Origin of the sequence: Cellulosimicrobium sp. SJTW-1 (assembly GCF_047716875.1) — a bacterium.
Classification (GTDB): Bacteria; Actinomycetota; Actinomycetes; order Actinomycetales; family Cellulomonadaceae; genus Cellulosimicrobium; species Cellulosimicrobium funkei.
Genome location: NZ_CP136680.1, coordinates 223893 through 281166, shown reverse-complemented (window position 1 = coordinate 281166; position 57274 = coordinate 223893). Strand labels below are relative to the sequence as shown.

The 57274-nt window shown below is 75.2% G+C and carries 51 protein-coding genes (2 of these 51 only partly in view); 15 read left to right on the top strand and 36 right to left on the bottom strand.

The annotated features are described in order from the left end of the window. The 10 genes from RSE42_RS01370 to RSE42_RS01325 all read right to left on the bottom strand — a co-directional run. On the bottom strand, window positions 1-145 hold the beginning of the coding sequence (locus RSE42_RS01370) for a glycosyltransferase family 2 protein (RefSeq protein ID WP_043658914.1). 899 nt of this gene lie to the left of the window's left edge; the window shows 145 of its 1044 coding nt (coding positions 1-145); its start codon is at window positions 143-145; its stop codon lies off the left edge, out of view. Further along, on the bottom strand, window positions 142-780 hold the full coding sequence (locus RSE42_RS01365) for a hypothetical protein (RefSeq protein ID WP_043658912.1): 639 nt from the start codon (window positions 778-780) through the stop codon (window positions 142-144). The genes RSE42_RS01370 and RSE42_RS01365 overlap by 4 nt, the downstream gene beginning before the upstream one ends. Before the next feature lie 21 nt (window positions 781-801). Next, entirely contained in the window at window positions 802-3291 is a 2490-nt protein-coding gene (locus tag RSE42_RS01360) for a glycoside hydrolase family 3 C-terminal domain-containing protein (protein ID WP_415297684.1), read from the bottom strand. 245 nt (window positions 3292-3536) lie between these two features. Continuing rightward, window positions 3537-6530, bottom strand: coding sequence for a glycoside hydrolase family 3 C-terminal domain-containing protein (locus tag RSE42_RS01355; protein ID WP_232322645.1), 2994 nt, complete (start codon window positions 6528-6530; stop codon window positions 3537-3539). A gap of 198 nt (window positions 6531-6728) precedes the next feature. Beyond that, window positions 6729-7145, bottom strand: a complete 417-nt coding sequence (locus RSE42_RS01350; protein WP_415297683.1) for a hypothetical protein — start codon at window positions 7143-7145, stop codon at window positions 6729-6731. A 128-nt stretch (window positions 7146-7273) separates the two neighbouring features. Further along, complete coding sequence (locus tag RSE42_RS01345; protein ID WP_415297682.1) at window positions 7274-9673, bottom strand: glycoside hydrolase family 3 N-terminal domain-containing protein; 2400 nt, start codon at window positions 9671-9673, stop codon at window positions 7274-7276. A gap of 345 nt (window positions 9674-10018) precedes the next feature. Next, window positions 10019-11401 (bottom strand): ATP-binding protein, encoded by a 1383-nt coding sequence (locus tag RSE42_RS01340; RefSeq protein ID WP_137279922.1) that lies wholly within the window; start codon window positions 11399-11401, stop codon window positions 10019-10021. Beyond that, window positions 11398-12111 (bottom strand): LytR/AlgR family response regulator transcription factor, encoded by a 714-nt coding sequence (locus tag RSE42_RS01335; RefSeq protein WP_031317155.1) that lies wholly within the window; start codon window positions 12109-12111, stop codon window positions 11398-11400. Before RSE42_RS01335 ends, RSE42_RS01340 begins: the two co-directional genes overlap by 4 nt. Window positions 12112-12285: 174 nt before the next feature. Further along, complete coding sequence (locus RSE42_RS01330; protein WP_415297681.1) at window positions 12286-16458, bottom strand: SCO7613 C-terminal domain-containing membrane protein; 4173 nt, start codon at window positions 16456-16458, stop codon at window positions 12286-12288. A 103-nt stretch (window positions 16459-16561) separates the two neighbouring features. Further along, window positions 16562-17155 carry a TetR/AcrR family transcriptional regulator gene (locus RSE42_RS01325; protein ID WP_086149445.1) on the bottom strand — a complete coding sequence of 198 codons (594 nt, stop codon included), beginning with the start codon at window positions 17153-17155 and terminating at the stop codon, window positions 16562-16564. A 112-nt stretch (window positions 17156-17267) separates the two neighbouring features. Here RSE42_RS01325 and RSE42_RS01320 point away from each other — a divergent pair, with 112 nt between their 5' ends. After that, the gene (locus RSE42_RS01320) at window positions 17268-18128 is read left to right on the top strand and encodes an SDR family oxidoreductase (protein WP_086149446.1); all 861 of its coding nucleotides are present in this window, start codon (window positions 17268-17270) and stop codon (window positions 18126-18128) included. A 19-nt stretch (window positions 18129-18147) separates the two neighbouring features. Here the strand turns inward: RSE42_RS01320 and RSE42_RS01315 are convergent, their stop codons facing one another. The 3 genes from RSE42_RS01315 to rpmF all read right to left on the bottom strand — a co-directional run bounded on the left by RSE42_RS01315 (window position 18148) and on the right by rpmF (window position 20722). Further along, the gene (locus tag RSE42_RS01315; protein ID WP_415297680.1) at window positions 18148-19080 is read right to left on the bottom strand and encodes a ketopantoate reductase family protein; all 933 of its coding nucleotides are present in this window, start codon (window positions 19078-19080) and stop codon (window positions 18148-18150) included. Window positions 19081-19146: 66 nt separating this feature from the next. Further along, window positions 19147-20457 (bottom strand): YibE/F family protein, encoded by a 1311-nt coding sequence (locus RSE42_RS01310; RefSeq protein WP_415297679.1) that lies wholly within the window; start codon window positions 20455-20457, stop codon window positions 19147-19149. Window positions 20458-20551: 94 nt separating this feature from the next. After that, window positions 20552-20722 carry a 50S ribosomal protein L32 gene (gene rpmF / locus RSE42_RS01305; protein ID WP_009864893.1) on the bottom strand — a complete coding sequence of 57 codons (171 nt, stop codon included), beginning with the start codon at window positions 20720-20722 and terminating at the stop codon, window positions 20552-20554. A gap of 168 nt (window positions 20723-20890) precedes the next feature. Here rpmF and RSE42_RS01300 point away from each other — a divergent pair, with 168 nt between their 5' ends. Next, window positions 20891-21262, top strand: a complete 372-nt coding sequence (locus RSE42_RS01300) for a hypothetical protein (RefSeq protein ID WP_021482679.1) — start codon at window positions 20891-20893, stop codon at window positions 21260-21262. A 188-nt stretch (window positions 21263-21450) separates the two neighbouring features. Here the strand turns inward: RSE42_RS01300 and RSE42_RS01295 are convergent, their stop codons facing one another. The 7 genes from RSE42_RS01295 to rpmB all read right to left on the bottom strand — a co-directional run bounded on the left by RSE42_RS01295 (window position 21451) and on the right by rpmB (window position 24568). Beyond that, window positions 21451-21732 carry an HU family DNA-binding protein gene (locus tag RSE42_RS01295; RefSeq protein WP_021482680.1) on the bottom strand — a complete coding sequence of 94 codons (282 nt, stop codon included), beginning with the start codon at window positions 21730-21732 and terminating at the stop codon, window positions 21451-21453. Between the two features lie 154 nt (window positions 21733-21886). Then, window positions 21887-23332, bottom strand: a complete 1446-nt coding sequence (aztD, locus tag RSE42_RS01290) for a zinc metallochaperone AztD (RefSeq protein WP_415297678.1) — start codon at window positions 23330-23332, stop codon at window positions 21887-21889. Between the two features lie 61 nt (window positions 23333-23393). Continuing rightward, the gene (gene ykgO, locus RSE42_RS01285; RefSeq protein ID WP_021483271.1) at window positions 23394-23516 is read right to left on the bottom strand and encodes a type B 50S ribosomal protein L36; all 123 of its coding nucleotides are present in this window, start codon (window positions 23514-23516) and stop codon (window positions 23394-23396) included. Next, window positions 23513-23812, bottom strand: coding sequence for a type B 50S ribosomal protein L31 (locus RSE42_RS01280; RefSeq protein WP_194217122.1), 300 nt, complete (start codon window positions 23810-23812; stop codon window positions 23513-23515). The genes ykgO and RSE42_RS01280 overlap by 4 nt, the downstream gene beginning before the upstream one ends. Before the next feature lie 47 nt (window positions 23813-23859). Then, window positions 23860-24165, bottom strand: a complete 306-nt coding sequence (gene rpsN / locus RSE42_RS01275) for a 30S ribosomal protein S14 (protein ID WP_114553404.1) — start codon at window positions 24163-24165, stop codon at window positions 23860-23862. Next, on the bottom strand, window positions 24165-24332 hold the full coding sequence (gene rpmG / locus RSE42_RS01270; protein WP_021483268.1) for a 50S ribosomal protein L33: 168 nt from the start codon (window positions 24330-24332) through the stop codon (window positions 24165-24167). Before rpmG ends, rpsN begins: the two co-directional genes overlap by 1 nt. Then, entirely contained in the window at window positions 24332-24568 is a 237-nt protein-coding gene (rpmB, locus tag RSE42_RS01265) for a 50S ribosomal protein L28 (protein ID WP_021483267.1), read from the bottom strand. The genes rpmG and rpmB overlap by 1 nt, the downstream gene beginning before the upstream one ends. Window positions 24569-24741: 173 nt before the next feature. Here rpmB and RSE42_RS01260 point away from each other — a divergent pair, with 173 nt between their 5' ends. Beyond that, window positions 24742-25938, top strand: a complete 1197-nt coding sequence (locus RSE42_RS01260) for a CobW family GTP-binding protein (RefSeq protein ID WP_415297677.1) — start codon at window positions 24742-24744, stop codon at window positions 25936-25938. A 356-nt stretch (window positions 25939-26294) separates the two neighbouring features. Next, entirely contained in the window at window positions 26295-28256 is a 1962-nt protein-coding gene (locus RSE42_RS01255; RefSeq protein WP_415297676.1) for a sigma-70 family RNA polymerase sigma factor, read from the top strand. 27 nt (window positions 28257-28283) lie between these two features. Here the strand turns inward: RSE42_RS01255 and RSE42_RS01250 are convergent, their stop codons facing one another. From RSE42_RS01250 to RSE42_RS01210, 9 genes are all read right to left on the bottom strand, one after another. Next, entirely contained in the window at window positions 28284-28901 is a 618-nt protein-coding gene (locus RSE42_RS01250) for a DUF1775 domain-containing protein (RefSeq protein WP_415297675.1), read from the bottom strand. After that, on the bottom strand, window positions 28898-30610 hold the full coding sequence (locus RSE42_RS01245) for a copper resistance protein CopC (RefSeq protein ID WP_415297674.1): 1713 nt from the start codon (window positions 30608-30610) through the stop codon (window positions 28898-28900). Before RSE42_RS01245 ends, RSE42_RS01250 begins: the two co-directional genes overlap by 4 nt. A gap of 3 nt (window positions 30611-30613) precedes the next feature. Further along, window positions 30614-31348: a YcnI family protein gene (locus RSE42_RS01240; RefSeq protein WP_171467251.1), complete on the bottom strand. Its 735-nt coding sequence runs from the start codon at window positions 31346-31348 to the stop codon at window positions 30614-30616. Window positions 31349-31529: 181 nt separating this feature from the next. Then, complete coding sequence (locus RSE42_RS01235; protein WP_137279932.1) at window positions 31530-32066, bottom strand: hypothetical protein; 537 nt, start codon at window positions 32064-32066, stop codon at window positions 31530-31532. Window positions 32067-32154: 88 nt separating this feature from the next. Then, the gene (locus tag RSE42_RS01230) at window positions 32155-32853 is read right to left on the bottom strand and encodes a copper resistance CopC family protein (RefSeq protein ID WP_415297673.1); all 699 of its coding nucleotides are present in this window, start codon (window positions 32851-32853) and stop codon (window positions 32155-32157) included. An 89-nt stretch (window positions 32854-32942) separates the two neighbouring features. Continuing rightward, window positions 32943-33614, bottom strand: a complete 672-nt coding sequence (locus RSE42_RS01225; protein WP_085386811.1) for a hypothetical protein — start codon at window positions 33612-33614, stop codon at window positions 32943-32945. Between the two features lie 9 nt (window positions 33615-33623). Further along, entirely contained in the window at window positions 33624-34121 is a 498-nt protein-coding gene (locus RSE42_RS01220; RefSeq protein WP_415297672.1) for a hypothetical protein, read from the bottom strand. A gap of 115 nt (window positions 34122-34236) precedes the next feature. Further along, window positions 34237-34905, bottom strand: a complete 669-nt coding sequence (locus tag RSE42_RS01215; protein WP_085386813.1) for a Pr6Pr family membrane protein — start codon at window positions 34903-34905, stop codon at window positions 34237-34239. Between the two features lie 184 nt (window positions 34906-35089). Continuing rightward, complete coding sequence (locus RSE42_RS01210; RefSeq protein WP_076404113.1) at window positions 35090-35293, bottom strand: cold-shock protein; 204 nt, start codon at window positions 35291-35293, stop codon at window positions 35090-35092. A gap of 545 nt (window positions 35294-35838) precedes the next feature. Here RSE42_RS01210 and RSE42_RS01205 point away from each other — a divergent pair. The 3 genes from RSE42_RS01205 (at window position 35839) to RSE42_RS01195 (ending at window position 39180) form a co-directional block, all read left to right on the top strand. Next, window positions 35839-37113, top strand: coding sequence for an amidohydrolase (locus tag RSE42_RS01205; RefSeq protein WP_051028465.1), 1275 nt, complete (start codon window positions 35839-35841; stop codon window positions 37111-37113). 79 nt (window positions 37114-37192) lie between these two features. Next, the gene (gene gadC / locus RSE42_RS01200; RefSeq protein WP_415297671.1) at window positions 37193-38707 is read left to right on the top strand and encodes a putative glutamine/gamma-aminobutyrate antiporter GadC; all 1515 of its coding nucleotides are present in this window, start codon (window positions 37193-37195) and stop codon (window positions 38705-38707) included. A gap of 50 nt (window positions 38708-38757) precedes the next feature. Continuing rightward, window positions 38758-39180, top strand: coding sequence for a hypothetical protein (locus RSE42_RS01195; RefSeq protein WP_137279937.1), 423 nt, complete (start codon window positions 38758-38760; stop codon window positions 39178-39180). Window positions 39181-39187: 7 nt separating this feature from the next. Here RSE42_RS01195 and RSE42_RS01190 read toward each other — a convergent pair whose 3' ends face one another. The 4 genes from RSE42_RS01190 to RSE42_RS01175 are packed head-to-tail and all read right to left on the bottom strand — an operon-like array spanning window position 39188 to window position 46796. Continuing rightward, the gene (locus RSE42_RS01190) at window positions 39188-40378 is read right to left on the bottom strand and encodes an alpha/beta hydrolase (RefSeq protein WP_409141205.1); all 1191 of its coding nucleotides are present in this window, start codon (window positions 40376-40378) and stop codon (window positions 39188-39190) included. 2 nt (window positions 40379-40380) lie between these two features. Then, entirely contained in the window at window positions 40381-43722 is a 3342-nt protein-coding gene (gene lysX / locus RSE42_RS01185; protein WP_163186602.1) for a bifunctional lysylphosphatidylglycerol synthetase/lysine--tRNA ligase LysX, read from the bottom strand. Further along, a complete protein-coding gene (locus tag RSE42_RS01180; RefSeq protein WP_211932366.1) occupies window positions 43719-45362 on the bottom strand; it encodes an APC family permease in 1644 nt (547 codons plus the stop codon). Before RSE42_RS01180 ends, lysX begins: the two co-directional genes overlap by 4 nt. Window positions 45363-45389: 27 nt before the next feature. Continuing rightward, window positions 45390-46796: a glutamate decarboxylase gene (locus RSE42_RS01175; protein WP_415297670.1), complete on the bottom strand. Its 1407-nt coding sequence runs from the start codon at window positions 46794-46796 to the stop codon at window positions 45390-45392. A gap of 176 nt (window positions 46797-46972) precedes the next feature. Between RSE42_RS01175 and RSE42_RS01170 the strand changes: the two genes are divergently transcribed. Together RSE42_RS01170 and RSE42_RS01165 are read left to right on the top strand one after the other, a co-directional pair. Next, window positions 46973-47635: a TetR/AcrR family transcriptional regulator gene (locus RSE42_RS01170; RefSeq protein WP_170982058.1), complete on the top strand. Its 663-nt coding sequence runs from the start codon at window positions 46973-46975 to the stop codon at window positions 47633-47635. 126 nt (window positions 47636-47761) lie between these two features. Then, the gene (locus tag RSE42_RS01165; protein ID WP_061269402.1) at window positions 47762-48526 is read left to right on the top strand and encodes a glucose 1-dehydrogenase; all 765 of its coding nucleotides are present in this window, start codon (window positions 47762-47764) and stop codon (window positions 48524-48526) included. 68 nt (window positions 48527-48594) lie between these two features. Here RSE42_RS01165 and RSE42_RS01160 read toward each other — a convergent pair whose 3' ends face one another. Continuing rightward, window positions 48595-48978: a TraR/DksA family transcriptional regulator gene (locus RSE42_RS01160; protein ID WP_061268358.1), complete on the bottom strand. Its 384-nt coding sequence runs from the start codon at window positions 48976-48978 to the stop codon at window positions 48595-48597. A gap of 177 nt (window positions 48979-49155) precedes the next feature. Here RSE42_RS01160 and RSE42_RS01155 point away from each other — a divergent pair, with 177 nt between their 5' ends. The 6 genes from RSE42_RS01155 to RSE42_RS01130 all read left to right on the top strand — a co-directional run bounded on the left by RSE42_RS01155 (window position 49156) and on the right by RSE42_RS01130 (window position 53809). Then, window positions 49156-50085 carry a quinone oxidoreductase family protein gene (locus tag RSE42_RS01155; protein ID WP_085386821.1) on the top strand — a complete coding sequence of 310 codons (930 nt, stop codon included), beginning with the start codon at window positions 49156-49158 and terminating at the stop codon, window positions 50083-50085. Window positions 50086-50212: 127 nt separating this feature from the next. Next, on the top strand, window positions 50213-50677 hold the full coding sequence (locus RSE42_RS01150; protein ID WP_034655328.1) for a hypothetical protein: 465 nt from the start codon (window positions 50213-50215) through the stop codon (window positions 50675-50677). Between the two features lie 156 nt (window positions 50678-50833). Beyond that, window positions 50834-51313: an SRPBCC family protein gene (locus tag RSE42_RS01145; RefSeq protein ID WP_043652166.1), complete on the top strand. Its 480-nt coding sequence runs from the start codon at window positions 50834-50836 to the stop codon at window positions 51311-51313. Window positions 51314-51436: 123 nt separating this feature from the next. Beyond that, complete coding sequence (locus tag RSE42_RS01140) at window positions 51437-52681, top strand: sensor histidine kinase (RefSeq protein ID WP_415297669.1); 1245 nt, start codon at window positions 51437-51439, stop codon at window positions 52679-52681. Further along, window positions 52678-53343 (top strand): response regulator, encoded by a 666-nt coding sequence (locus RSE42_RS01135; RefSeq protein ID WP_076403946.1) that lies wholly within the window; start codon window positions 52678-52680, stop codon window positions 53341-53343. The genes RSE42_RS01140 and RSE42_RS01135 overlap by 4 nt, the downstream gene beginning before the upstream one ends. Window positions 53344-53494: 151 nt before the next feature. Further along, window positions 53495-53809, top strand: a complete 315-nt coding sequence (locus RSE42_RS01130; protein ID WP_415297668.1) for an SHOCT domain-containing protein — start codon at window positions 53495-53497, stop codon at window positions 53807-53809. Between the two features lie 83 nt (window positions 53810-53892). On the opposite strand, the gene RSE42_RS01125 is transcribed toward RSE42_RS01130, so the two are convergent. After that, window positions 53893-55410 carry a dicarboxylate/amino acid:cation symporter gene (locus RSE42_RS01125; RefSeq protein ID WP_415297667.1) on the bottom strand — a complete coding sequence of 506 codons (1518 nt, stop codon included), beginning with the start codon at window positions 55408-55410 and terminating at the stop codon, window positions 53893-53895. Window positions 55411-55853: 443 nt separating this feature from the next. Further along, window positions 55854-57274: the 3' portion of a penicillin-binding transpeptidase domain-containing protein gene (locus RSE42_RS01120; RefSeq protein WP_415297666.1), read on the bottom strand. It continues 565 nt past the right edge of the window; 1421 of the gene's 1986 nt are visible here — the last part of the coding sequence; its start codon lies off the right edge, out of view — the gene reads right to left on this strand; the stop codon is at window positions 55854-55856.

The window sequence follows — 57274 nt, the reverse complement described above, 5'->3', positions numbered from 1 at the left end:
CGAGCGCCGCCGTCCCGTCGGTGGAACCGTCGTCGACGACGAGCACCTCCACCTCGGGACCGAACCCGACGAGCGAGTCGAGCGCGCGCGCCAGGTACGGCTCGGCGTTGAACGCCGGGACCACGACGGTCAGGAGCGGGGTCACGACGCACGCACCTCTCCGGCGTGCTCCGCCTCCGGCGCGGCCGGAGTCTCGGGCACCTGCTTGAAGATGACCTTGAAGATCGGGAAGAACACCCAGAACGAGATCGCGGCGTTGATGATCATCGTCGTGAAGTCCGCGAGGGTCTCACCGGCGCCGCCCAGGCCCCACGTGTCGATGAACAGCTCGTAGATCGGCGTCTTGTACAGGCCCTGCGCGGCGGCCGCCGCGATCGAGATGACGACGTACGCGATGGTGTACCAGAGCGCGGCCTTCGCGACCGACGAGTTCGACTTGAACGTGATGGTGCGCTGAGCGAAGAAGTTGATCACCTGCGCCACCAGCAAGGTGATCTGCACGGCGAGGAAGTATGCCAGCCCCCCGCCACCGCCCGGGAGCGGACCGGCGGCGTAGTCGAACACGTAGAACGTCGACCCGTCCGGGTTCGTCCCGACCGGCCAGACCTGGAACGCGACGTCGACCAGGGCGGTCATGCCGAAGACCCACTTGATGAGGGGCATGAGCGCGAGCTGCAGCACGGTGATGCCGTTGCTCAGCACGAGGAACACGACGAACTGCGCGGTCCCCGGTCGCTTCTCGGAGAACCGGCGCCAGGCGTCGCGGAGGCGGGTGAGCATGGGTGTTCCCTTTCGAGCGGGTCAGGCGTCGCCGCGCAGCGCGCGGGCGGTACGACGGTCGGCACGGCGGTTGCGGACGAACCCGCGCACGACGGCGCCGGTGCCGCGGAAGAAGTGGCCGTTGACGATGCGGACGATGCCGTCGACCATCGCGTCGTCGACCATGCCGCCGGTCATCTTCCCGATGGCGCGGAACGGCATGTTGAGCAGGAAGAGGACGTTGAGGTCCGGCGCGCCCTTGCGGTCCGCCGCGTCGCGCCGCCAGGACAGGACCCGGAACGCGAGCCGGGCGAGGGGCGAGCGCGCGTCGGCGAGGCGCGAGAGCGGGTCGTTCACACCGAGCACCCCGGACCACGCCGCGGTCGGGACCGGTCGGCCGAGGAGCGCCGCGAACTGCGCGTCCGACACGTCGTGGACGCGTCCGGTGCGGTACGGCTCGGGCAGGTCGTCCTCGGTGCGCGGAGGCACCGTGCCGTCGAGCTCGACCGTCGCGCGCAGCGGGAGGTCGTCGACGTGGGAGCCGACGAGCACCGACCAGGCACCCTGCTCGACCTGCCACGCCCCGGTCGCCACGTCCCAGTGCCGGAACGCCGCGTCCCCGAGGGGGACGGTGACCGTGCGCGACTCGCCCGGGTCGAGCTCGACGCGCGCGAACCCCGCGAGGGTGCGGTCCGGGCGGTGGACGCCCGGCGTCTCCCGACGCACGTAGACCTGCACGACGTCCGCCCCCGCGACGGGTCCGGTGTTGGTGACCGTGACCGTCACCCCGACGGCTCCCGCGTCCGCGTCGACCACGAGGTCGGAGTGCGCGAACGTCGTGTACGTCAGCCCGAAGCCGAAGGGGAACGCGACCGGGACGTCGGCGCTCGTGTAGTACCGGTAGCCGACGTACAGGCCCTCGCGGTAGACGGCGGTGCGCCCGGTCGCGGGGAACGACGCGGCAGTCGGGGTGTCCGCGAGCCGCACGGGCAGCGTCTCGGCGAGCCGCCCCGACGGGTTGACGGCGCCGGTGAGCACGTCGAGGACGCCCCCGGCCCCGGCCTGCCCCCCGAGGTAGCCGTGCACGAGCGCGCGAGCCGCGCCGAGCCACGGGGTGGAGATCGCGCCCCCGCCCGCGAGGACCACGACGGTCGCGGGGTTGACCGCGGCCACGGCCTCAAGCACCTCGACCTGCGCCGGGTGCAGCGCGAGCGTCGTGCGGTCCAGGCCCTCCGACTCGGCGATCTCGTCGAGGCCGAGGAACAGCAGCACCGCGTCCGCGCCCTGCGCGGCCGCGACCGCCTGCTCGCGCAGCCCGGCGTCGGGCGTGCCGTCCCGACGGAAGCCGGGGGCGAACGTCGTCAGCTCGAGCCCCGAGCCCTCGATCACGTCGAGCACGCTGTCGAGGCGGGCGGGGTTGACCGCGGACGACCCGGAGCCCTGGTAGCGCGGGGTGCGCGCGAAGTCGCCGACGACCGCGACCCGGGTCCCCGCCGCCAGCGGCAGGAGCGCGTCCTCGTTCTTGAGCAGCACCGCCGAGCGCGCCGCGACCTCGCGGGCGAGCGCGTGGTGGGCGTCGACGTCGACGGCCGGGGCGGTGCCCGGCTCGCGGGCCGCGGCGACGAGCCGCAGCACCTCCTCGGCGCGCGCGTCGAGGTCGGCCGCATCGAGGCGGCCCGACCGCACGGCGTCGACGAGCCGGCGCGCCGAGCCCAGGCCGGCCGCCGGCATCTCGAGGGTGCCACCGGCCGCCGCGGCGGCGACGACGTCGTTCGAGCCGCCCCAGTCGGAGACGACGGTGCCGTCGAACCCCCAGTCGCGGCGCAGGACCTGGGTGAGGAGGAACGGGTCCTCGTGGGCGTAGACGCCGTTGACGAGGTTGTACGACGACATGACCGTCCGGGGCCGGGCCTCCGCGACGACGATCCCGAACGCCGAGAGGTAGACCTCCCGGAGCGTGCGCTCGTCGACCACCGAGTCCGAGACCATGCGGCGCAGCTCCTGGGAGTTCACCGCGAAGTGCTTGGGGCACGCGGCGACGCCGTGGGACTGGATCCCGCGCACGTAGCCGGCGGCCATCCGGCCCGCGAGCAGCGGGTCCTCGGAGAAGTACTCGAAGTTGCGCCCGCCGAGCGGCGACCGCTTGATGTTGAGGCCCGGGCCGAGCAGCACGTCGACGTCCTGCGCCGCGGCCTCGGCGCCCAGCGCGGAGCCCACGCGCTCGGCCAGCTCGACGTCCCACGTGTTCGCCACGGCGGCCGCCGTCGGGAAGCACGTGGCCTCCTGCGAGGCCGCGATGCCGAGGTGGTCGGCCGCCCCGAGCTGCTTGCGGACGCCGTGCGGGCCGTCCGCCAGCCAGAGGGAGCGGACGCCGAGCCGCGGGAGGTCGTGCGTCTCCCACACGGTCTTCCCCGTCAGCAGGGCCGCCTTCTCCAGGAGCGTCAGGCTCGCGGTCGGGACGACGGCGGTCGTCGGCCCCGAGGCCGCGGCCGTCTCGCCGGCCGCGGCGGTGGTCTCGCCGTGGAGCTGCACGGTGCTCTCCTTGCGTGGTCGTGGGGTCGTGCGGGGTGCGTCGGGGCGGTCCCGGGCAGGCCGGGGCCGGCCGTCGGCGGTGCGCCGCGGACGGCGACTGGTCGGACGTGCGGGGCGGGGGCCCGGTGCCGGACGGCCGTCCGGGCCCCGGCGTCGGGCCGGCGGTGGTGGGCGCCACCGGCCCGACGGCGCCGGGTGCCGGGTCTCCCGGGCGGTCGCCCGCCCGGGAGACCCGTCGTCACCGGCTACCGGGCGGCGGGGACCGCCGGCTCGGAGGCGGGTGCGGCGACCTCCTCGGCCGCCGACCGGTGCCGGCGGACGCGCCGGACCACGAGGAAGGCGCCGACCAGGACGAGCAGCCCGAGCAGGACCGACACGCCGATCTGGACGTAGACCCAGGTGGGCGGCGTGTAGGTGACCGTCGCGCCGGGGGCGAGCCCGTTCATGGCGTTCGAGTTGGCCACCGTGAACAGGATGTTGTGGGTCGCGTTCCGGATGTCCGTGACGGCCTTCGCGGACGTCGTGTCACCGAACGACTTCGACGGCTGGAAGGTGAGCGTCAGGTCCGTGCCCCCGTCGAGACCCTCGTTGGGGTTCATGTACGGGTACAGGTTGAAGTCCGTGATCGCGAAGCCCTCGAAGCCCCACTCCCCGCGCAGCACGTCCGTCATGAGCGGCTTCGAGCCGCCCGTCCACGTCGCGCCGATGCGGTTGAAGGAGCTCATGATGCCGAGCGCCCCGACCGTCGTCTCCTCGATCGTGCCCTCGTCGTCCGCGATGTAGCGGACGTCCAGGGAGACGTCCTTGATCGCGAGCTCGAACGGCTTGAGGTAGATCTCGCGGATCGTCTGCTCGGTCGCCCAGGTCGCGGGGCCGTTGTCGACGCGGTTCGTCTCCTGCTCGTTGAGCGCGAAGTGCTTGAGCATCGTGTAGACGCCCTTGCTCGCCGCGCCGTTCGACACGGCGGCGGCCATGCGGCCCGAGAGGAGCGGGTCCTCCGAGTAGTACTCGAAGTTGCGGCCGCCGAACGGCGAGCGGTGCAGGTTCACCGCGGGCGCGTACCAGCCGTTGAGCCCCTTCTGCAGGGCCTCCTCGCCGATCATCGTGCCCATCGCGGTGCCGAGGTCGACGTCCCACGTCTGCGCGATGAGCACCTCGGACGGGTAGGCGACGCCGTTGATCGACGAGTTGATGAAGGACGAGAAGCCCGCCGGGCCGTCCGGCTCGACCGTCTGCGGCTTGGCGATCGAGGCGATCGCGGCCGTCTGGTACGCGCCGTTGAGGAGCATGTCCGTCATGTCGCCGACCGTCAGCGAGTCGAGCAGCTCCTCCCACCGCGGGTCGTCCTTCGGCAGGCCGCGCAGGTCGACGAGCGTCAGGTCGGAGCGCTCGCCCGTCGCCGGCATCTCGCCGTCGAACGCGGCGGCCTCGGCCTCGTGGTCCCAGGCGGCGAAGCCCTCCTGGGTGGCCTCGTCCGCGACCGACTGCTCGGCCGTCGGGGCCTGCGGGAACGTGCCCGCGAAGTCGGCGCGGGACATCGGGACGACCGTGCCGTCCGCGCCGTCGGCGCTGAAGCGCGCGGAGACGTCGTCGAACCGGTTGGTCACCTCGGCGAGGTCCGACGCGCGGTGCTCCTCGCCCGTGTACACGACGTCGGACGCGACCGGGTAGGTGATCGGCTCGGTGCCCGCCGCGACGGTGTGGGAGTCGGTGCGCAGGCTGAGCGTGTAGTCGCCCGCCTCCAGGACGTACGCCTTCGCGCCCAGGTGGTCGTAGGACGCCATGTCCTCGACGGCGAGCTCGAGGGTGACCGTCTCGCTCGCGCCCGGCGCGATCGTCCCGGTCTTGGCGAAGTCGCCGAGGACGACCTCGGACTTCTCGACCCCGCCGGGCGTGTACGGCGCCGAGTAGTAGAGCTCGACGACGTCGCGGCCGGCGACCGTGCCCGTGTTCGTCACCTCGACCGTGACCGCGACGGTCCCGTCGACGTCGCCCGCCTCGGTGCCCGTGACCGCCCACGTGAAGTCGGTGTAGCTCAGGCCGTAGCCGAACGGGTAGACCACCGCGTCGTCGTAGTCGATGAAGCCCTCGGCCGCCGCGGTCTCGTAGTAGCGGTACCCGACGTAGATGCCCTCGCTGTAGTTCACGAACGGCGCGTTGCTCGTGACGGTCGCGTTGGACGTCGCCTTCTCGACCGCCGAGACGGGGTAGGACGCCTCGACGTTCGAGTAGAAGAAGCTCCCGAAGTTGGCGAACGTCGGGTCGGCCGTGAAGTCGGCGGCCCACACGTCGACCGTGCGGCCGGACGGGTTGACCTCGCCCGTGAGGACCGACCCCAGGGCGTTGAAGCCGGTGGCGCCGGGCGAGCCCGCGAGGAGGATCGCGTCGACCTCCGGGTCGGCCTGCAGCTCGCCGAGCTCCAGGGTCGTGGACGCGTTGACGACCACGACGACCGTCTCGAAGCTCGCCTTCGCGAGCGCGATCAGGTCCTTCTCGTCCTTGTTCAGCTCGAGCTGGTGCTGACCGGGCTCGGCGTGGTCGTCCCAGCCGGTCATGTCGCGCGTGAGGTCGCCGCCCTCGCCGCCGGGGCGGCCGATCGTGACGATCGCGGCGTCGCCGAACTCGGCGAACGTCCCGGACCGCGCCTCGTAGTCGCCGACGGGCAGCTCGCCGACGGTGTAGCTCGACGCGTCGGGGTTGTCCATCTCGATGTGGCCGCGCGGGTTCTCCGCCGCGAACGCCTCGATCGTGGCGTAGACCTCGTCGTTGACCGTGAGGCCCGCGTTCTCGAGGCCCCCGCGGACGGTCACGGCCGAGTTCGTGTCGACCGAGCCGGAGCCCGAGCCGCCGAACACCGGGTCCGCGGACGCGCGGCCCAGCATGGTCACGCGGGCGTCGCGCGTCAGGGGCAGCGCGCCGGCCTCGTTCTTCGCGAGGACGATGCCGCCGGCCGCGATCTCCTCGACGAGGGCCTTCGCGGCCTCGTCGACGGACTCCTGGCTGTCGTGCTCGGCCGTGTAGTACGCGGTGTCCCAGCCCGAGGACTCCTCGGAGTTGGTGAACGTGTAGGTGCCGGACCCGAGCTGGGACGCGACCCAGCCGCCCGCGACGTTGAGCGCGACGTTCGCGACGACGACGAGCACGGTCACCGTCGCGAGCACGGGGACCCAGATCCACAGGAACTTCTTGTTCGACATCGGTGTCCTGGCACCGTCGGCGTTCTTCGCCCTGGCGTTCACTGCATTCCTCCTCGAGTGCGGCCCGTTCCTCAGGCTAGGAGCGGGGTACGGCGCCGCCCGCCGCGGCTGCACGATCGGTCGTTTCTGCGGCACGGACGGTCGTCCGTGCTCGACCCGTGCCGTCCGGTGCCCCCGCCGTCCGCCTCGCCGTCCGCCCGGCGAGGCGGGCGGGGAGGCGGACGGCGGGGAGCGGTGCGGCTACTCCCCGGCCGGGGTGATGGTGCCGTCCTGGTCGATCTGCCACGTCTCGCCGGTCTCGGCGGAGTCGGCCTCGATCGTGTACTTCCCGTCCTTGATGTCGACCGTGCCCCGGACGCGCGAGGCGGCGTCGGAGGGGACGAACGGCACCACCAGGAGGCCGTACTTGACCGTCGGCTCCTTGACGTCGCTGGCGAGCATGATCTGCGCCCAGCTGTCGTCCTCCGCGAGCGCGTCGGCGACCGCCGTGCGCGCGTTCTCGAGGTCGGTCGCCACGTCGACGTCGGTCGCCTGGCTCTCGGACGACGACGGCCCGGCGGCGGAGTCGTCGCCGCTCCCGCACGCCGTCAGCCCGAAGGCCCCCGTGACGGCGACGAGCAGCCCGATCCCCGTGGTCAGCGCCTTGTTCCGCTTCACTTCCTGCTCCTTGGTTCGTTCGTGCCGCGGGCCCACCCCGCGGCCTGGTCGGGGCCGGACGGCGCCGGACGGGCGCCGTCCGCCCCGGGCGGGCGGCCGCTCGTGCGACCGCCCGCCCGTGCGGTCCGTCAGTCCGTGATCGGCCCGCCGTAGCTCAGCCCGAAGCCGTAGTCGTAGGCGTTGCCCGCAGCGTCGGTGTAGGGCGTCATGTCCTTCGCGACGTCCTCCTGCTGCGCCTCGACCGTGTCCATGTCCTTCGGGAACTGGACGGGCAGGCGGCCCTGGGGCTCGTGGAGGCCGAGCACGACCTCGAGGAGCGCCTGGTCGCTCGTGCCGAAGCCGACGACGATCGCGTCGGACGCGGGCTCGAACTCGGCCGGGACGACCGGGTTGGTCGCCTTGAGGACGGTGACGACCGGGATGTCCTTGCCGGACGCCTCGACGGCCACCACGGCGCGCTCGAACGCGTCGAGGTCCGACTCGTTCGCGATCTTCGACGTGTTCCCGAAGTACGAGCGGTTCTGGCGCGTGCCGTCCGGGAGCAGGTCGCCGGAGATCGAGGTCTGGCGCACGTTCGGGCCGTCCGCGGTGTACGGGCGGTACTGCAGCGACAGCGGGTACCAGGTGTCGTTCTCGAGGTCGTGCCCGATGTTCGAGAACGTACCGCCGTTGTCCGGGCTGTCCATGCCCACGAGCACGAGGTCGACGTCCGACAGGTCGGGAGCGGTGTAGCTCGTGACCTTGTCGTCGGCGTCAGTGACGGCCTCGTCGGTGAGCACGGTGCCGAAGTACTGCTCGGCCACCTCGAGGTCGATCCCGGCGCCCTCGGTGTACTCGCCCGGACCGAACGAGCTCGCGAAGCCGGTGTTGTAGCTGCGCGGGATGTAGACGGTCTTGTCCTTCCACGCCTCGGCGTCCGCGGCGGTGACGGTCTCGCCGTCGTTCTTCAGCAGGACCACGGAGTCGAGCTGCGCCGCGTAGCCCGCGTCGACCTTGTCGTCGCTCGCCAGGATCGACGTGGACTCGTCGAGGTCCAGGTACGCGTTCTCGTACAGGCCCGGGTTGAAGAACATCGTGAGGATGCGCGCGCCGGACTCGCGGAAGCGCGTGTCGGCGTCGACGTCGTTCGTGCCGGCCTCGAAGTCGGCCTGCCACATCTCGTGGGCCGCGAGGACCGGCGCGACGTCGTTGTTGCCGCCGAACATGTCGTGCCCGGTCTTGAGGATCTCGTAGTGGCGCTGCTCCTTGGTGAGGTCCTCGGCGCCCCAGCCGGTCGCGATGACCGCGCCCTCGTCGTTCATCCCGGTCGTGACGCCCCAGTCGGTGACGACGACGCCCTGGTAGCCGTTCTCCTCGCGGAGCAGGTTCATGCGCGTGTCGTCGTACGCCGTGCCGACGCGCTCGCCGAACAGCGGCTCGCCCTCGCCGTCGAGCGCGATCGAGTACGCCGACATGACGGCCGCGGAGTCGAGCGACCCGAGGAACGCCTCGGTGTGCGCGTCGAAGTTGCCGCCCGGGTAGACGCCGTACTTGCCGGCGTCGGTGTGGGCCTCGCGGCCGCCCTCGCCGGGGCCGTCGCCCGCCCAGTGCTTGATCATCGCGTTGACGGACTCGGGGCCCCAGCCGTCCTGGCCGGTCGTGCTCTGGTAGCCGTCCACGTAGGCGGCGGCCAGCTCGGTGTTCTGCTCGACGTCCTCGCCGAACGTGCCGCCGACGCGCAGCCACCGCGGCTCGGTCGCGAGGTCGATCTGCGGGCTGAGGGCCGTCGTGATCCCCAGCGCGCGGTACTCCGCGGAGGACATCTCGGCGAAGTTGTCCATGTGCTCGACGTCGAACGTCGCGGCGAGGCCGAGGTTCGACGGCCAGCGCGAGATGTCGGCGCCCTCGGCGTTGTAGCCGCCGGAGCCCGCGGTCGAGCGCGGGTCGGAGGCGAAGTTCACCGGGACGTAGGGCTCGTCTGCGGTCGCGAGCGACTCGGCGTAGGCCTGCATCTCGTTGGCCCACGTGACGGTCGCCTCGACGTCGCTCGGGCCCGCGTGCAGGACGTTGCGCAGGTGGGAGTCCGTCAGGTACTCCTTCTGGGCGTCCGTGAGGCCGTCGGCCTGCGACCGCTCGTGCGAGCTGAAGAGCATGAGCCCCGCGATCTGCTCGATCGTGAGCTCCTCGGCGAGGGCCGCCGCGCGCTCCTCGGCCGGCTCGCGCCAGTCCTCCCACGTGTCGAGCGTCCCGTTCGCGTTCATGTCCTTGAACGCGAGCTCCTGGCCGTCGACCTCCTCGGTGAGGAGCTCGACCGCGCTGTCCTTGCCGTAGGAGAGCGTGGGCCCGTCGCCCGGGTTGTCGACGACCACGAAGGACGTGGTCCCGTCCGTGACCTCCCGCGTCGTGAACGCGTCGGCCGCGCTCTCGTCGTCCGTGGTGCCCGCCGTGCATCCCGCCGCGGCCACGAGCGCGAGGCTCGCGAGCGCCGCCGCTCCCTTGACGCGGCCCGCCCGGTTGTCGCGGTGTCCCGCCGTTGTCGTTGTCTTCATCGACCTTCCCTTGTCGTCTCCGCGCCCACCCGCTCCGCACCGACCCCGGCGACCCACCCGGAGGCGCGTGCGTGGCGCAGCGAGCTCTGCGAACCCGTCGAGGCCCGGGACGTCGTGGTCCCTGAGCCGCGCCGTCACGCTATGGACGCGGGCGGCGGCGGGGGCGGCCGGGTGCACGAACCGTCGCTTTGCGTCCACGAACGGTCGTCGAGGTCACGGCGGGGTCACGGTGGGCGGGTCCCAGGTCCCGCCCGGACGGGCCGTCCGGCGGCCTCCGGGGCGGCGGTCCGTGGCCGCGCGACGGCCTGTGACCCCGGCCGGGGTCCGTGGCCGCGGGGCGCGGGTCTACGCCGGGTGCGTGGCCGACGCCGCCTGCCGGGGCGAGCCCGTGGGCGGGCGGTCCTCCGGCATGGGCAGCAGGACGCGCAGGAGGAACCAGCGGTCCTCGGTGTTCACCGTCATCGACCCGCCGTACTTCTCCGCGGTGTACCGGATGGACTTGAGCCCGTACCCGTGCCGGGTGCGGTCGGCGCGCCGGGTGACGATGTCTCCGCCCTCGGTGCGGAGCTCGCCGGAGAAGTAGTTCTCGACCGTGAGCAGCACGAAGCGGTCGCGCGCGTAGACCGCGACCTTGATGATCCGCCGCTCCGGGTCGGGGACGGCCATGACGCCGTCGATCGCGTTGTCCAGGGCGTTGCCGAACACCGCGGCGACGTCCATCGCGGACATGAAGTCGAGCAGGGCGCCGTCGACCACGCACGTGAGGTCGATGTCCCGCTCCGCGCACTCCTGGCTCTTGGTCGTGAGGATCACGTCGAGCACGCCGTTGCCGGTGTCGGCCTGCCGGGCGTGGCCGGAGATGCTGGCCTCCAGGTGGTCGAGGTAGGACGCGCGCCGGCCCGGGTCCGCCTCGGCGCGGATCACCCCGATCTGGTGCTTGAGGTCGTGGTACTTGCGGTGGACGATCTGCATGTTCCGCTTCGACTGCAGGTACTGCTCGTGCTGCCGGCGCAGCATCTCGTCGATGGCGCGCACCTCGGACCGCGCCTGGTGCTGGAGACGTTGGCCCTGCTGGGCGTAGAGGGCCACGAAGCCGCACAGGTCGACGAGCGTGCGGATGTAGAAGATCTCGAGCCCGAGGCGTCCGCTGAACGGCGTGTTCGCGTTGAGGAAGCTGATGTTGCTCATGAAGAACGTGACGAGCGCGATCGCGACCGCCGACGCGAGCTCGCCGACCGTGACGTCGAGCTCCTGGCCGGGGCGGAAGTGGCGGGACTCGACGACGTACGCGACCCCGTACCCCACCGCGTACACGAGGACGAAGAACGCGACCTGCCAGGCCGTGCCGGGTCGGCCGTCGGGCAGGAAGAAGAAGCAGTGGACCTGCCAGTGCAGCGCCGCCACGAGCTCGGCGAGCACGAGCGCGCGCGCCGCGAAGTACCCCGCGTCGCGCGCCGAGACGCGCGCCGCCGCGACGATGAACCCGTACATGCACGCGACCGCGGCGGCCATCCCGACGGTCCACAGCTGGCGCGGCAGCAGGTCGGCGAGCGCCTGCACCCCGACCTGCGCGGCGAGGGCGACGACGGCGAGCGCCACGAGCCGGGCCCGCGGCAGGCGCGGTCGGCGCAGGAGCACGTAGACCAGGCACGCGAGCCACTCCGCGAGGCCGGTCAGCGCGCGCGGGATGTCGGGCAGGGTCGCCATGAGGTCGGTCGCGGCGCTCATGCCCGTCGTGCCCCGAGGTAGTCGGTGAGGGCCGCGAGGAACGCCTTCTTCCGCGCCCGGCTGATGAGCAGGTCGTGCCCGCCGACCAGGAGCACGCTGCTGCCCTGGACCGCGAGCACGTGCCGCAGGTTCACGAGGTAGCCGCTGTTGCTCCGGAAGAAGTCCCGGCCCTCCAGCTGGGCCTCGAGCGCCTTGAGCGGCCCGACGACGGAGTGCCTCCCGTCCACCGTGTGCACGGTGGTGCGGTGCTTCGCGCTCTCGAGGAACACGATGTCGTCGGTCGCGACGCGGGCCAGGCCGCCGTCGACCGCGAGCAGGAGGTAGTCGGCCGACCGCCGTCGGAGCCGGGCCACGGACCGCTTGAGCTCCTGGGAGAACGCGAAGTACCGCAGCGGCTTGAGCATGTAGCTCAGCGCGTCGACCTCGTACCCCTTGATCGCGTGCTGGGTCATGTTGGTGATGAAGATCAGGACGACGTCCGCGTCGACCTGGCGGATGCGCCGGGCGGCGCTGAAGCCGTCGAGGTTCGGCATCTCGACGTCGAGCAGCAGGATGTCGAAGTCCGGCCGGTACCCGGTGACCACCTGCTCGCCGTCGGCGAAGAGCGCGACGGCGAACTGCTCGCCGTGCTCCTGCTCGTAGCGTCGCAGGTACTCCACGAGCAGCGCGCTGCTCGCGGGGTCGTCCTCCACGATGCCGATCCTGATCACGATGCCGTTCTCCAGGGACTGCGCCCCCGGGGCGTGGCCCGACGACCGGACACCTCCGTGCGCCGTCGCGGCCTCGCCCCCGCCTGCGTTGCCGATGAGCCCGCCGTCGTGCGGCGGATCCCGAACATTATGGGCCACCCGGCGGAGAAACGGGCCACCCGGTAGGGATTTCGGTCAGCGCAGGTCCCGGACGTACGCGGCGGCGCCGTCGTACGCGGCGATCCGCCGCTCGTAGTACGTCGCGATGATGAGCAGCAGGCCGCCCGCCGCGGCCAGCGTGAGCATCCACGGCCCGGCGGAGATGCGCGTGCCGAGCTGCGAGACGAACACGACGAGGATCTCGACGGGCAGCACGGCGACGCCCAGCAGGAACGGCGCCGCGAGGTGCTTGCGCGTCCCGACGAGGACCGCCGCGAGCGCGAGCACGACGACGAGCATCGCGCGCCACGTGCGCGCGTCGGTGTACGTCGCGAGCACCGACGGCCCGACGAGCGCGAGGAGCCCGGGCGCGAGGGTGCGCCACGACCCGACGACGCCGACGGGCCAGCCGCCGAGGGGCCGGGCCGTGCGCGCGGGCGCGGCCGGGAGACCGCTCGGTCGGCCCGCGGCCGTGCCCGCCGCGAGCGCGAAGTAGCCCGCGACGAGGAGCCCGGCGCCGAGGGGCAGGGAGAACACCTCGACGCGCAGCTCGCGCGGCGACCACGCGCCGATCGCGGCGACGAGGGCGAGCAGCCACAGGAACCACGCGGGCGGGAGGTCGAGCCGCCCGCGCACGGCGCGGCGCACCCCCACCACGAGCACCGCGAGCAGCGCGACCTCGACGAGCCAGACCGTCGCGATGACGCCCCACACGGGCCGCACGTTCGCGACGGCGCCGACCACCACGAGCGTCAGGGCGGGCGCGACGGCCCAGCGCCGCGCCGCCGCGGCGCCACGGCCCGACGCCGCGCGCGCCGCGACGAGCCCGGCGCCGAGCGCCACGCCGCCCGCCGCGAGCGCCCACGCGAACCCGACGACGGACAGCGCGCCACCGCCCGCGACGTGCGCGACGTGCAGCGACTCCACCGTCCCGGCGACCGCGGCGAGCACCGCGGCTCCGGCGAGCCGGAGCGCGCCGGCACGCCGCCACGCGCTGCGGGTCGTCGCGGCCGGGGCGACGCCGCCCGCCGTCGTCCCCTGCCGGAGCAGCACCGCGCCGGCCACCGCCACCGCACCGGCGACGACGAGCAGCGGCGCGCGGACGTCGCCCGCGCCCGGGGCCGCGCCCAGGACGAGCACCGACGGCACGACGAGCAGCACGAGACCCGCGCCCGCGAGCTCCCACCAGCGCCGCGCACGACGGGCGAGGAGCGCGCCCACGACGACGGCGGCGAGCGCGAGCGGCGCGGTGTACGCCTCGACGAGCCCGACCTCGGCGGCAGCGAGCGCCGTCCACAGCGCCGCGGTGCCCAGGACGGCGGCGAGCCACCACTCCCCCCGCCGGTCGCGGTCGCGCGCGGCGAGCCCCGCACCGACGGCGAGCAGGAGCAGCACGGCGACGGCGATCGTCGGCCCCGCGGCGGGACGCCCGTACGCGAGCCCGACCGCGATGGCCCCCGTCACGGCCCCGCTCGCCTCGACCGCGACGCGGCCCGCCCCGAGGTCGAGCCGTGCCGCGAGCGGCCGGGCCCCCGCGAGCGCCGCCGCGACGAGCACGGCGACGACGGGCAGGACGACGGGCGAGCCGCTGCCCGGGAGGACGAGCGCGCCCGCGCTCACCACGGCGACGGCCGCCGTCGGGAGCACGAGGGCCGCGGCGAGGACGCGCAGCGCCGTCACCGAGCCGGGGCGCCGGGAGCCGACCAGCACGACCTCGAGCGCGAGCATCGCGAGGCACGCCGCGACGGACCAGGTGCTGCGCTCGTCGACGACGGTGAGCACGCCGAGCCCGAACGGCACGGCCGTCACGCCGAGGACCGCCCACCACGAGTCCCGGTCGACGCGCGGCGCGAGCGTCACCGCGAGCGCCGCGAGCGAGGCGACGCCGGACACCCCGCACAGCACGACGACCGTCCCGGCGCCGCTCCACGCGAGCGTCACCCCGAGCACGAGCAGCGCGTACCCGTACGCGATCCCGACGAGGGGCGCGTGCAGGGACCGCGGCGCGGCGGCGCGCGCCGCGAGCAGGAGCAGGCCGACGACGACGGCCCCGGCGGTCGCCGTCGGGCGCGCGACCCAGGACCCGGCGACGAGGAGGACGAGCACGAGGACGGTGCCCGCGACGGCGGCGGCGTGCGCGGCCCGCCGCTCGGACCGGCCGACGGGGAGCAGACCGTGGCGGACGGCGGTGCGCGCGCCGGGCACGAGACGCGCGACGGGGCGCAGGGCGCGTCCGAGCCCGCGCCGGACGGCGCGCACGACGGCGCCGGGCGACGGGGCGCCCGCGGAGGGATCGGTGCCGGCGGGCGCGGCGGCCGCGGCCGGCCGCGCCGTCACGACGAGCAGCGCCGCGGCGAGCAGCCCGAGCAGGACGAGCGACATGACGCCCGCCAGCCGCGGGTCGAGCACGAGGGTGAGGACGAGCGCGAGGGCCGCCCACGGGGCGAGCGCGCGCCCGGTCACGACGAGCGGCGCCGTCCCGAGCCGGCCCGTCCCACCGAGGAGGGGCGGCGCGGTCCGCGACGTGCGCAGCGGGAGCCGGGCCGCGACGAGCAGGACGACGAGCACGGAGAGGAGGCCGACGAGCGTGCCGTCGAGCAGCGTCGCGCCGACGGTCCCGGGCGCCGTGCCCTCGCCCGCCAGCCCGGCGGACAGGACACCCACGCCCAGCGGCGCGTCGTCGAGCACGGCGCTCGTGCCCGCGGTCGGGGTCACGAGCACCTCGGCGGCCCGCAGGCCCGCGAGCGCGAGGGCCGGGCCCGCCATGACGAGCACGACGACGGCGCCCCCGAGCAGCGCGTCGGAGCGCCCGATCGGCGGGACCGGCACCCGGAGCACCCCCGCCGACACGCGGCGGCCGGTGAGCACCAGCACGACGACCCACGCGAGCGCGCCGAGCGCGGGCGCGAGACCCACGAAGCCGACGCCGTCGCCCGTGCCGAGCAGCGCGCCGGCGAGCACCGCCGCGGCGCCGCCGACCGCGTACCAGCGCCGCTCGCCCGTCGTGACCCGGAGCAGCGTCGCGACGAGCGCCGCCCCGAGCGCGACGAGCGCCGCACCCGCTCCCCCGGGCAGCCCCGGCGGCGCGGCGACGGTGAGCCCGACGAGGACCGCGAGGAGCACGGCGACCGTGCGCACGACGCCCAGGAACCCGCGCTCCGCGCCGAGGGTGCCGCCCACGCGCGCGCCCGCCGCCGCGGCGACGGGGCCGGCGACCGCCGTCAGGCACGCCGTCACGAGGAGCGCGACGGCCCAGCCCCACGACGCCTGGGCCGCGGGCGCCGCGACCAGCGGCACGAGAGGACCGAGCACGACGGCGCCCGTCACCCAGGCCCGGACGCGCGCCCGCTCGCCCACGACGCCGAGGCCGACGAGCACGACGGCGAGCAGCGTCGCGCGCGCTGCGGCGGCACCCACCGGGTCGAGCGCCCACGCGCTGAGCGCGAGCTCGACGTCGACCAGGGCGAGCACGACGGCCAGCGCCGCGACGGCCTCCGCGGACGACCGCAGGCCGCGCGACCGCAGGAGCACCGCGGCCCCGACGGTGAGCGCGGTGACGACCCCGGTGACGAGGGCGCGCAGGGCGAGGTCGTCGGCGAACGTGAAGAACACGAAGACGACGGCGGCCACGGCGAGCAGCCCGGCCCCCGCCCCGGCGAGGACGGGCTGGAGGCCGACGGACCGCGCGGGGGCCGCACCCGGACCGACGCCACCGGCGCGCGGTCCGGCAGGCCCGGGCACAGGCACCGGCGCGACCGGGCCGGCCGCTCCGGGACGCACCGGTCCACCCGGTACGGCCGCGGGCGACAGGGTCGACGAGCGAGGCCCCGCCGCGCCGCGCCCGGCCGTGTCGAGCGGGCGCATCGGCGGCGGGCCCGCCGGGGTCCCCCCGCCGCCGCCCGCTGCCGCGCCGGGCCGGCCACCGCGCAGGGCGCCGGGGAGCGTGCCGGGCGGGGCCGCGACGGCGGCACGGGCGGCCCACGCGGCCGCCTCGGGCTGGGCGGCCCGGAGCGTGTCGAGGGCGGTCTGGCGCCGCCGCAGCGCGTCGGCCGCGTCGGTCGACGCCGCCGCCACCTCGAACGCGAGCGGCCCGACGAGGTCGAGCAGGCACCGGTCGCACCGCGACGACCGCAACGGCGCGGCGCACGCGGGGCAGGAACGCGTCTCGGCGAGCCGCGCCAGCGCGACGTCGACCCACGGCTCTCTCATGACGGACATCCTGGCGAACCTGTGAGGCGCCTGGGGACGCGTCCACGGGGGGTCGCGTGGCGGTCCGGTGAAGAGCTCGGCCGCCGTCGTGAGGAACCGCGGGTCAGCGCGGGCGCAGCCCGCCCAGCGCCGTGTCGAGGACGCGGTCGACGTACTCGACGGTGAGCGGGCCGGTCCGCTGGAGCCAGCGGTTGAGCACCGGGCCCCAGACGAGGTCGACGGCGACGTCCAGGTCGAGGTCGGGGGCCAGCTCCCCGGACTCCTGCGCGCTGCGGAGCCGCTGCCGCTTGGCCTCGCGGAGCGGCTCGTCGAGGCGCTCGCGGTAGAGGTCCGCGAGCGCCGGGTCGTGGGCCGCCTCCGTGGCGAGCGCGCGCATGGGCGCGGCGAGACGCGGGTCCTCCAGCTCGGCGACGGTCGCGTGCAGCACGTGCCGCAGGTCGGCGACGAGGTCTCCGGTGTCGGGCAGGACCGGCGCTCCCCCGTCCTCGCCCTCGCTCAGCGTGAGGAACGCGTCGAGGACGATCGCGGCCTTCGAGGGCCACCACCGGTAGATCGTCTGCTTCCCCACGCGGGCGCGGGCCGCGATGCCCTCGATGCTCAGCTGCGGGTACGGGATCTCCTGGAGGAGGTCGAGCGCGGCGGCGAGGACGGCGCGGCGGGAGGACTCGCTGCGGCGCGAGGGATCGGGTGCGGCCATGGCGGCAGCCTACCCCGGCGAGACGAACCGTTTCGTCTTGACGGCGGTCGTGCAACCCTCTACGGTCGGCATAACGAGACGGACCGTCTCGTCTCACTCGAAAGGAACCGTCATGCGACACACCTCCCCGCCGGTCCGGACCTGGTTCGTCACCGGCGCGAGCCGCGGCATCGGGCACGCGATCGCCGTCGCGGCGCTGGAGCGCGGCGACCGCGTCGTGGCCGCCGCACGCACCGCGTCCCGGGACGCCTTCGCCCCGGAGCACCACGACCGCGTGCTCGCGCTCCCCCTCGACGTCACCGACCGCGACGCGGTGGTGGCCGCGGTCGACACCGCCATCGAGCACCTCGGCAGGCTCGACGTCGTCGTGAACAACGCCGGGACGATGTCGATGGGCATGGTCGAGGAGTTCACCGAGGCGCAGGCGCGCGCGCAGCTCGAGGTGAACTTCTTCGGGGCGCTGTGGGTCAGCCAGGCCGCGCTGCCGCACCTGCGGCGCCAGGGCTCGGGCCACGTGCTCCAGATGTCGAGCATCGCCGCGCTCGCCGGCTTCCCGAGCACGGGCCTGTACAGCGCGAGCAAGTTCGCGCTCGAAGGGATGAGCGAGGCGCTCGCCCTGGAGGCGGCGCCCTTCGGGGTCTCAGTCACCGTCGTGCAGCCGGGCGGGTACTGGACGGACCTGTACGCGAGCATGACGACGACGACCCCGCTCGACGCCTACGCGCCCCTGCGCGCGGAGCTCGAGAAACAGTGGGCGGACGGCTCGGTCGACAGCGACCCGCGGCTCGCCGCCGACGCGGTGCTCACGCTCGTCGACAGCGACGACCCGCCGCTGCGCCTCCTGCTCGGCAGCATGGTCTACGACCTCGCCCAGGGGATCTCGCGACAGCGTCAGGACACGTGGGCGGCCTGGGAGGACGTGAGCCGCGCCGCCGAGCACGCCGTCGCGGCGCCCGGCCCGGCCGCGGGATGAGCCCGCGCGCCGGGAGACCTCACGACGGTCGCGCTGAGCCCCCGAGACGCTCGACGAGCGCGCGCGTCAGGGGCGCGTCGACCCCCGCGCGGTCGGCGGCGCGCACGATCGCGCCGCCGATCGCGTCGGTCTCGAGCGGCCGGCCCGCCTCGGCGTCGCGCAGCATCGAGGACTTCGCGTCGGCCCCGAAGCGGTCGTAGAACGTCAGGGTCCGGTCCGGGTCCGACGGCGCGCCGCTCGCCGCCGCGACGGCGGCGACCTCGCGGACGAGCGCCTCGAGCTCGGCCCGGTGCGTGGTCCGCACCTCTCCGATCGGGGCGCGGTGCGCCGTCGTGAGCAGCGCGAACGGCGCGAGGAAGCCGAGCTTCGCCCACATCAGCGCCGTCTCGTCGTCGTGCACGGTGGTGGGGATGCCCGCCCCGTCGAGGAGCGCGCGGACGGCCTCGACCCGCTCCGGGGCCACCCCGCCCGGCGCGACGTCGACCTCGACGAACGCGCTCGTGTGCTCGATCTCGCCCGGCGCGACGCGCGTGGACTCGACGCGGACCGTCGCGGGGAGCACGCGCGCGGTGCCGTACCGCGCGCGCAGCGCGTCGAGGTGGTCGAGGCCGTTGAGCATCGGGACGACCACCCCGTCGCCGAGCACCTCCGGCGGCACGCGGTCGAGCGCGTCGTCGAGCGCGGTCTGCTTGACCGCCACCACGACGACGTCGACCGGGGCGTCGAGGCGCGTGGCCGCGTGCGCCGGGACGTGGAGGTCGCCCACCTGGCGGCTGCGCACGTGCAGGCCGCGCTCCGTGAGGGTGGCCGCCGTGGCCTCGCCCGCGAGGAACGTCACCCGGGCGCCCGACCGGACGAGCAGCGCGCCGACCAGCCCGCCGACCCCGCCCGGCCCGAGCACCGCCACGTCCCGGCCGTCCCGGCCGCTCAGGCCGTCCGTCGTCTCCGTCACCGTCGTCCTCTCGTCGTGCCGCCGGGTCGCCCGGTCGTCGTGCCCGCGCGGGCGGGCGCCCCGCCGTCAGGTCGCGGGGACCTCGACCCTACCCACGGGGACCGACCGCGCCGAGCCGGCGCCGGGCACGGTGAGCGCCGCGATGCCCGTGGTGATGGGGATCGCGAGGACGAGCCCGATCGAGCCGACGAGGGTGCGCACGACCTCCTCCGCGATCTCGCCCGAGGTGAGGCTGGTCGCGAGGTTCTGGTCGGAGAGGTAGACCGCCATGAGGAGCGGCAGCGCGGCGCCGACGTACGCGAACGCGATCGTGTAGACGGTCGAGGCGATGTGGTCGCGCCCGATGCGCATCGCGCGCGCGTACAGCTCGCGCCGGGTCGCGAGCGGCGCGACGGCGCGCAGCTCCCACACCGCGGACGCCTGCGTGATCGTCACGTCGTTGAGCACGCCCATGCCGGCGAGCACGATCCCGCACAGCACGACCCCGCGGATCGAGAGCTCGGGCGCGTACTGCGGGATCCACAGGGACTCCTCCGACGTGAGGCCCGTGATGTTGGCCGCCCCGGATCCCCACCAGCCCAGCACGGCCGTGAGCACCAGGCCGACGAGGGTGCCGAGCAGCGCCGTCGACGTCCGCGCGGTGAACCCGTGCGCGACGTACAGCACGACGAACATGACGAGCGACGACGTCACGAGCGCGACGCCCAGCGCGTTCTGCCCGGTGAGGAGCGCGGGCAGCGTGAACGACGTGATGACGACGAACGCCCCCGCGAGCCCCGCGAGCGCCGCGAGGCCGCGCCACCGCGCGACGGCGAGCACCACGACGGCGTACGCGACCGCGAGGACGCCGATGGGCAGCCCACGCTCGAAGTCCATGAAGACGTAGGGCGTGCCGCCCGCACCCGCGGCCTCGGCGATGTACAGGACGCGCAGGCGGTCGCCCTCCTCGAACCCGTAGGCGAGGTACTCGGGCGGCGCGTTGACGGTGATCGCGTCGCCGCCCACGTCCTCGCCGCCCGCGCGGGAGCCCGCGTCGAGCCGGGCGGGCACCTCGCTCGTCGCCTCGTCGACCGGCCCGGTGACGGTCGCGCGCAGGACCGTGCTGCCCTCCGCGGCGACGGGGATGCGTGCGGGCACGTCCGCCGCGGCGGGCCACAGCGCGACGAGCCCGGCGAGCGTGACGAGCAGCGCGGGCACCAGGAGCGCGGCGAGCGTGACCCGCACGCGCCGGGTCGCGGGCGCCGCCGGGCCGTGCGCGTGGGCGTGGGCGTGCGCCGGGGTGCGTGCGGTGCCGCGCGTCAGGACGTCGGGCACCCGCCGGGACCGCGTGCGGCGCTCGCCGCGCCCGGGCGTCTCGGGAGGGGTCGGTGCGCTCACGCGAGGATGCTGCCACGGCGGCCCGACGACGCCCGGCGGCACGCGCCGTCGGGCACCGATCGCGCGGCCCGGGCCGTCCGGGGCCCCCTCCGGCTCACTCGGGGAGCGTCACGTGGCCGCGGCGCACGCCCGCGACGAGGCGGCGCGGGAGGGTGACCTCGCGGCCGTCGACGACGACGGTCACGAGCTCGGGCACCTGCGCCTTCCACTGCGAGCGACGGGCGCGGGTGTTCGAGCGGGAGAGCTTGCGCTTGGGCACGGCCATGAGGGGTCCTTCCGGTGGGCGAGCGCCCAGCCTACCGGTACGTGAGAACGATTCTCAAGACAGGTCGGGCCGTCGGTCCGGCCCGGCGGTAGCATCCCCGGGGCCGCGCGCCCTGCCACGACCCGGCGCGACCGCCGCACCCGCCACCACGACGCACGAGGAGCCCTTATGGCCACGGTCGACTACTTCCTCTCCGGTGACCCGGAGGTCGCCAAGCAGCACCTGCACGCCGCGCTCCAGGAGCAGGGCTTCACGGTGACCACGCGCCCCACGGGCCAGTGGGCCGCCGAGCGCGGCAGCAAGCAGAAGACGTTCTGGCTCGGCGCGTTCGCCGGCAAGGCCCAGCACCTCGTCTTCACGGTCGACTTCATGGTCCACGGCGACCAGCTCGTCGCGCGCATCGACCGCCCGACCGGGCACGGCGCGATGGCCGGCGCCGTCGGCGTCGCGCGCTCGAACAAGGCGTTCGGCGAGGTCGACCAGGCGATCGGCACGCGCCTCACGCAGCACGGCATCCTCGCGAACGTCGTGCACGCCTGAAAACACGCAGGTCGCCGATCACGAGCCTCCTCGCGGTCGAGCACGTCGTCGGTGGCGCCATCACGCCGATGACGACGTCAACCCCGTGCTCGGCACAGGGGGTGCGACGCACGAAGGCCCGGATCCCCTCACGGGGGTCCGGGCCTTCGTGCTGCTGACCGGGCCGGCGACGGCCGGTCAGCGGGACGTCACTTGGCGACGGCCTTCTTGAGCAGGCTGCCGGCGCTGATCTTCACGCCGTAACCGGCCGGGATCGAGATCTCCTCGCCCGTACGGGGGTTGCGGCCCGTGCGGGCGGCACGCTCGACGCGCTCGACGGACAGGAGGCCCGTGACCTTGACGGCCTCGCCCTTGCCCAGCGACTCGATGAGCACCTCCTGGAAGGCGTTGAGAGCCTTCTCGGCGTCCGCCTTCGACAGGTCGGCCTTGCTGGCGATGGCCGAGACGAGCTCGGACTTGTTGAGCGACATGCGAATCCCTTCTTCGGTTCACGACGCGCGGTGGTCACCACCCGTCGTCACGGTCTCAGTGTGCCAGCCGCGGGGCCGTGCACCGGGGACAACACTAGGGAACACGCGGAGTTTCGCGCGACTTCTCGCGGCTCTCGTCGTCGCGTGTCCTCGCTCAGCCGTCCTCGTGCTCGTGGTCGTGGCCCTCGTGCTCGTCGTGCGCGGGCTCGTCGTGACCGTGCTCGCCGTCCTCGTGGGCGTGCTCGTCGGCCTCGTGGCCCCCCGTGGTGGCCGGCTTGCCGGTGACCCCGTTGAGCTCGTTCGGGACGACGTCGAGCTCCGCGCTCTTCCACACCTCGCCGCCCACGTAGTCGACCGCGTGGATCGCGCGACCGGCCGGGTCCGTGACGTAGGCGATGCCGTCCTGGACGAACAGCGCCGGCCGCGGCTCCTGCCACTCCTCGGGCTCCTCCCACGCATCGACGACGGGGACGGACCGGACGACCGTGCCCGACTCCGGGTCGATGACGTGCAGCGACCCGTCGGTGCCGAGCACGAGCGCCTCGCCCGCGTCGCCCCGCCCGAGCGAGCGGAACGTGTAGCTCGCGGGGAGGTCGACGAGGCGCAGGCTCGCGTCGCGCGTGTCCACGAGGGAGACTCGCGTGGGCCGCTCGAGGTCCGCGTCGGGGTCGGACTTGTAGTCGCCGAGCACGACGGGCGACGCCTCGCTGCCCGCCTGGTTGCCGATGCGCCCGTAGGCGTCCGGGGCGGCGACCTTGGTGATCGCGCCGCCCGCGACGACGAGCACGCCGTCCTCGCAGCCGATGACGACGGCCTCGCCCGCGGCGACGGCCTCCCCGTGGACGCCGGGGCACTGGTCGTTCGCCGCGACCTCGTCGCCCGCGGCGTCGAGGATCCGGACGCCGGTGCGCGCGTCCTCGGTGCCCTCGGAGACGACGAGCGAGCCGTCGGACAGCTCGACCGCGACGCCGTGGTGCGCCGCGGGGGTGGTCAGGGTGCGCGCGTCGTCGATGCCGTGCGGGTCGGCCACCGTGGCCGAGTCGAGCACGGTGATGTCGCCCGTGCCGTCGTCGAACAGCGCGGTGCGGCCGTCGTGCACGACGACGTGGCCCGGCTTCTCGGCCGCGTACGTCACGTCCGTGAGGACCGGGTCGGCCGTGTAGTAGTGGGCGTGGTCGCCGTGCGGCTCGGCCCAGGTGCCGGCGTCGAGCACCTGGAACCCGCCGGACGTCGAGACGAGCAGGTGCCGCCCGTCGCCCGCGGGGTTGAGGCGGTTGAAGCCGTCGAGCTCGAGGTCGTCGACGACCTCGAGCGTCGTCGCGTCGAGGACCTGGACGCCGCCGTCGTAGGTGATCGCGAGGCGGGGGGTGAGCGCCGCGGCCTCGCTCACGTCGGACGTGGCCGACGGCGCGGGCTCGGCCGCGTCGCCCTGCTCGCCCTCGGCGCCCGCGCCCTGCGCGCACGCCGCGACGAGCGTGAGCGGGAGGGCGAGGCCGAGCGCGAGGGCGAGCGGGCGGCGTCGGGCACGGGCGCCGGGAGGGGCCGTCACCCGGGCGGGATCGGCAGCGGCGTCGGTCGGGTCGGGTGCGGTGTGGTGCATGCGTGGTCGGCCGCCCGGACACCCGGGCGGCCGCTCCTCTCCGGTGGTGGTGGTGCGCGGGTCAGCCCTGACGGGCCTTCCAGCGCGGGTTGGCCTTGTTGAGGACGAAGGTCTTGCCGTGCCGGCGCACGACCTTCGCCCCGGGCTTGTCCTTGAGCGAGCGGAGCGAGGCGCGGACCTTCATCGGGCGCTCCCGCCCTGCGCGCCGCCGCGGGCGCCGTAGCGCTGGCGGAACTTCTCGACGCGCCCGGCCGTGTCCACGACGCGCTGCGTGCCCGTGTAGAACGGGTGGCTCGCGCTCGAGATCTCGACGTCGACGACGGGGTAGGTGTTCCCGTCCGTCCAGGTCACGGTCTCGCGCGGGACGCCCGGGCCCTGCGGGTGGTCGCCCGCGAGGGTCGAGCGGGTCAGGAACGAGAAGTCGGCGGACTTGTCGCGGTAGACGACGGGCCCGTAGACGGGGTGGATGTCCTTCTTCATGGTGGTCTCCTTGCTGAGCCAGGGCCGGCCGCCGCTCGGGGCGGCGGTCACCAGCTCGACTTCGTGACTCCGGGCAGCTCGCCGCGGTGCGCCTGCTGGCGCAGGCGGACGCGCGAGAGTCCGAACTTCCTCAGGTAGCCGCGCGGGCGGCCGTCGACGACGTCGCGGTTCCGCGTGCGCGTGGCGCTCGCGTCGCGGGGCTGGCGCTGGAGGTCGCGCACCGCGTCCGCCTTCTCCTCGGGCGAGGACGACGGCGACGCGACGACGCGCTTCAGCTCGGCGCGACGCTCGGCGTAGCGGGCGACGACGGCCGCCCGCTGCTCGTTGCGCGCGATCTTCGACCGCTTCGCCATCAGCGCTCCTCGCGGAAGTCGACGTGGCGGCGGACGACGGGGTCGAACTTGCGCAGGACCATCCGGTCGGGGTCGTTGCGGCGGTTCTTGCGGGTCACGTAGGTGAACCCGGTGCCCGCGGTGGACCGGAGCTTGATCACGGGACGGAGGTCGGTGCGGGTAGCCATCAGAGCTTCTCCCCTCGGGCGAGGATCCGCGCCACGACGGCGTCGATCCCCTGGCGGTCGATGGTCTTGATGCCCCGGGCGCTGACGCGCAGGGTCACGTGACGACCCAGCGACGGCACCCAGTAGCGCTTCTTCTGGATGTTCGGGTCGAAGCGACGCTTGGTCCGCACGTGGGAGTGCGAGATCGCGTGGCCGAACCCGGGAGCGGTGCCGAGCACCTGGCAGACGGCGGACATGGCGGTTCCTCTCGGGGTCGGTCGGGGCGACGGGGACGACACTAGATAGTGAGAATCATTCCCGTCAAGACGCTATGCTGACCCGCTGTCGAGAACAGTTCTCAGGAGCAGGTTGTTCCCGAGCCGGCCGCAGAGCCTCCCGGGACGCCCCAGACCACGGATCGGAGCGCTTCATGCCCTTCTCGTCGCACCCCTCGCCGCACCCGGCGCCCGACGACACCCGCGTCGCCCTCAGCGTCCTCGCGACCATCGACCCCGTGCTGCGCGACAGCGCGGTGTTCGGGCTCGTCGTCGGGGCACCGCGCGTCGTCGCGCTCCGCCACGACATCCGGGCCGCCGAGGGCGCGCTGCGCCGGGTCGCCGTCGACGCGAGCGGCGTCGTCGAGGACGAGGTCGTGCCGCTCGAGCACGCGTGCCTGTCGTGCGCGGTCCGGGAGGACGCCGTCCCGACGCTGCGGCGGCTCGCGGAGGACGGGCGCTGGGACCACGTCGTGCTCGCGCTGCCCGTGGCCGCCGAGTCGCTGCCCGTCGTGCGCGCGCTCGCCGCGCAGACCGCCCCCGGCGGCGAGCTCGAGCGGCTGCGCCTCGCGACCGTGCTCGCCGTCGCCGACGTGGACACGCTCGAGCACGACCTGCTCGACGACGACCTCGTCGCCGAGCGCGGCGTCGGGCTCACGGACGACGACCAGCGGGCCGTCGGGGAGGTGCTCGCCGCGCAGCTCGAGCACGCCGACCTCGTCGTGACGACCGGGGACCCCGTCGCCGCCGCGACCGGGGCGGGGCTCGTCGACCGGCTGCGCGGCGTCGGGACGCGCCGGGTCGACGGGCTCCACGCGCTCGCCGCCGCCGACCTCGCGGGGCGCCCGCACGACCCGGTGGCCGGCGAGCGCCGGGCGCACCCGCTCGGCGCGCGGGGCCCGCTCCCCCGGCACGCGCGCCCCGCGGGCGACCGGAGCTGGACGGTCGAGCTGTGCTCGGCCCGCCCCTTCGACCCCGAGCGGCTGCTGCGCCGCATCGAGGACCTGGGTACGGGGCGGGTCCGGTCGCGCGGGGTGTTCCACGTCGCGAACCGCCCCGACTCGCTGTGCGCGTGGGACGGCGCGGGCGGCCAGCTCTGCATCGGCACGCTCGGCACGTGGGACGACGCGACCACGGCCGAGGGGCGGCCCGTCGAGCCGCACACGCGCGTGGTGGTGGTCGGCGCGACGCCACCGGACGGCGAGACCGGCGACGGCGTGCGCGAGCGGGTCCTCGACGCGTTCCGCGACGTGCTCGCGACGCCGGACGAGCTGGCCGACGGCGGGCTGCGCTGGCTGGGGCGCACCGACGTCCTCGCGCCCTGGCTCGGCGCGCGCACGGACGCCGTCTGAGATCGGGGGCGCTGCCACCGGGACGCGAGGGCACGTGCCGGCAGGACGGAACCTCCCGGAGACGGGAGAACCGGTGGCGATCCGCCGCGAGAGCTCCCCCCAGCGAAGCTCTCGTCGCGGACCGCCACCGGTCCAGGTGTGTCGCCACGTGACCCGTCGTGGCGACGTCCCCCACCAGTGCAAGAGCACCGGGGCGCCCGTTCGTGACGCGCGTTGCCAGTGATGTGGATCACAGTACGACGCGGGCTGCTCGACCGCGCGCGCACGTCACACCCCGACCCGCGTCATGATCGCGGCCCTCGAGCGTCCTCCTCCCTGAGGGCCGCCGGACGGAGGCGGCCGGGACGGGAGCGGGCGTGCACGCGCAGGACCTGACGGAGCTCGGCGACGAGCAGCTCGCCGACGCGGTGCGCGCGGGCCGCGCGGAGGCGTTCGCCGTGCTCTGGGAGCGGCACGCGGACGCCGGACGCGCGGCGGCCCGCCGCCTCACGGCGACGTACGACCCGGACGACCTCGTCCAGGAGGCGTACCTGCGCGTGCTCGGCGCGCTGCAGTCCGGCCACGGGCCGACCGGCCCGTTCCGGCCCTACCTCTACACGACGCTGCGCAGCGTCGCGGCGGGCTGGGCCCGGACGCCGGACCCGCTGCCCGTCGAGGACGTGCCGGAGGTCGTCGACCCGCGCGACCTGTCGACCGAGGTCCTCGAGCGCTCGGTGACCGTCCGCGCGTTCCGCCGCCTGCCGGAGCGGTGGCAGGCCGTGCTCTGGTACACCGAGGTCGAGGGGATGGAGCCGCGCGAGGCGGCACCGCTGCTCGGGCTCTCGGCGGGCGCGACCGCCGCGCTCTCCTACCGCGCCCGCGAGGGCCTGCGCCGCGAGTGGCTCCAGGCCCACGTGAGCAGCGACGCGGTGGCCCCCGAGTGCCGCTGGACGGTCGAGCGCCTGGGCGACCGCGCGCGCGGGTCGCTGTCGCGCGCCGCGCAGGACCGCGTCGAGGAGCACCTCACCGGGTGCCTGTCGTGCTCGATCCTCGCGGAGGAGGTCGACGACGTCGCCTCGCGCCTGCGCATCGTCCTCCTGCCGCTCGTCCTCGGTGTCCCGGCCGCGGTCGACGCCGTGACGTCCTCGCTCGCCGCGACGACGGCCGCACCCGGCACGACGACGGGCCCGGCTCTCGGCACGACCGCGAGCCCGACGACCGGCACGACCGCGGGCGGGGCTGCCGGGACGGCGTCCGGCGCCGGGGCCGGAGCCGCCGCGGCGGGAGCCGCGGTCCCCGGCGTGCTGGTCGGCGCGCTCGCCGCGGTGGTCGTGGCGGCCGTCGTCGGCGTGCTGGCCGTGGCACGGCCGTGGTCCGCCGCCGAGCCGCCCGCCGCCGCGGCCGGGCAGCAGTCGTCTGCTCCCGGTCTCGCCGCGCCGCTCCCCGTCCCGCCGGACGGCGACCCGGCGGAGAACGACGCGGACGACGTGCCGGTCGCGACCGAGCCGGACGCCCGCGCCGGGGCGGGCGACCGCCCCGAGCCGCCCGCCGCGGGCCTCGACGCCCCGCCCGCCGCCCGTCCGGACGAGCAGGACGCGCCCGGAGCCGGCGAGGCCGCGCCCGAGCCGGTCCCGCCGTCGGTCGAGCCGGCCGCGCCGACCCCGCCGGAGCCCGAGCAGCCCGGCCCGGAGGAGCCCGCTCCCGAAGAGCCCGGGCCCGAAGAGCCCGCGCCCGAAGAGCCCGGGCCCGAGGAACCGGCGCCTCCGGCACCCGTCGTCGACGAGGCACCCCCGGCCGGGACGCTCACCGTCTACCCCGCCCTGCGCGGCAGCGGGGAGCCCGGGGCGCGCGTGCGGGCGCTCGACGCGACGGGAGCGGTCGTCGGCACGACGACCGTCGCCGCCGACGGCCGCTGGGCGCTCGTCCCGACCGGGCTCGGTGCCACCGGGGAGCACGTGATCGACGTCGTCCAGGACGTCGACGGCGTCGTCTCCGCGACTGCCCCGCCGCTCGGCCCCTACGTGTTCGACCTCCCGCGCGTGCTGTCGCCGAGCCCGGGCGAGACGGTCCTCGGCGCGCGCGAGACCGCGCCGTGGGAGGACCCGCGCTTCTCCGTCCTCGTGACCTTCGCGGGCACCGCGGGCCTGGTCGTCGAGGCGTTCGTCGACGGACGCTCGACCGGCAACCTCCACGAGCTCGACGACGAGCCCGCGGTGCGCCAGGTGCGCAGCCTCGCCCCCGGACCGCACACGTTCGGGATCCGGTTCGTCGAGCCCGCGTCGGACGCCGCCGGGTTCGGGCCGACCGTGAGTGTCGGCTTCACCGTCGCGGGCCCCTGAGCGCGGGACCCGCGACGGCTGCGGGCTTCACCCCCGCACGCGCCGGCGGGACCACGCCCCGCCCGCGACGCCGACGACGCCCGCCCCGAGCACGACCGCCCCGACGAGCGGGCCGGTCGGCGTCGGGGAAGCGCCCGCCGCGACGGGCGCGGGGGCGAGCGACGCCGCCGTCGCGACGAACGTGGGTGCCGGGCGGGCGCCCGCCGGGTCGGTGTCCGTCCACGCGTACGACGCCCCGGACGGGCACTCCTGCACCGTCGGGAAGACGAACGCCTGCCCGGGCTCGCCCGTCACGCGGACGTCGAGCGTGAAGGCCGCGCGCTCGCCGTCGGGCACGGGCTCGCCGGCCCAGGCGACGGCGTCGTCCGACACCTCGACGGTCCAGCCGGCAGGCTGGCCCGCGCCGAGCGCCTCGACGCCCGCGGGCAGGGTGACGCGCAGGGCGTCGGTGGGCTCGCCGTCGCACCCGTGGTCGAACGTGAACGTGAGCCGCGACGTGCCGTCGCCGCGCGGCTCGACCGTCTCGATGAGCACGTGCGCGGCCGCGGGAGCGGCCGTGAGCAGGGCGAGCGCCCCGGCGGCGGCCAGGGCGAGGAGGGCGCGCGCGCCGCGGTGCGGCCCGGGCGGCCGTCGGTCGGGGGTCATGAGGTCACCTCCACGGGGATGCGGACGATCGGGTTCTCGTACTTGGACGTCCGCACGCTCACCTCGAGCGTCCAGGAGCCGGGCATCGGCAGGTCGAGCGTCGCCTCGTACGCGCCCGGGCCGGTGCGCGTGAGCGGCCGCGAGAACGGGCCCAGCGCCGGGTCGGCGAGCGTCGTCGCCAGCTCCGGCACCGCGACCGGCTCGAACGGCGCACCGTCGGCGTCGAGCAGCTCGATCTCGAGCGCGTTGACGCCCACGCGCCCCGGCGTGACGCGCGCGCGGAGCGTCCCGTCCCCGAGCTCCTCGACCACCTCGACGCCGGAGGTCGCGGCGCCCTCCGCGGACGCCGCCGCCGGGACGACCGGGCTGCGCGAGACGAGCACGCCCGTCGCGGCGAGCACGAGCACGAGCAGCGCCGCCTCCACGGCGACGGTCCGGCCGAGCCGACGGCGCGCCGTCGTCGCGGTCGTGCCGCCCGCCGCACCGGCACCTCCGGGGCCGGCGACCTCGGGGACGAGCCGGTACCGGTTCCACGCCGCGATGCCGACGAGCACGAGCGCGACGCCGACCTTGACGAGCAGCGTCCGGCCGTACGTCGTCGAGACGAGCGCGTCGAGGGTGCCGAGGGTGCGCCACCCGAGGACGGTCCCGGTGACCGCGAGCGCGAGGACGACCCACGCGCCGAGCGCGGAGAACCGCGCCACGGTCACGCCCGCGCGACGGGCGTCCACGTGGGCGGACGGCGCGAGCACGAGCGCGAGCCCGACGACGCCGCCGAGCCACACCGCCCCCGCCGCGACGTGCAGCGCGTCCGCCGTGACGACGAGCCACGGCGGCCCGAAGGTCCGCGTGTGCCCCACGAGCACGAGCGACCCCAGCGCGAGCGCGGCGGCGCCGAGCACCGTGCCCGCGGGCCACGCGGCCCGGGTCTCGCGCACGGCCCGGGGCGCGAGCAGCGTCGCGACGACGAGCCCCGCGAGCCCGAGCGCGCCCGCGACGGTGGTGTCGGAGGCGAGGCCCGCGGCCCACGTCGCCGGGTCCGCGAGCGCGCCCAGCCCGCCGCCCGCCTGCCAGGCGGGCGTGAGCGGGACCGCGAGCACGGTCCCGACGGCCGCGACGCCGAGCGCCCCGCGCCGGACGCGCTGGAGCCGCCGTCGCAGCACGGGGGCCGCGCCGGGCGAGACGTGCAGCACGAGGAGCTCGAAGACGACGAGCCCCGCGACGAGGAACGTCCCGGCGTAGACGGCGGCCTGGTCGAGCGCCCGGACGGCGACGAGCGCCGCCGTCGGCTCGGCCACGCGCGCCTCGACCGCGGTCGTGCTCGGCGCGCCGACGGAGAACGTGAACGCCCCCGCCACGGGGTGCGTGTCGAGCGACACGACGCGCCAGCTGACGACGTAGGTGCCGTCGCCGAGGACCGTGCCGGGCGTGACGACGAGCGCGTCGTCGACCGCGGCGACGTCCACGTCGACGGGGGTGCCGTCGGCCGCGAGGACGGTCGTGCCGCCGGGGACGACCTGGACGGGCTCGTTGAAGGTGAGGGTCAGCGCGTCGGGCGGCGCGTCGAGGACGGTGCCGTCCTGCGGGTCGGTGCCCACGAGGACGGCGTGGGCCGCGGCCGGGCCGCTCGCGAGGATCGCGAGCAGGACCGCGGCCGCGGCACCGACGACGACGGCCACCGCCCGGCGCAGCGCCAGGGGGCGGCCCACGGGTCAGGCCCGCGGGCGCGAGCGCACGAACCCGAGCAGCCCGAGCACGAGGCCGGCCGCCGCGAGGACGAGCGCCGTCCACGTGACCGCGGGGGCCGGTCCGCTCGACGTGACCGCGGCGGCCTCCGTCGCCTCGCCGTCCGCGGCGGCCGGCTCGGCGGCCGCGTCCGCCGCGGCGTCCTGGGTGCCGTGCGCGTCGCCGCCGGACGCGGCCGTCAGCTCGAACAGCGGGGCGGGCAGGTCGAGCTCCTCGCCGTCCTCGCCGTCAGCCGGGACCTGCACCCAGGCGCTCTCGCCCTCGGCGCACTCCTGCACCGTGGGGAAGACGAGCGTCTCGCCCGCCGCGTCGGGCAGCTTGAGCGACAGCACGAACGCGTCGCGGTAGCCGTCGGGCAGCGGCGCCTTCGCGGTGTACACGACCTCCGCGACGCGCTCGGTGTACTGGCCGCCGTGCCCGTCGTCCACGGGCTCGGCGAGGTCCTCCATGACCTTCTCGACGTCCCAGCCGGGGTTGACCGTGGGGGTCACGGTGACGACCTGCTCGGGGACCTGGACGGAGACCTTCGTCGTCGGGGAGTCGCCGCAGCCGTGCGGGACGCCGAACGTCAGGAGGGCGTAGGAGCCCGCCTCGGTCGTGTCGGGGGTGACGGTGACGTGGGCGGACGCGGCGGCCGCGCCGGTCACGGCGAGCCCGGTGGTCAGTGCGGCGGCGCCGACGGCGCGCAGGGTCTTTCGCATGGTGGTGCCTTTCGGGGAGAGGTGCGGGGAGAGGGGACGCTGCTCCGGCGGGCACGACGGCGCGCCGCGCCACGGGTCGGCGGAGCCGGCCGGCGGCGGGTGAGCGGTCGCGCGGGCGCGCGGGAGCGGGACGCCGCGGACTCCGTCGGGCGACGGCGTCCGCGGGGGCGTCCGGGAGAGGTCAGGCGGGAAGGGGCGGCCCGCGCCCGGGCGCGGCGCCGCGCACGAGCAGGTCGCGCACCGTCGGCAGCGCGCCGACGGCGGGAGGGGCCGCGAGGACGACGACGGGCCGCGGGCGGCCGGGCACCCGGCGTCCTGCGAGCCACGTCCACAGGCGCCACAGCACGGCGTCGCCGTACCGCAGCACGAGCGCGACGGCGAGCGTCGCGACGGCGTGCGCGCCGAGCATCGCGAGCGGCGAGGAGGAGTGCGCGTGCGCGGCGGCGTCGGCCGGGGACAGCGCGGCGCAGCGGTCGAAGACGACGTGGAGCACGAGCTGGCCCGCGCCGAGCAGGCCGAGCAGCCGCGGCAGCCCGACCTCGCGCCGGGTGAGGGGTCGCACGGCGACGGCGGTGAGGACCGCGAGGACCCCGAGCGGGACCGCCCCGGGGTCGGTACCTCCGGCGAGGCCGTGCGCGACGACGGACAGCCCGACGACCGCGGCGGCGAGCAGCAGCACCCGCACGCCGCGGAGCACCCCTGCTCCGGGCGACGTCACGGACGCACCCTAGCGGGAGAAGGGGCTCCTGCGGCAGGGGCCGGCGCCGCCCTCTCCGCGCGGGAGAGGGCGGTGTGCGCCGGCACGGTCAGCCCTGCGGGTCGTGCGGGGCGCCGTCGTCGGTGCCGGCGTCCGGGCCGGGGCCCCGACGGCGCAGCACGACCACGACGACGACCGCCGCGGCGACGACGAGCGCGCCGAGCCCCACGAGCACCGGCAGCAGCGACGAGGTGCCGTCGTCCGCGGTCTCGGCGGCGTCGGTGGTCGTGGTCGCGGAGGGCTCGGACGTGGTGCCGGTCGTCGGATCCTCGGTCGCGGTCTCCTCCGGCGTCGCCGTGTCCGTCGCGGGGTCGTCCGTCGCGGGCGCCTCCGGCTGGGCCACGACGGCGAACGCGAACGTGCCCTCGATCGGGTGCCCGTCGGACGAGACGACGCGCCACGCGACGGTGTACGTGTCGCCGCCGAGCGCGACGGCCGGGTCGAGCGCGAAGGTCGCGGTGCTGCCGTCGATCGTCGGCGCACCCTGCGTGACGACCGTGCCGGCCGAGTCGGAGACGACGACCTGCGGCTCGACGGGGAGCGGCTCGGTGTTGAACGTCAGCGTGATCGCCGCGGGCGGGGCCGCGAGCTGTGCGCCGTCGGCCGGGTCGGAGGTGAGGAGCCGGTCGTGCGCGGACGCCGGGCCGGCCGTGAGCGTCGTGACGGTCGCGGTGAGGCCGAGCGTCAGGGCCGCGGCGGCGAGGAGGGCGAGCAGGGCCGACAGCGGTCGGCGCAGGGAGAGGGTCATGAGGTTCTTCCGTCCGAGGCGCGGCCGGTGGCCGCACGGTGGTGCCCGGGGGCCCGGCCGTCGCCGGGTCGGCCTCGTCGGGTGCCGCGTCAGGACGCGGCGAGGGGGCGCAGCAGTGCTCCCGACGGACCGTGCGCCCGCGGCGGTCCGCGCGTCGGCGCCCGGAGCGACCGCCACACGTCGACGACGCGCACCGGGCGCGCGGGGACGACGCCGCGGCGGCCGAGGACCGCCGCACGGGCCGGGAGCGGGAGCGCGGCGCGCGGGGTCACCCAGGTGAGGAACCGCTCGAGCGCGCGCTCGCCGTGCGCCAGCACGAGGGCGAGCACGACCGTCGCGGCGGCGTGGGCGGCGACCATCCACGCGCCCGACGCCGCGAGGTGCTCCGGGTGCAGCGGGGACGCCGCGCCGTCGGCCGACGGCACCGCGCACACGACCGCGCCCGACGACGCCGCGAGGTGCGCAGCGTGCCCGGCTCCCCCGCCGACGGCGTGGCACGCCCCGGGGGTCAGGACGGTGAGCGCCTGGTGGAGCGCGAGCTGCGCGCCCCCGAGGAGCACGACGAGCCGGGCGGGCGTGAAGCGCAGGCGGGCGGCCGCCGTCGTGCCGGCGAGCGTGAACGCGGCGAGCGCCGCGAGGACCAGCGGGTCCGGGAGCGCACCTCCGGCGACGCGGTGCGCGAGCGCCGTCAGCGCGAGCACGAGGGTCGCCACGAGCGCGGCGCGGGCGACGCGCAGCGGACCGACGACCGGGGAGGGCACGAGGACACCCTAGCGGGGCCGTCGCCACAGGCGCCCGAGCCGACGGCGGACCGCCGCGCGGGTGGACTCCGGGAACGACCGCCACGCGGGCCACGCGAACGCCACGGTCCACGCACCCGCGCCGCCGAGGAGGACCGCGCCGGTCTCGACGTCGTCACCGATCGCGGCGTGCTCGACGTCCGGGACCGCCATGACCGTGCCCGCGTCCTGCGGGTCCCGCAGGACGTCGAACGTCCCCGCGTACGGAGCCGGTGCCGGGTGCCACCCCGTCTCGCCGATCTCCTCGCCGTCGGCCCACGCCCCGACGAGGTACACCTCGGCGGGCCCGTGCGGCAGCTCGACGAGGGCGCGCACCGCGTCCACGTCCAGCGTGCTGCCGCGACCGACGGCGATCACGTGCACCTCCGCCCCGCTCGCCGTCGTGAGGACTCCGGTCTCGGCGAGCCTCTCGGCGACCCGCTGGTCGCCGCGGTCCGCGATGACGATCCCGGTGAGCACACCCGTCATGATCAGCCCGACGGTGAACGCACCACGGCTCCACCCCCACCGTGCACGGCGCCGACCACCCCACCGGTCTGACGGACGACGCCTCACCCGTCGGCCCGTGCGGCGCGCGGCACGGTCACGGGCGCTCGCCCGACGCGACGACGTGCATGCTGCGCCCCGCGCGCTCGGGGTACCGGCCGATCGCGGGGCCGGTGGGCAGGAGCCGGTCGAGCCCGACGATCACGAGCCCGAGCACGAGGAAGCCCGCCCCGTAGAGCACGACGTTGACGAGCAGCCCGGTCCAGCCGAGCGCGTCGAGGTCGACGAACCCGTACGGGTACTCGCTGCCCGGGCTGACGAACCCGCGGATCGTCGTGAACGCGAAGTACGCGAGCGGGTACAGGAGCCAGCGCGCGGCGTCGAGGCCGCGCAGGCGCCGGTGCGCGTCGAGCAGGAGGAAGTCGGCGACCACGGCGAGCGGGAGCACCTCGTGCTCGATCTGGCCGTCGGTGAGCCCGAGGAAGACGGCAGGCGCGCCCGGGTCCTCGGGCGCGAGCACGAGCCACGACACGAGGCCGGTGATCGCGGCGAACAGCGTCACGCCCCCCTTCAGCCATCCCGGCGGCTGTCGGCGGCGCAGGAGGGACGCGGCCCCCGCCCAGGCGAAGACGACCGCGATGAGGAAGCCCGTCTGGTTCGTGAAGTAGACGAGGCCCTCGATGTCCCCGTCGCGCCAGATCGCGCGCGTCCCGACGAGGGCGAGGACGACGAGGAACAGCCGGAACAGTCCGACGACGACGTGCATGCGGGCTCCTTCGCGCGCGGTGTGGCTCCGGTCGAGAGCCTAGTCCCCGCGGCCGGGGCACGACCGCCGTCGGGCACCGTCGCGCGCGCCGGGGTCCGGGCACGCCGAAGGGCCGCGCACGAGGCGCGGCCCTCCGGTGGAGATCGTCACCCCCGCCGGCGCGAGGCGCCGGGCGGGAGCGGGATCAGAGTGCCTGGATGTTCGTCGCCTGCGGGCCCTTGGGGCCCTGCGTGACGTCGAAGGAGACGCTCTGGTTCTCCTCGAGCGAGCGGTAGCCGCTCGACTGGATCTCGCTGTAGTGGGCGAACACGTCCGCGGTGCCGTCGGAGGGGGCGATGAAGCCGAAGCCCTTCTCCGAGTTGAACCACTTCACGGTGCCTGTAGCCATGGTGTTTTCCTTCGTCGAGACGACCGGCCCACGTGCGCGGGTCCGGGTACCGCGCCCTGCAGGGCGCCGGCGGTTCGGGGTGTGGTCGCGGCGGGAGTCCGCCGGGCGACCGGGCGGGGCGCTCAGATGGCGCCGCGCGTGCTCCAGGGCGGCGACGACGGTCACGGGCCGCGTGAAGCGGTCGTGGACGTGGAAGCCGTCCGGGCGTCGGGTGACCATCCCGGCGTACTCGCCGTCGGCCGTCGCGACCCACAGGTCGTCGTCGGCGCGGCGCAGCACGAGGTCTGGTCCGGGCGTGCCCGCGGCCGCAGGAGCGGTCGCCGGGCGGTCAAGGATGGTGGAAGAAGTGATGTGTTTCTCTGCTCTCGCTCCGCGCGCTTCTGGGGCGGAGATCGTCGTCGGCAGCGTCTGCTGCCCGGCGCCCGCGGTCGTGCTTCGATGCCGAGGACCGAAGATCGTCGCGAGACCCTGCTCGCGACCTAGGCGCAGCCCTCACGCTACACCATGGCGTGTGGCGGACGGTCGCCCCGGGCGATGATGGGGGCATGACGACCTCCTCCACCCCCGCCCGCACCGCCCCTCGCACCGCGCGCCGCAGCGTCGCCGTCGTGAACGGCTACGTCGTGCCCGTCGCGTCCGACCCGATCGAGAACGGGACCGTCCTCGTCGAGGACGGGGTCATCACCGCGGTCGGCGCGGACGTCGTCGTGCCCGACGGCGTCCCGACCCTCGACGCGCGCGGCCGCTGGGTGCTGCCCGGCTTCGTCGAGGCGCACGCCCACATGGGCGTCATGGAAGAGGCCGAGGGCTGGGCCGGCAACGACACGAACGAGATGACCGACCCGAACGGCGCGGCGCTGCGCGCGATCGACGCGATCAACGTCGAGGACGAGGGCTTCCGCGACGCGCTGGTCGGCGGCGTGACGAGCGCCGTCGTGAAGCCGGGCTCGGGCAACCCCATCGGCGGGCAGACCGTCGCGATCAAGACGTGGGGCGGTCGCACCGTCGACGAGCAGGTGATCCGCGAGGCGGTCTCCGTGAAGTCGGCGCTCGGCGAGAACCCCAAGCGCGTGTACGGGGACCAGAAGAAGACGCCCTCGACGCGCCTCGGCGTCGCGAAGGTCATCCGCGCCGCGTTCGTCGACGCGCAGAACTACGCCGCGCGGCGCGACGCGGCCGAGGCGAAGGGCGAGCCGTTCGACCGCGACCTCGCGAAGGAGACCCTCGCGCGCGTCCTCGCGGGCGAGCTGTACTGGGACCAGCACACCCACCGCGCCGACGACATCGCGACCGCGCTGCGCCTCGCCGACGAGTTCGGCTACCGGCTCGTCGTCAACCACGGCACCGACGGCGCGGCCGTCGCGGACGTCCTCGCCGAGCGCGACGTGCCGGTGATCTTCGGCCCGCTGTTCACGTCGCGCTCGAAGATCGAGCTGCGCAACCGCGACATCGCGAACCTCGGGGCGCTCGCCCGCGCGGGCGTGCGCGTCGCGATCACGACCGACCACCCCGTCGTGCCGATCAACTTCCTCGTGCACCAGGCGTCGCTCGCGGTCAAGGAGGGCCTCGACCGGGACACCGCGCTGCGCGCCCTCACGGTGAACCCCGCGGCCTTCCTCGGTCTCGACGACCGCGTCGGAGCGCTCGCGCCGGGCCTCGACGGGGACGTCGTCGTATGGTCGGGCGACCCGCTCGACGTGACGTCGCGCGCGGAGCACGTGCTCATCACCGGCACCGAGGTCTACACGTGGGACGCGACGGCGGCCGACGGGCGCGGCGCGGGCCGCGTCGTCGAGCGCGGCGAGCGCTTCCGGGCCTGACGCCGGCCCCGCTCGCCGGTCGCGCGCGGCGTCGCTAGCGTTCCCCCCGAGGGCCGTCGCGCCCGCCGAGGGGGACGCCATGGCCCGGACCGCCACCTCGCAGCACCCCGCCCGGCCCGCCGCGGCGACCATCACGGCCACGTCGCTGGTCATGCTCAACGTCGCCGCGGTGGTCAGCCTGCGCGGTCTGCCCGCCGAGGCGGAGTACGGGCTCTCGTCCGCGTTCTACTACCTGCTCGCCGCCGTCTGCTTCCTCGCACCCGTCGCCGTCGTCGCGGCCGAGCTCGCGTCCACGTGGCCCGAGGAGGGCAGCATGTTCCGCTGGGTCGGCGAGGCGTTCGGGAGCAGGTGGGGCTTCCTCGCGATCGCGATGGTGTTCGTCGAGGGCTGCATCTGGTTCCCGACCGTCCTCACGTTCGCCGCCGTCACCCTGGCCTACACGGGACCAGAGGCGCGGTTCGACGAACGGGTCGCCGACGACCGGCTCTTCGTCCTCGCGATCGTGCTCGTCGTGTTCTGGGCCGCGACGCTCATCGCCCTGCGCGGCGCGTCCGCGTTCGCCCGCACCGCGCGCTGGGGCGGGATCGTCGGGACGCTCGTCCCCGCCGCGCTGCTCGTCGGGCTCGGCGCCGCCTACCTCCTCGGCGGCGAGCCGTCCCGGACCACGCTCTCCTGGGGCGCGTTCGTCCCGGACCTCACGCGTCTCGACAACATCGTGCTCGCCGCCGGGATCTTCCTCTTCTACGCGGGCATCGAGGTCAACGCGGTCCACGTGCGCTCGATCCGGCGGCCGGAGCGCACCTACCCGCTCGCGATCCTCGTCGCCGCGCTCGTGGCCGTCGTCGTGCTGACCCTCGGCACGCTGACGATCGCGGTCGTCGTGCCGCAGCAGGACATCAGCCTCACGACGAGCCTGCTCCAGGCGTTCGACCACCTGCTCGCCTGGGCGGGGATCGGCTGGGCCGGGCCGGTCGTCGCGGCGATGCTCGCCGTCGGCGTCCTCGCCGGCGTCACGACGTGGGTCGCCGGGCCCGCCACGGGCCTGCACGCCGTCGCGCGAGCGGGGTTCCTCCCGCGGTGGTTCCACCGGACGAACGACCGCGGCATGGCGACGAACATCCTCCTCGTCCAGGCGCTGGTCGTGACCGTGCTGTCGGTGCTGTTCGTCGTCATGCCCTCCGTGCAGTCCGCGTACCAGCTCCTCAGCCAGCTCACCGTGATCCTCTACCTCGTCGCCTACCTCCTGATGTTCGCCGCGGTCGTCGTGCTGCGCCGCACGCAGCCCGACCGGCCGCGCCCCTACCGGGTGCCGGGGGGCCGCGTCGGGGTCTGGGCGGTCGGCGGGCTCGGGTTCGTCGCGTCGCTGCTCGCGCTCGTCACGAGCTTCGCCCCGCCCGGCCAGGTCGCGGTCGGCAGCCCGACGACGTACGTCGTGCTGCTCGTCGCGCTCGCCCTCGTCTTCGTGGCCCTCCCGCTGCTCCTGTACCGCGCCCGCACACCGGCCTGGCGGGACGACTCGTCGACGTTCGCGCCCTTCACCTGGCAGTCCGCGGACGCCGCACCCGACCGGGGCGGTCCCGGCCCGCCGGGGTGACGGGCGAGGTTCCCGTGGCGCGAACCCGCGCGGCGGCGGACCATCGGAACATGCCTACCCGACCCGCTCCCCGCCCTCGCAGCGCCGCGACCGGCCCGGTCGTCGGTCTCGTCGTCCTCGTCGGGGCGCTCGCCGCCTGCTCCGGCCCCGGCCCGGGCGACAAGGACGTCGAGTACGACTCGCTCGACGCGCTCCACCACGCCGCCACGTCCGCCGGCCTCACGTGCCTGTCGTTCACGACCGAGAGCACGGACAGCGAGGACGTCGAGCTGGGCGCGTGCGACGACACGACGCTCCTCGCCGTGTTCGCCGACGGGATCGCCGAGGACGAGTTCCTCGCGCTCCTGCCGCGTCAGCCCACCGAGGAGGGCGAGGCCGCGCTCGCCGGGCCGAACTGGGTCGTGCTCGGCGACACCGGCGACCTGCTCGAGACCCAGGCGGGCATCGGCGGGCAGTTCCTCACCGACGAGTGACGCGGCGTCAGCCGCCCGCCATCTGCCGCTGCGCGAACACGAGCCCGTACGGGAGCGCGGTCGCGGCCATGGCCCACGTGTGCGCCTGACCGGGCTCCTCGCGGAGCTCGACGGTCTGCCCCTGGTCCTCGAGGTCCTGCGCCATCCGCCGCACCGTCGTGAGCGCCTCCCGCGGCGCGTCCTGCCCGGAGTCGAGGAAGACGGGCATCGGGTGCGTGAACGTCATCGTGGGCAGGTACGTCGTCGGGGTGTTCGCGTCGATCTCCGCCTGCGTCGAGAGCATCGTCCGTTCCGGCCCGGGGCCGGGGTTCCCGTAGGGCTCGATCGCGAGGATCGCCCCGTACAGGTCGAGGTTCCGCAGACCCACGTTGAGCGCGCAGAACCCGCCGGACGACATGCCGCCGAGGACGCGGTGCTCGCGGTCCGCGAGCGTCGGGTACGTCGCGTCGACGGTGTCGACGACGGTCGTCGTCAGGTACGTCTCGACCTGCTCGCCGCCCGTCGTCGAGTCGAGGCACTCGGTGTCGAGCCCGCCCGGCCCCGTGCCGTTCACCGTGGGCGCCACGACGATCATCGGGTCGACGAGCCCGCGCCGGATGAGCACGTCCATCGTGCGCGGCACCCGCCCGGCGGCGAACCAGCTGCTCGGGTCGTCGGGCGACCCGTGGATCAGGTACACGACCGGGTAGCGGGTCGAGCCCTCGGGGTCGAACCCCGGCGGGAGGTACACCCAGGCGTCCTCGTCCGCGATCTGCTCGACGGCCGTCCCCGGGATCGCGAGCGTCCGCACCTGGCCCCGGTGCGCGCCGCCCGGCGCGTCGGCCGACAGGTCCGTCAGACCCAGCGCGACGAGCTGCACCCGGGCGGCCCCCCACGTCGGGACGTAGCCGGAGTAGGCGTTGGCGCCGACCGCCAGGCCCAGCACGAGGGACAGCGCACCGAGCGTCGCGAGGGACGCCGTCGCGACGCGTGTGCGCCACGGCCGGCGCGCGTCCTCGCCCCGGGGCCGCCCCGCGCGCCGCGCCCGGGCGCCGCGCCGCGCGCGGACCACGGCCCACACCACCGCTCCCGCCCCGAGCACTGCCAGCACGACGGCGACCGGGTAGCTCGTCAGGTACGTCTCGGCAGGCTGCAGCTCGCGCAGCACGGCCGCGGGCAGGGCCGGGTCGGTGTCGGGGACGGGGAGGCCGGTCGCCACGGTCAGGACCGGCGCTGCGGCTTCACGAACGGGAAGGCGAGCGTCTCGCGGATCGACGCGCCGATGATCGTCATGTAGATGCGGTCGACGCCGAGGCCCAGCCCGCCGGTGGGCGGCATCGCGAACTCGAGCGCCGAGAGGAAGTCCTCGTCGATCTCCATGGCCTCCGGGTCGCCCGCCGCCGCGAGGAGCGACTGCTGCGTGAACCGCTCGCGCTGGTCGATCGGGTCGATGAGCTCCGAGTACGCGGTGCCGAGCTCGGCGCCGAACGCGACGAGGTCCCAGCGCTCCGCGAGGCGCGGGTCGCGGCGGTGCACGCGGGTGAGCGGCGACGTCTCGACCGGGAAGTCGGTGTAGAACGTCGGCTCGACCGTCTGGCCCTCGACGAGGCGGTCGTACATCTCGTTGACCACCGCGCCGTGCGTCTCGTCCTCGCCGACCTCGATGCCGAGCCGGGCGCACAGGGCGTGCAGCTCCGCGTCGGGGGTGTCCGGGGTGACCTCGGCGCCGACGGCGCGCGAGACGGCGTCGTGCACGGTGACGACGGGCCACTCGCCGTCGAGCCGGACCTCGCTGCCGTCGGGCCGGCGCGACACGGCGTCGCCGTGCACCGCGACCGCGGCCGCGACGACGAGCTCGCGCGTGAGGTGCCGCATCGTCGTGTAGTCGCCGAACGCCTGGTACGCCTCGAGCGACGTGAACTCGGGGTTGTGCGTCGCGTCGGCGCCCTCGTTGCGGAAGTTGCGGCCCAGCTCGAAGACGCGCTCGATGCCGCCGATCGCGAGCTGCTTGAGGAACAGCTCCGGGGCGATGCGCAGGTACAGGTCCATGTCGTACGCGTTGATGTGCGTGCGGAACGGCCGCGCGTTCGCGCCCCCGTGCACGCGCTGCAGGATCGGCGTCTCGACCTCGATGAAGCCGCGCTCGACGAGCGACGAGCGCAGCGAGTGCACGGCGGCGGAGCGGCCGCGGAGCGTCACGGACGACCGCGTGTCGAGCGCGAGGTCGACGTGGCGCAGGCGCATGCGCGTCTCCGGGTCGGCGAGCCCGCGGAACTTGTCCGGCGGCGCCTTGAGCGACTTCGACGCCATGACCCACGACCCCGCGTGCACGGACAGCTCCCCCGTCCGGCTGCGCGCGACGGTCCCCGTGACGCTCACCTGGTCCGCGAGGTCGACGACGCGGCGCCAGAGCGCGAGGTCGGCGGCGCCGTCGGCGGTGAGCATCACCTGGCGCTCGTGGTTCTCCTCGCGCAGGACGGCGAAGACGACGCCCCCGAGGTCACGGAGCCGCACGACGCGCCCCGAGACGGACACCTCGTGCCCGAGCAGCAGGTCGTCGACGTCGGCGAGCCGGTGCGTGCGCGGCACGGCCACGGGGTACGCGGGCATGCCGGCCGCCGCGAGCACGTCGAGCTTGGCGCGGCGGGCGCGCTCCTGGTCGGTGAGCCGCCGGGTCGGCACGTCGAGCGCGAGCAGCGCGTCCTCCTGCTCGCGCACGGCGGCGCCGAGCGCGGCGTCGGCCGTCGCGACCTGCTGGCTCCCGGTGCCGCCGCGCGCGCCGGGCCACTGCGGCACGAAGCCCTCGGCCTGCCCCGCCGCGAGCGACACGGACGTGAGCTGCGCGGGGGCGGCGTAGCAGAGGTAGCGCGTGCGCCAGCGCGGCTCGTACTTCTGGTTCGAGCGGTAGAGCTGGTCGAGCTGCCACCAGCGCGACGCCGTGAGGACGAGGCGGCGCAGGAAGCGCTGGAAGGGGCTCGCCGCGACCGACTCGCCCTGCTCGATCAGGCCGCGGAACATCGCGAAGTTGAGCGAGACCCGGTCGATCGCCATGCCCGCGCCCTCGCTCGCGAGCGTCGAGATCATGAGCTCCGTGACGCCCGGCACCGCGTCGGGCGACCGGCGCATGTAGTCGAGCGAGACCCCCTTGCGGCCCCACGGGACGAACGTGAGCAGGCCGCGCGGCGCGCCGTCGCGGTCGTGCGCGGTGACGACGAGCACGCGCGGGTCGCGCGGGCTGCCGAGGCGCTCCAGTGCCATCGAGAAGCCGCGCTCGTCCTCGCCGTGCCGCCACGCGTCGGCGGCCTGCGCGAGCGCCGCGAGCTCGTCCGCCGGGATCTCGCGCTGCCGTCGCAGGCGCACGGTGTACCCCTCGCGCTGGGGCCGCGCGACGGCGTGCCGCACGGGCCGCATCGACGGCGACGCGAGGTCGAAGGACCGCGTCTCGACGATCGCCTCGTCACCCATCGTGAGGACGGCGAGCCCGGCGTCGCGGTAGGCCCGCGCGCCCTTCTCGCTCGCCGAGAGCACGCCGGGCGCCCACCCGTGGCGCCGCGCGTACGCGAGCGTGCGCTCGATCGCGTCGGGCCACGACGCCGGGTCCCCGAGCGGGTCGCCCGCGGCGAGCAGCACGCCGCTCACCACGCGGTACGACACGGCGGCGCGGCCGTCGCCGGAGAAGATCGCGTCGCGGTCGTCGCGCGTCGCGAAGTACTCGAGCGAGTCGTCGCTCGGGTGCTCCAGGAGCAGACGGCGCACCGCGAGCTCCTCGTCCGGGGTGCGTGCGGCGTCGCGCGGACCGGTCCGCAGGAACACGAGCACCGCGAGCAGCAGCGCGGCGCCCGCGAGCAGGCCGCCGACGAGCGCGAGCCAGCCGGGCGCGCCGCCGTCGATGGCGAACGGTTCCTCGTGCGGCGACAGCCCGACCGAGACGCTCAGGGCCCACCCGAGCCGCGCCGACTGGTCGTCGAGGCTCGACGGCACGACCTGGAGCAGCGCCCACACGACGCCGGTCGCGACGGCGAGACCGAGCACGAGGACGAGCGCCGCCGTCCACCACGCACCCCGGGCGATGCGGGCGGGGAACGCGTGGCGCGCGGCGACGAGCACCACGACGAGCACGAGCCCGACGAGCCCGCCCGCGTACGCCGTCCAGTGCACGTCGTCGAGCACGCCGGCCGCCGGGTCGATCCGGTCGAGCACGATCGCGAGCAGCATGACGAGCGCGGACGGGAGCTGCCAGACGAGGACCACGAACCACAGCGCGGCGCGGCGACGGCGCAGGAAGCCGCTCGCGACGAGCCCGACCACGACCGCGGAGAAGAGCGACGGGTACGACGGCACGTTCGTGACCGACAGGACCTCGGCGACCGGGCGCTCGGCGTGGTGCGCGACGGGACGGAGGATCAGCGCGACGAGGAGCCACACCGCGTAGACCTCGAGGATCCGGCCGCCCCAGCGCGCGACCGTCTCCGCCCAGGGCGACGCGACGGCGGGCGGCGCTGGAGCGCGCCGTCCGCCGTCCGGGGTGGGCGTCTCGCGCCCGACGGTGCTGGTACCCGTCACGTGGTCTCCTCCGGGTCGCGCGGTGTGCGGGCGGGCGCCGGCGCGGGCTGCGTCGGCGGGTTGACGAGGACGTCGTCGGCGGTCTGCCGCTCCGCCGCGGTACGACGGTCCCACGTGGGGCGCCGCAGCGCGTAGAAGAGGAGCGGCGGGCCGCCGAGCACGACGACGACCCCGGCGACCACGATCGGGTAGGCGGTCTCGGAGAGGCCGCTGAAGCCGGACGGCCGGACGAACGCGAGCACGAACGCGGCCGCGCACGCGACGAACCCGAGCCCCGCGACGAACCGCATCGCGGGCGTGCGGTAGGTCCGCACCACGTCGGGCTTGGTGCGCCGCAGCCGGATCGCCGCGGCGAACATGAGCATGTACATGACGAGGTACAGCGCCGCCGCCATGTCCACGAGCGCGATGAACGCGGTGTTGCCGTTCGGCACCAGCACGAACAGCAGCGCGAGCAGCGTGACGATCCCGCCCTGCACCGCGAGGATGCCGACCTGGACCCCGGCCTTGTTGCGACGCTGGAGCGCGGGCGGCAGCAGGCCGGTCCGGGCCGCGGCGAGCAGGCCGCGCGACGGCCCGGCGATCCACGTGACGACCGACGCGAACGCCCCGAGGGCGATGAGGAGCGAGATGACCGGGGTGCCCCAGCTCATGCCCCAGTGGTCGAAGAACGCCTTGAACGCGAGGTTGATGCCGTCGGTCACGCCGAGCGTCGACTTCGGGACGGCCACGGAGATCGCGAGCGTCGGGAGGATGAAGACCACGAGGATGAGCACGGTCGCGATGGCGATCGAGCGCGGGAAGCCGCGCCCGGGGTTGCGCAGGTCGTTCGCGTGCACCGCGTTGACCTCCATGCCCGCGTACGCGAGCACGTTCGAGACGATGAGCACGATCGACGCGATCCCGGTCCACGGCGGGATGACGGCGGACGCCTCGAGCGTCGTCTCCGAGCGCTCGCCGGTGCCGAGCCAGACCGCGCCGAGCACGATGAGCAGGACGGCGGGCAGGATCGTGCCGAAGACGCCGCTCCACGAGCCGACCTTGGCGAACAGGTTGCCGCCGGCGAGCGTGATGAGCGTCGACCCCCAGTACAGGACGAGGATCACGACGGCCGTGTAGAGGCCGTTCTGCGTGAGGCCCGGGTCGCCCACGACGAACGACAGGCTCGCCGCGATGAACGCGATCTGCGTGGGGTACCAGACGACGTTCTGGATCCACTGGAGCCAGATCGCGACGAACCCGGCGCGCTCGCCGAACGCCTCGCGCACCCACGTGAAGACGCCGCCCTTCCAGCCGGTCGCGAGCTCGGCCGCGACGAGCGCCGTCGGGACGAGGAAGAGGATCGCCGGGACGATGAAGAGCGTCACCGAGCCGAGCCCGTACGACGCCATCGCCGGCAGCGAGCGCAGCGACGCGACCACCACCACGGTGAGCATCGCGAGCTGCACGACCGACATGAACGTCGTCGCGCCCGCGGCGGGCGCCCCGATGGCGGGCCCCGCGTGGCCCGGCGGCTGCCGGGAGCCGGGCGGCCCGTACGGGTGCGGCTTGACGTGCGCCGCCGTCGGCGCGTGCGTGCCGTCGGCCCGGACGTGCGGTCCCGAGCCTCCGGGCGGATCCTGTGCTGCCCCCTGTGCCATGGTCCGTCCTTCCCGCGGTCGTCCGGGTCAGTGGTGGAAGTTGGAGCGCTGGCCCTCGGTCGGCATCGGGCCGGTGAGGGCGTCGAGGAGCTCGACCTCGTCGCGCAGGTCCGCGAGGAACGCGGACGCCAGGTCGTGGCTGAAGCCGTTGCGCACGACGACGCGCTGGACGGTGAGGTCCGTGAGGTCGTCGGGCATGGGGTACGCGGGCACGAGCCAGCCCTTGGTGCGCAGCCGCTCCGACAGGTGGTAGAGGTCCCAGTTCTTCGTGTGGCCCTCGCGCAGGCGCCACGCGAACACGGGGATGTCCGAGCCGTCGTTCCACAGCTCGAACGCGGGCATCTTCGCGATCTCGCCGGACAGGTAGAGGGCGACGTCGCGCGACGTGCGCCGCACGGCCTCGTAGCCGGTGCGCCCGAGGCGCAGGAAGAGGTAGTACTGGAGGAGCACCTGCGCGCCGGGGCGCGAGAAGTTGAGCGCGAACGTCGGCATGTCCCCGCCGAGGTAGCTCACGCGGAACACGAGGTCCTCCGGCAGCGACTCCGTGTCGCGCCAGACGACCCACCCGAGGCCCGGGTAGACGAGGCCGTACTTGTGGCCCGAGGTGTTGATCGACGCGACGCGGGGGACGCGGAAGTCCCACTCGAGGTCGGGCTGGAGGAACGGGGCGACCATCGCGCCCGACGCACCGTCGACGTGGATGGGCACGTCGAGGCCGGTGGACTCCTGGATCCGGTCGAGGGCCGCGGCGATCTCCGTGACCGGCTCGTACATGCCCGTGTAGGTCACGCCCATGATGGCGACGACGCCGATCGTGTTCTCGTCCACGTACGTCTCGAGGTCGTGGCCGTCGAGGACCTTGTGGTCCTCGGAGATCGGGACGTAGCGCGCCTCGACCTCGAAGTAGTTGCAGAACTTCTCCCAGCACACCTGGACCGCGCTCGAGAGCACGAGGTTCGGGCGGTCGGTCGGCTTGCCGGCGGCGCGGCGCGCGTGCTGCCAGCGCCGCTTGAGGGCGAGACCGCCGAGCATGCACGCCTCGGACGAGCCGATGGTCGACGTCCCGATGGTGTGCTCCGGGTCGGGCGCGTGCCACAGGTCGGCGAGCATCGTCCAGCACCGCGTCTCGACGGCCGCCGTCTGCGGGTACTCGTCCTTGTCGATCATGTTCTTGTCGGCGGCCTCGAGGTACAGCCGCGCAGCGTGCTCGTCCATCCACGTGCCGACGAACGTCGCGAGGTTGAGCCGCGCGTTCCCGTCGAGCATCGCCTCGTCGTGGACGATCTGGTACGCCGTCTCCTGGAGGGACTCGTCCTCCGGGAACCGGAACTTGGGCAGGGCCGTCGCCTCCCCCGGTCTGGCGAAGATCGGGTTGAGCTCGACGACGTCGGGTTCTCCGGTGTGCCTCTCGGCCCGGCGCGTGTTCGTGACCATGTCCGCCCCCTCGGGTTGGTGTGGCCGCGGACCTGCGGCCGCTCTCTCGACGGTACGACCGTGATCCCGGGACCGCCTCTGGGCGGGTGAGATAGGCAACACCTGTTGCTTAAGTGATTGCCTCGGCGTAACGTCGAGGACGAGGCAGCGCACGGCACGACGCGGAGGAGGTGGCCGTGGACAAGCGCACCGCCCGCACCGCCGCGGCCCTGCGGACCGCGATCCTCGCGCTCGCCGCGGAGCAGGACGTCACCCGGCTCACGGTGTCCGCCGTCGCGGCCCGCGCGGGGATCAACCGCGTGACGTTCTACGACCACGCGTCGAGCCCGTCCGAGCTCCTCGCGCGCGTGCTCGGCGCCGAGCTCGACGCGATCCGCGACCGGTTCTTCGCCGACGTCCGGGCTGCCGAGACGGCCGACGACGTCGCCGCCCGCTCCCGCGAGGTCGTCGACCACTGGAGCCGCGCGCTCGTCGTGCACGTCGAGGCCCACCTCCCCGTCTACGAGCGCGCGCTGGAGGGCGGCCTCAGCGCGCCGCTGTTCCGGCTGCTCGCGAGCCACGTCACCGGCACGCTCGTCGAGCACCTGCACGCCCACCCGGGCCTCCTGCCGTCGGCCCCGGTCGGCACCCCGGCGGGAGTCCCGGCCGACCCGCCGGCCGGAGCCGCGACCACCGCGACGGCCGACGTCGCGGCGCGCGCCTTCGCGACGTACGTCGGCTTCGGCACGGTCGGCGCGCTCGAGGTGTGGCTCGCCACGCCCCCTCCCCGTGACCCCGGGCTGTTCCCGCGGGTCGCCCGAGACGCCCTGCCCGCCTGGTGGACCACGCCGTCGCCCTGACGAGCCGTCCCCTCCGCCGGTCGACCGCGGTCCCCGGCGGGCAGGTGCGCACCACCCGCGCGACGACGCCCCCGCTCACGAGGCGGGCCGACGCCGCCGTGCCCCCGCAAGGAAAGGAGCCCCACCATGGGCAGCACTCCCGGAAGGGTGCAGAACAAGGTCGCGATCGTCACCGGCGGCACCGGCGGCATGGGCGTCACGAACGCGCGCGCGCTCGTCGCCGAGGGCGCGAAGGTCGTGGTCGCGGACCTCGACGACGCGAAGGGCGAGGCGCTCGCGCGCGAGCTCGGCCCCGACGCCCGCTACGTGCACCTCGACGTGACGAGCGAGGACGAGTGGGCGGCCGCCGTCGCGGCCACGCTCGACGCGTTCGGGCGCGTCGACGTGCTCGTCAACAACGCGGGCATCGCCAACGGCGGTCCCATCACGGAGTTCGACGTCGCCGCCTGGCGCCGGATCATCGACATCAACCTCACCGGCACGTTCCTCGGGATCCGCGCGGTGTCGCCGATCATGGCGAAGGCCGGCGCGGGGTCGATCATCAACATCTCGTCGGTCGAGGGCATGCGCGGGAGCGCGGGCCTGCACGGCTACGTCGCGTCGAAGTTCGGCGTCCGCGGGCTGACGAAGTCCGTCGCGCTCGACCTCGGGCCGTACGGCGTGCGCGTCAACTCGGTGCACCCCGGGTTCATCTCGACGCCCATGACCGCGTCGCTCAACCCGGACGACCTCCTCATCCCGCTCGGCCGCCCCGCGGCGCCCGAGGAGGTCTCGCGCATGATCGTCTTCCTCGCGAGCGACGAGGCGTCGTACTCGACGGGCTCGGAGTTCGTCGTGGACGGCGGCCTCATCGCCGGCGTCCCGTCGAAGAAGGGCCACGGCCAGCTCTGACCCGGCCGCGGCGGGCCGGGCCGCGGCGGCCCGGTCGCGGCGGGCCCGGTCGCGGCGGGCCCGGTCGCTCAGTGCACCGCGGCCGCGCACGCGACGCAGGTCCGCGCCGTCGGGCGCGCCTCCAGGCGCCCGGCGGCGATCTGCTGTCCGCACCCCGCGCAGACGCCGTAGGTCCCCGCGTCAAGGCGCGCGAGGGCGGCGTCGACCTCCTCGACCCGCGCGGCCGCGTCGCGCGCGAGCGCGTCCACCTGGGCGCGCTCGAACGCGATCGTCGCGCCGTCGGGGTCGTGCTCGTCGTCCGCGTTGGAGTCGCGCGACGCCTCGACGATGCCCGCGACGTCGGCACGCAGCGCCCGCAGGCGCTCCGACGCCTCCGTGCGCACGGCGAGCAGCCGCTCGCGCGCGGGCCGCGGGTCGAGCGGGTGGCCGGGGTCCTCGGGTGGTGTCGTCATCACCCTCCCCAACGCTCGGGACGGGGTGAAACCGTCCCGGACGGGTACTCCTGCCCACGTCCGCCGCATGACAGCGGCGGTCCGCGATGGAAGAGTGGAACCGCCCGGCCACCCCGGGGCCACCGCGCGGACTCGCCCTCGCGGTGGGCGACCGACGGCGAGACCACGGGGGTCGGCATGAGCACGGTCGTCGTCTTCGAGGAGTTCGGCGGGCCCGAGGGCCTGCGGGTCGACGACGAGGAGGTCGGCGCTCCCGGCCCCGGCCAGGTGCGCGTCGCGAACCGCGTCGTCGGCGTCAACCCCGCGGACCTCAAGCGGCTCGCCGGCGCGTTCGGTGGCCGCGTCCCCGGCGTGCTGGGGTTCGAGGCGGCCGGGGTGGTCGACGCCGTCGGGCCCGACGTCCCGGACCTCGCCCCCGGCGACGAGGTCGTGTGGCACGGCACGGGCGCGCAGCGGGAGCTCTCGCTCGTCCGCGCCGACCACGTGCGGCGCAAGCCGTCGTCCGTCCCGTTCGACCAGGCCGCGGTCCTGCCCGTCGCGGCGGCGACCGCGTTCTCCGCGCTCGTCCAGGCCGACACGGGCGAGGGGGACGTCGTGCTCGTGCACGGCGCGAGCGGTGGCGTCGGGTCCGCCGCGGTGCAGATCGCCACCGCGCTCGGTGCCCGCGTCGTCGGGACGGCCTCGCCCGCGAACCACGACTACGTGCGCGGCCTCGGTGCGACGCCCGTCGCGTACGGCCCGGGGCTCGTCGACGCGGTCCGCGCGCTGCCCGACGGGCTCGACGAGGTGAGCGTCGTCGTCGACCTCGTCGGCACGGAGGAGACCGTGGCCGCGACCGTCGCGCTGCTGGGCGAGCACCTCTCCCCCGCCGACGCCGACGACCCGCCGAGCGCCGTGACCGTCGTCGGGACGGACGCCTCGCGCGCCGCCGGGATCGCCGACAAGGTCGACGCGAAGGGCGCCCTCGACGAGGTGCTCGCGCTCGCGGAGGACGGGCGGCTCCGGGCGGAGATCTCGGCCCGGTTCCCGCTCGCCGAGGCCGCGGAGGCGCTCCGCCTCGTCGCCGAGGGGCACGTGCGGGGGAAGGTCGTCCTCGACGTCGTGTGACGCGGCGCGCTCCTTTGTGACGCTGAGCACAAGCTCACCGCAGGAGCCGCGGGATTCCGCGGCTCCCGCCCCGGCGCCCGCTCAATCTTCTTGCGCCCCGCGTGCGCCAGAGTGTGGAATCGTTAGCATGCGTAAGCTTCTTGCCGCCACCGCGGCGCTCTCCTGTGCCCTCCTGCTGGCGTCCTGCGCCTCGCCGACCGACCCGGCGAGCGACGACGCGGCGACCACCCCCGCGACCGAGACCACGACCGAGGCGGCCCCCGAGGTCACGCCGACCGTCGTCGCCGTCACCACGACGTGCAGCACCTTCTACGGCGGCGAGTACTCCGCCGAGCGCCTCGTCACCGAGACGACGCCGCTGCTCGCCACGCCGGACGACGAGGACGCCGCCGCCGCGATCTACACGACGCGCGAGCGCATCGCCGCGGTGCAGAACTTCGCCGACCCGGAGCTCCAGGAGAACCTCAACGGGATCAAGGCGCCCTTCGAGGCGGCCGTCCAGGGCGAGACGGTCAGCACGTCGAAGCTCCAGGAGTCGCTCGACGCGTTCCGCGCCCAGTGCGTCGAGGCCGGGTACGCGTTCGCGTCCTGACGCCACGCGCCGCGGTCCGGACGGCCCGTCCCTCGTCGAGGGGCGGGCCGTCCTCGCGTCCGGGGCCTGCTCCCGCGTCCGGGGGCACGCCGGTGCCGGGTTCGCCGCGTCCTGAGGCGGGCGGCGAGGCGCCGCCCGGCGTGGGAGCATCCGACCATGCCCGTCGTCGAGTCCTCGCTCGTGGTCCCCGTCGACCCCGCGACGGCGTTCGCCGTCTCGCAGACGACGGGCGCCGTCCGCCTGCGCTGGGACCCCTTCATCCGCCACCAGCACTTCCTCGACGGCGCGACCGCGCCCGCGAAGGGCGTGCAGACCTTCACCCGGCACCGCAGCGGGCTGTCCATGGTGAGCGAGTACGTCTCGTACAACCCGCCGACCAACGTCGGCATGCGCATGGTCCGCGGGTCGTGGTTCTTCGAGAACCTCGCGGGCGGCTGGCGCTTCGCGCCCGACCCGGGCGGCGGCACGCGCGCGACGTGGCGCTACAGCTTCCGGTGCCGGCCGCGCTGGCTCGCCCCGGTCGCCGAGCGTGTCGGGTCGTGGGTGCTCCAGCGCGACGTCGACCGGCGCATCGCCGGCTTCGCTCAGGGGTGCGCCGATCCGGTCGTGCTCGACGCGGTGCACGACGGCGCCTGACCCCCGCGCCTCCGTCCGCCGCCGCGCGGCACCCCGGGGCCACGCGCCCCGGCACCCCCGGACGACGTCGCCCGGTACCCCGGTCGGACGCGGCCCGGCCGCGCGCGGCGTAGCGTGCGACGCATGGGCCCGCTCGACCGCCGCCGCCCCCGGGCGTTCCTCGCCGTGGTGCTCGCGGTGGTCACGGTCGTCGGTTCCGTGGGCGCGACGCACGGCCAGCCCGGTGCCCGGCCGCTCGACGCGGCGGCGCTCGCGCTCCTCCTCGTGCCCCCGCTCGCCCTCGTGCTCCTCGTGCGGTGGCCGGTCGTCGCCGTCGTCGTGTCCGTGGGTGCCGCGGCCACGTTCCTCGTCGCCGGGTACGCGTGGGGCCCGGCGCTCGCCGGTCCCGTGGGCGTGCTCGTGGGGGTGCTGCTCAGCGGACCCGCGGTGCGCGCGCGCCGGGTCGCCTGGGGCGGGGCGGTGCTGCTGGCGGGTGCGGTGGTCACGGCGGCGGCGCTCCGCCCGGACGCGCCGCCCCCGGCGACGCTGCTCGGCGGGACCGCGTGGACCGTCGTCGTGCTGCTCGTCGCCGGGACGGTCCGCGACCGGTCCGCGCGCCTCGCCGCGGCCCGCGAGGCCGAGCGCCTGGCGCGCGCCGAGCGGGAGCGGACCGCCGTCGCCGACGAGCGCCTGCGGATCGCGCGCGAGGTCCACGACGTGCTCGCGCACTCGCTGTCCGCGATCACCGTCCAGGCGGGCGTCGGGCTGCACCTGCTCGACCGCGACCCCGAGCAGGCCCGCGGTGCGCTCACCGCGATCCGCGCCGCGAGCACGGAGGCGCTCGACGAGGTGCGCGCGGTGCTGGGCGCCGTGCGCGGCGACGGGGCCGACGACGGCGCGCCCCTCGCCCCGACGTGGGACCTCGCGGCGCTCCCCCGGCTCGTGCGGCAGGCAGAGGGCGGCGGCCTCGCGGTCGCGGTCGACGTCGACCCGGCCGCCGCGGGACTGCCCGACCGGCTCGCGGGCGTCGTCTACCGCGTGGTGCAGGAGTCGCTGACCAACGTGCGCCGGCACGCGCACGGCGCCACGCGGGCGGACGTGCAGGTCACGGTGCGTCCCGCCCCGCACGGCGCGGTGACCGTGACCGTGACCGACGACGGCGCGGCCCCGGGCGCGGAGCCGGAGCCGGGCTACGGCCTGCGGGGCATGCGCGAGCGCGTCGAGAGCGTCGGCGGCTCGCTCTCCGCCGGCCCGGCGCCGTCCCCCTCTGGACGTGGCTTCCGCGTGCGGGCAGTCTTTCCCTGGCCGGGCTCCCCGCCCGGACCGGGCACCCCCGGACGGTCCGACGCGGCCGACGACGCACCGCCGCAGCGCGAGGAGGCACCGTGATCGACGTCGTGCTGGCCGACGACCAGGCGCTCGTGCGGGGTGGCTTCCGCGCGCTCATCGACTCCGAGGACGACATGCGCGTCGTCGCGGAGGCCGCGACCGGCGACGACGCCGTCCGCCTCGCGCTCGAGCACCTGCCCGACGTCGTGCTCATGGACATCCGCATGCCCGGTCTCGACGGCCTGGAGGCGACGCGGCGGATCGTCGCGGACCGGGCGGCGTCGCACGTGCACGTCGTGGTGGTCACGACGTTCGAGCTCGACGAGTACGTGACCGACGCGATCCGCGGCGGCGCGAGCGGCTTCCTCGTCAAGGACACCGAGCCGGTCGACCTCGTCCGGGCGGTGCGCGTCGCCGCTCGCGGTGACGCGCTGCTCTCGCCCACCGTGACCCGGCGGCTGCTGTCGCGGGTCGCGGACGCGACGCGCGCCGTCGGGCCGGTGCGTGGTGTCGAGGAGCTCACGCCGCGCGAGCACGAGGTGCTCGTGGAGGTCGCGGGCGGGCTGTCGAACGAGGAGATCGCCGGGTCGCTCTTCCTGTCGGAGTCGACCGTGAAGACCCACGTCTCGCGGGTCATGGCGAAGCTGGGTGCGCGGGACCGGGCGCAGCTCGTCGTCGCGGCGTACGAGTCGGGCGTCGTCCGTCCGGGCTGGGCCGGCTGAGCCTCCGACCGTCGCGGCGGTACCCGGGGACGAGCGAGGTCGGCACGCCCGGGTGACGACGCGGCGTCGGGCGGGCGCGAGCCTGGGGGTGCGGCCGGCGGACGGCCGCCCTCGCCGGGAACGGCGAGGCGCACCGACACCGGAGGTCGTCATGCTCACCGCACTCACCGGGGCCGCCGGCACGCTCCCCACGGACGCCGTCGCGTCGTGGGGGCACGCCGGCTGGGGGCCCGGGCCGTGGTGGTTCGTGTTCCCCCTGCTGTGGTTCCTGCTCTTCGCGTCCGTGGTCTTCCTCGTCGCCCGCCGCGCCCGGCGCGGCTGGAGCCCGGGCGGTCCCGGCGGCTGGCGCGCCCCCGGCCCTGACCCGGTCGCGATCCTCGGCGAGCGGTACGCGCGCGGCGAGATCGACGAGCAGGAGTACCGCTCGCGCCTCGCCGTCCTCCGCGAGGGCCACCCCCACCCCTGACGCCGAGAACGACGTTGCTGCCGTCATCCCACGGACAACGGCAGCAACGTCGTGCTCGACGGCGAGGTATCGCCTGGTCGGCGTCAGGCGGAGGCGCCCACGCGCTCCTTGGTGCCCGACGGCGTGGCCTCCGCGGCCTCGGCCGGCGCCGGGGACTCCGTGGTCGTCTCGGACGACGCGTCGTCGTCCTCGTCCACGAAGAGGTCTTCGGCCGTCGCGGCCTCGTACTGCTCGAGGTCGAGGATGCCCTCGCGCTTCGCCACGATCGTGGGCACGAGCGCCTGGCCCGCGACGTTGACCGCGGTGCGGCCCATGTCGAGGATCGGGTCGATCGCGAGCAGCAGGCCCACGCCCGCGAGCGGCAGGCCCACGGTCGAGAGCGTGAGGGTCAGCATGACGATCGCGCCGGTGAGGCCCGCGGTCGCGGCGGAGCCGACGACGGACACGAACGCGATGAGCAGGTAGTCGGTGATCGACAGGTCGATGCCGAAGATCTGCGCGACGAAGATCGCCGAGATGGCCGGGTAGATCGAGGCGCAACCGTCCATCTTGGTGGTCGCGGCCAGCGGCACGGCGAACGACGCGTACTCGCTCGGCACGCCGAGGTTGCGCTCGGTGACGCGCTGCGTCACGGGCAGCGTGCCGATCGAGGAGCGCGAGACGAACGCGAGCTGGATCGCGGGCCAGGCGCCGCGGAAGTAGCTCGAGATCTTCAGGCCGTTGGTGCGCAGCAGGATCGGGTAGACGACGAACAGCACGACCGCGAGGCCGACGTAGATCGCGACGGCGAACCACGCGAGCGACGCGAGCGACGTCCAGCCGTACGCCGCGATGGCGTAGCCGATGAGGCCGGCGGTGCCGATCGGCGCGAGGCGGATGATCCACCACAGGACCTTCTGCACGATCGCGAGCGCGGAGCGGTTGAACGCGAGGAACGGGTCCGCCTTCTTGCCCGACTTGAGCGCCGCGATGCCGATGACGAGCGCGACGACGAGGATCTGCAGCACGTTGAAGCTCACGGACGTCGACGCGCCGGTGATCGCGCCGTCGTCGCCGGCCTCGAGGCTCGTCGAGGCGCCGAGGCCCAGGACGTTGCCCGGGATGAGGCCGTTGAGGAAGTCGAGCCACGTGCCGGTGCGGCCCGGCTCGGACGCCGCGTCGAGCGAGACCGACGCGCGGTTGCCCGGCTGGAACAGCAGGCCCAGGCCGATGCCCACGGCCACGGAGATCGCGGCGGTGATGGCGAACCACAGCAGCGTCTGACCGGCGAGGCGCGCGGCGTTGGTGACGGTCCGCAGGTTCGCGATCGACGCGACGATCGCGGTGAAGATCAGCGGCGGCACGACCGCCTTGAGCAGCGTGACGAACGACGAGCCGATCGTGTCGAGCGTCGTGGTGAGGCCGTTGGGGACCTCGCCGGCGGCGTCCTGCGGGCCCATGGCGAGGGCGAGGGCACCGAGCCCGACGCCGACCGCGAGACCGAGCAGGATCTGCACGCTGAACGAGGGGAAACGGCGCTTCTTCTTCGCGGGCGCGGAGGCCGGAGCCTGCTTCGCCTGCGGATCGGCCTGCGGGGAGGCCGTCGAGGGGGTCGAGGACACGAAGGACCTTTCGGGGTGACGCGGGCGCACGAGCGCCCGCTCTCGGGAGAGGGGCTCGGGACGTCGTCGCGGGGCGCCGGCAGCAGCGCGGCCCGGGCAGGGACGCAGGCACGGAGGTGGCCTGCGGCCTGACGGGGGCGCGCCACGCGCGTCAGCGGCTCAGGTCGCGAGGCGACCCGGGGTCCTGACGGGTGTGCGGAGGCGAGGAGGCGTCAGCGGCGACGGGGGGTCAGCGACACAGCGCGCTGGCGACTCGACGGAGGTCGACGTCGCGGCGCTGGGTGAGCTGCCAGGCAGGCACGCTGACGAACACGGAGGTTCTCCCGGAACGGTGGGTTCTCGCTGGACGCGGGCATACGGACGCCCGCGGCAACCGATCATACCCGCTCGTGGACAACCGTCCGGCGGCCGGACCTATTCCGGCCGCCGGAGAGCGGCGGGCGTCAGGCGTTCGGCGCGTCGAGGAACGCGTGCATGAGCGGCCCCGCCGTGACGGCGCCGCCCTCGCCCGTCTCGACGAACACGGCGACCGCGAGGTCGCCCTGCGTCGCGATCATCCACGCGTGGGACTGGCTGCCGTCGCCGTACTGCGCCGTGCCCGTCTTCGCCCCGGGCTCGCCCGGGAGGTCCTGGAGGATCGACGCCGAGCCGTCCGTGACGACGCCGCGCATCAGCTCGCGCAGCGTCGCCGCCTCCTGCTCGGTGAGGGTCGAGGCGGGCTGCTCCTCGGCGACGGTCTGCACGTCCGGGTGGACGAGGACCGGCGCCACCGTGCGCCCGGCGGCGACGCTCGCGGCGACCGTCGCCATCGCGAGGGGCGACGCCTGGACCTTGCCCTGCCCAATCATCGACGCGGCGTGCTCGGTGCCCTGCGAGTCCGTCGGGACGTCGCCGAAGAACGCGGGCGCGCCGAGCTCGGACTCGACGCCCAGCCCGAGCGAGGCGGCGGCGTCGTGCAGCGCCTGCTGCGACACGGCCTTCCGCTGCCCGATCATCGCCGTGTTGCACGAGTTCGCGAACGCCGTGCGCAGCGGCACGTCGCCGAGCGCCGCCGTCGGGTAGCCGGGCACGTTCTGGAACTCGCGCCCCTCGACGGTCAGCGTGGGCGGGCAGGAGACGGTCGTGTCCGGGGTGAGGCCCGCGCGCAGCATCGCGAGCGTCGTCGCGACCTTGAACGTCGAGCCCGGCGCGTACTGGCCCGTCGTGGCGGTCGAGAGACCCTCGCCCGCGGTCGAGCTCGCCGCCGCGAGCACGGAGCCCGTCGAGGGCTGGATCGCGACGATCGCGCTCGGCCCCTGCCCGGCGAGCAGCGCCTCGGCGGCGACCTGCATGTCCGGGCGCAGCGTCGTGCTCAGCGGCACACCGTCCACCGGCTCGACCGAGAACACCTCCGTCGGCTCCGCGTCCGCGTCCGCCTCGCCCGGCACGACCTCGATCGACAGGCCCGGCACGCCGCGGAGCTGCTCGTCGTACTGCCGCTGGAGACCGGAGATGCCGACCTGGTCGCCCGCGGCGACCGCGCCCTCCGACTCCTCGACGATCTCCGCCGTCGCCTCGCCCACGCGCCCGAGCAGGGGACGCGCGAACTCGCGCGTCGGGGCGAGGGGGATCGCGTCGTCGATGACCGCGACGCCCTCGATGCCGCGCGCCGCGTCGACGTCGACGCCCGCGGTGTCCTCCGTGCGGACGGTGATGGCCTCGACGAACGCCTTCTCCCCGGCGCCCGCGACGCGCTGCGCGTACTCCTCCGGGTCCAGCCCGACGACGCCCGCGAGCGCCCGCGCCGCGCCGTCCCACTGGGCGGAGCCCACGCGCGTCTTGTCGACGCCGATCCGGTAGACGGGACGGTCCTCGACGATGGGGA

Coding starts and splice junctions, on each gene's coding strand:
- RSE42_RS01365 (WP_043658912.1), bottom strand. CDS start 780: ATGCTCACCCGCCTCCGCGACGCCTGGCGCCGGTTCTCCGAGAAGCGA.
- RSE42_RS01345 (WP_415297682.1), bottom strand. CDS start 9,673: ATGAAGACAACGACAACGGCGGGACACCGCGACAACCGGGCGGGCCGC.
- RSE42_RS01340 (WP_137279922.1), bottom strand. CDS start 11,401: ATGAGCGCCGCGACCGACCTCATGGCGACCCTGCCCGACATCCCGCGC.
- RSE42_RS01330 (WP_415297681.1), bottom strand. CDS start 16,458: ATGAGAGAGCCGTGGGTCGACGTCGCGCTGGCGCGGCTCGCCGAGACG.
- RSE42_RS01325 (WP_086149445.1), bottom strand. CDS start 17,155: ATGGCCGCACCCGATCCCTCGCGCCGCAGCGAGTCCTCCCGCCGCGCC.
- RSE42_RS01320 (WP_086149446.1), top strand. CDS start 17,268: ATGCGACACACCTCCCCGCCGGTCCGGACCTGGTTCGTCACCGGCGCG.
- rpmF (WP_009864893.1), bottom strand. CDS start 20,722: ATGGCCGTGCCCAAGCGCAAGCTCTCCCGCTCGAACACCCGCGCCCGT.
- RSE42_RS01300 (WP_021482679.1), top strand. CDS start 20,891: ATGGCCACGGTCGACTACTTCCTCTCCGGTGACCCGGAGGTCGCCAAG.
- RSE42_RS01295 (WP_021482680.1), bottom strand. CDS start 21,732: ATGTCGCTCAACAAGTCCGAGCTCGTCTCGGCCATCGCCAGCAAGGCC.
- aztD (WP_415297678.1), bottom strand. CDS start 23,332: ATGCACCACACCGCACCCGACCCGACCGACGCCGCTGCCGATCCCGCC.
- ykgO (WP_021483271.1), bottom strand. CDS start 23,516: ATGAAGGTCCGCGCCTCGCTCCGCTCGCTCAAGGACAAGCCCGGGGCG.
- RSE42_RS01280 (WP_194217122.1), bottom strand. CDS start 23,812: ATGAAGAAGGACATCCACCCCGTCTACGGGCCCGTCGTCTACCGCGAC.
- rpsN (WP_114553404.1), bottom strand. CDS start 24,165: ATGGCGAAGCGGTCGAAGATCGCGCGCAACGAGCAGCGGGCGGCCGTC.
- rpmG (WP_021483268.1), bottom strand. CDS start 24,332: ATGGCTACCCGCACCGACCTCCGTCCCGTGATCAAGCTCCGGTCCACC.
- rpmB (WP_021483267.1), bottom strand. CDS start 24,568: ATGTCCGCCGTCTGCCAGGTGCTCGGCACCGCTCCCGGGTTCGGCCAC.
- RSE42_RS01260 (WP_415297677.1), top strand. CDS start 24,742: ATGCCCTTCTCGTCGCACCCCTCGCCGCACCCGGCGCCCGACGACACC.
- RSE42_RS01250 (WP_415297675.1), bottom strand. CDS start 28,901: ATGACCCCCGACCGACGGCCGCCCGGGCCGCACCGCGGCGCGCGCGCC.
- RSE42_RS01240 (WP_171467251.1), bottom strand. CDS start 31,348: ATGCGAAAGACCCTGCGCGCCGTCGGCGCCGCCGCACTGACCACCGGG.
- RSE42_RS01230 (WP_415297673.1), bottom strand. CDS start 32,853: ATGACCCTCTCCCTGCGCCGACCGCTGTCGGCCCTGCTCGCCCTCCTC.
- RSE42_RS01220 (WP_415297672.1), bottom strand. CDS start 34,121: ATGACGGGTGTGCTCACCGGGATCGTCATCGCGGACCGCGGCGACCAG.
- RSE42_RS01215 (WP_085386813.1), bottom strand. CDS start 34,905: ATGCACGTCGTCGTCGGACTGTTCCGGCTGTTCCTCGTCGTCCTCGCC.
- RSE42_RS01210 (WP_076404113.1), bottom strand. CDS start 35,293: ATGGCTACAGGCACCGTGAAGTGGTTCAACTCGGAGAAGGGCTTCGGC.
- RSE42_RS01205 (WP_051028465.1), top strand. CDS start 35,839: ATGACGACCTCCTCCACCCCCGCCCGCACCGCCCCTCGCACCGCGCGC.
- gadC (WP_415297671.1), top strand. CDS start 37,193: ATGGCCCGGACCGCCACCTCGCAGCACCCCGCCCGGCCCGCCGCGGCG.
- RSE42_RS01195 (WP_137279937.1), top strand. CDS start 38,758: ATGCCTACCCGACCCGCTCCCCGCCCTCGCAGCGCCGCGACCGGCCCG.
- RSE42_RS01180 (WP_211932366.1), bottom strand. CDS start 45,362: ATGGCACAGGGGGCAGCACAGGATCCGCCCGGAGGCTCGGGACCGCAC.
- RSE42_RS01175 (WP_415297670.1), bottom strand. CDS start 46,796: ATGGTCACGAACACGCGCCGGGCCGAGAGGCACACCGGAGAACCCGAC.
- RSE42_RS01165 (WP_061269402.1), top strand. CDS start 47,762: ATGGGCAGCACTCCCGGAAGGGTGCAGAACAAGGTCGCGATCGTCACC.
- RSE42_RS01160 (WP_061268358.1), bottom strand. CDS start 48,978: ATGACGACACCACCCGAGGACCCCGGCCACCCGCTCGACCCGCGGCCC.
- RSE42_RS01155 (WP_085386821.1), top strand. CDS start 49,156: ATGAGCACGGTCGTCGTCTTCGAGGAGTTCGGCGGGCCCGAGGGCCTG.
- RSE42_RS01150 (WP_034655328.1), top strand. CDS start 50,213: ATGCGTAAGCTTCTTGCCGCCACCGCGGCGCTCTCCTGTGCCCTCCTG.
- RSE42_RS01145 (WP_043652166.1), top strand. CDS start 50,834: ATGCCCGTCGTCGAGTCCTCGCTCGTGGTCCCCGTCGACCCCGCGACG.
- RSE42_RS01140 (WP_415297669.1), top strand. CDS start 51,437: ATGGGCCCGCTCGACCGCCGCCGCCCCCGGGCGTTCCTCGCCGTGGTG.
- RSE42_RS01130 (WP_415297668.1), top strand. CDS start 53,495: ATGCTCACCGCACTCACCGGGGCCGCCGGCACGCTCCCCACGGACGCC.